General features: G+C 65.2%; 55 protein-coding genes, 1 tRNA gene and 1 riboswitch (2 of these 57 running past the window's edge). Of the genes, 28 read left to right on the top strand and 28 right to left on the bottom strand.

From position 1 onward, the window contains the following. The 4 genes from NJLHNGOC_RS04505 to NJLHNGOC_RS04490 form a co-directional block, all read right to left on the bottom strand. A protein-coding gene (locus tag NJLHNGOC_RS04505; protein WP_239021325.1) for a S41 family peptidase crosses the window boundary here: on the bottom strand, positions 1–127 show its beginning. Its footprint begins 1,124 nt before the window's first position; only the first 127 of its 1,251 coding nucleotides appear in the window; it begins with the start codon at positions 125–127; the stop codon falls past the left edge of the window. Positions 128–176: 49 nt separating this feature from the next. Continuing rightward, positions 177–446 (bottom strand): hypothetical protein, encoded by a 270-nt coding sequence (locus NJLHNGOC_RS15855; protein WP_165837838.1) that lies wholly within the window; start codon positions 444–446, stop codon positions 177–179. A gap of 292 nt (positions 447–738) precedes the next feature. Beyond that, positions 739–3,414 carry an ATP-binding protein gene (locus tag NJLHNGOC_RS04495; RefSeq protein ID WP_113595287.1) on the bottom strand — a complete coding sequence of 892 codons (2,676 nt, stop codon included), beginning with the start codon at positions 3,412–3,414 and terminating at the stop codon, positions 739–741. Then, a complete protein-coding gene (locus NJLHNGOC_RS04490; protein ID WP_113595286.1) occupies positions 3,411–4,556 on the bottom strand; it encodes a metallophosphoesterase family protein in 1,146 nt (381 codons plus the stop codon). Before NJLHNGOC_RS04490 ends, NJLHNGOC_RS04495 begins: the two co-directional genes overlap by 4 nt. Before the next feature lie 217 nt (positions 4,557–4,773). On the opposite strand from NJLHNGOC_RS04490, the gene NJLHNGOC_RS15850 reads away from it, so the two are divergent. Then, entirely contained in the window at positions 4,774–4,947 is a 174-nt protein-coding gene (locus NJLHNGOC_RS15850) for a hypothetical protein (RefSeq protein WP_165837841.1), read from the top strand. Positions 4,948–5,071: 124 nt separating this feature from the next. Here the strand turns inward: NJLHNGOC_RS15850 and NJLHNGOC_RS04480 are convergent, their stop codons facing one another. Both NJLHNGOC_RS04480 and NJLHNGOC_RS04475 read right to left on the bottom strand, forming a co-directional pair. Continuing rightward, on the bottom strand, positions 5,072–6,079 hold the full coding sequence (locus tag NJLHNGOC_RS04480) for a phosphotransferase enzyme family protein (protein ID WP_239021324.1): 1,008 nt from the start codon (positions 6,077–6,079) through the stop codon (positions 5,072–5,074). Between the two features lie 93 nt (positions 6,080–6,172). Next, a complete protein-coding gene (locus NJLHNGOC_RS04475; protein WP_456306355.1) occupies positions 6,173–7,630 on the bottom strand; it encodes a carbohydrate porin in 1,458 nt (485 codons plus the stop codon). A 286-nt stretch (positions 7,631–7,916) separates the two neighbouring features. On the opposite strand from NJLHNGOC_RS04475, the gene moaB reads away from it, so the two are divergent. Together moaB and NJLHNGOC_RS04465 are read left to right on the top strand one after the other, a co-directional pair. Then, positions 7,917–8,465, top strand: coding sequence for a molybdenum cofactor biosynthesis protein B (moaB, locus tag NJLHNGOC_RS04470; protein WP_113595283.1), 549 nt, complete (start codon positions 7,917–7,919; stop codon positions 8,463–8,465). A gap of 50 nt (positions 8,466–8,515) precedes the next feature. Next, positions 8,516–9,088 (top strand): DJ-1/PfpI family protein, encoded by a 573-nt coding sequence (locus NJLHNGOC_RS04465; protein WP_113595282.1) that lies wholly within the window; start codon positions 8,516–8,518, stop codon positions 9,086–9,088. 133 nt (positions 9,089–9,221) lie between these two features. Here NJLHNGOC_RS04465 and folE read toward each other — a convergent pair whose 3' ends face one another. The 3 genes from folE to metZ form a co-directional block, all read right to left on the bottom strand. Continuing rightward, positions 9,222–9,836: a GTP cyclohydrolase I FolE gene (folE, locus tag NJLHNGOC_RS04460; protein ID WP_110528716.1), complete on the bottom strand. Its 615-nt coding sequence runs from the start codon at positions 9,834–9,836 to the stop codon at positions 9,222–9,224. 60 nt (positions 9,837–9,896) lie between these two features. Then, entirely contained in the window at positions 9,897–10,307 is a 411-nt protein-coding gene (apaG, locus tag NJLHNGOC_RS04455; RefSeq protein WP_113595332.1) for a Co2+/Mg2+ efflux protein ApaG, read from the bottom strand. 86 nt (positions 10,308–10,393) lie between these two features. Then, complete coding sequence (gene metZ, locus NJLHNGOC_RS04450) at positions 10,394–11,596, bottom strand: O-succinylhomoserine sulfhydrylase (RefSeq protein ID WP_113595331.1); 1,203 nt, start codon at positions 11,594–11,596, stop codon at positions 10,394–10,396. A gap of 141 nt (positions 11,597–11,737) precedes the next feature. Beyond that, positions 11,738–11,818: riboswitch (SAM riboswitch) on the bottom strand. A gap of 161 nt (positions 11,819–11,979) precedes the next feature. On the opposite strand from metZ, the gene NJLHNGOC_RS04445 reads away from it, so the two are divergent. Next, positions 11,980–12,053, top strand: a tRNA-Gly gene (locus tag NJLHNGOC_RS04445). A gap of 43 nt (positions 12,054–12,096) precedes the next feature. Here the strand turns inward: NJLHNGOC_RS04445 and NJLHNGOC_RS04440 are convergent. Further along, positions 12,097–12,624, bottom strand: a complete 528-nt coding sequence (locus NJLHNGOC_RS04440) for a hypothetical protein (RefSeq protein ID WP_338045542.1) — start codon at positions 12,622–12,624, stop codon at positions 12,097–12,099. A gap of 90 nt (positions 12,625–12,714) precedes the next feature. On the opposite strand from NJLHNGOC_RS04440, the gene NJLHNGOC_RS04435 reads away from it, so the two are divergent. Then, entirely contained in the window at positions 12,715–12,927 is a 213-nt protein-coding gene (locus NJLHNGOC_RS04435; protein WP_110560408.1) for a DUF1653 domain-containing protein, read from the top strand. Positions 12,928–13,095: 168 nt separating this feature from the next. On the opposite strand, the gene NJLHNGOC_RS04430 is transcribed toward NJLHNGOC_RS04435, so the two are convergent. The 10 genes from NJLHNGOC_RS04430 to NJLHNGOC_RS04385 all read right to left on the bottom strand — a co-directional run bounded on the left by NJLHNGOC_RS04430 (position 13,096) and on the right by NJLHNGOC_RS04385 (position 24,873). After that, positions 13,096–13,791, bottom strand: a complete 696-nt coding sequence (locus NJLHNGOC_RS04430; protein ID WP_113595281.1) for a PqiC family protein — start codon at positions 13,789–13,791, stop codon at positions 13,096–13,098. Beyond that, complete coding sequence (locus tag NJLHNGOC_RS04425; protein ID WP_113595280.1) at positions 13,788–14,741, bottom strand: MlaD family protein; 954 nt, start codon at positions 14,739–14,741, stop codon at positions 13,788–13,790. The genes NJLHNGOC_RS04430 and NJLHNGOC_RS04425 overlap by 4 nt, the downstream gene beginning before the upstream one ends. Positions 14,742–14,746: 5 nt before the next feature. Continuing rightward, positions 14,747–15,508, bottom strand: coding sequence for an ABC transporter ATP-binding protein (locus NJLHNGOC_RS04420; protein ID WP_239021333.1), 762 nt, complete (start codon positions 15,506–15,508; stop codon positions 14,747–14,749). Positions 15,509–15,593: 85 nt separating this feature from the next. Beyond that, complete coding sequence (locus NJLHNGOC_RS04415; protein WP_239021332.1) at positions 15,594–16,730, bottom strand: ABC transporter permease; 1,137 nt, start codon at positions 16,728–16,730, stop codon at positions 15,594–15,596. A gap of 284 nt (positions 16,731–17,014) precedes the next feature. Next, a complete protein-coding gene (locus NJLHNGOC_RS04410; RefSeq protein ID WP_113595277.1) occupies positions 17,015–18,085 on the bottom strand; it encodes a hypothetical protein in 1,071 nt (356 codons plus the stop codon). Next, entirely contained in the window at positions 18,082–18,822 is a 741-nt protein-coding gene (locus tag NJLHNGOC_RS04405) for a 2OG-Fe dioxygenase family protein (RefSeq protein ID WP_113595276.1), read from the bottom strand. The genes NJLHNGOC_RS04410 and NJLHNGOC_RS04405 overlap by 4 nt, the downstream gene beginning before the upstream one ends. After that, a complete protein-coding gene (locus tag NJLHNGOC_RS04400) occupies positions 18,819–21,440 on the bottom strand; it encodes a mechanosensitive ion channel family protein (RefSeq protein WP_113595329.1) in 2,622 nt (873 codons plus the stop codon). The genes NJLHNGOC_RS04405 and NJLHNGOC_RS04400 overlap by 4 nt, the downstream gene beginning before the upstream one ends. Positions 21,441–21,786: 346 nt before the next feature. Beyond that, positions 21,787–22,380 carry an RDD family protein gene (locus NJLHNGOC_RS04395; protein WP_113595275.1) on the bottom strand — a complete coding sequence of 198 codons (594 nt, stop codon included), beginning with the start codon at positions 22,378–22,380 and terminating at the stop codon, positions 21,787–21,789. Positions 22,381–22,558: 178 nt separating this feature from the next. Then, a complete protein-coding gene (gene argJ, locus NJLHNGOC_RS04390) occupies positions 22,559–23,794 on the bottom strand; it encodes a bifunctional glutamate N-acetyltransferase/amino-acid acetyltransferase ArgJ (protein WP_113595274.1) in 1,236 nt (411 codons plus the stop codon). Positions 23,795–23,952: 158 nt separating this feature from the next. Next, entirely contained in the window at positions 23,953–24,873 is a 921-nt protein-coding gene (locus tag NJLHNGOC_RS04385; RefSeq protein WP_408890538.1) for a peptidylprolyl isomerase, read from the bottom strand. Positions 24,874–25,117: 244 nt separating this feature from the next. Here NJLHNGOC_RS04385 and secA point away from each other — a divergent pair, with 244 nt between their 5' ends. The 19 genes from secA (at position 25,118) to NJLHNGOC_RS04290 (ending at position 45,625) form a co-directional block, all read left to right on the top strand. Next, complete coding sequence (gene secA, locus NJLHNGOC_RS04380) at positions 25,118–27,859, top strand: preprotein translocase subunit SecA (protein WP_113595273.1); 2,742 nt, start codon at positions 25,118–25,120, stop codon at positions 27,857–27,859. Positions 27,860–27,923: 64 nt separating this feature from the next. After that, a complete protein-coding gene (locus NJLHNGOC_RS04375) occupies positions 27,924–28,673 on the top strand; it encodes a YebC/PmpR family DNA-binding transcriptional regulator (RefSeq protein WP_113595272.1) in 750 nt (249 codons plus the stop codon). An 11-nt stretch (positions 28,674–28,684) separates the two neighbouring features. Next, positions 28,685–29,191, top strand: a complete 507-nt coding sequence (gene ruvC / locus NJLHNGOC_RS04370) for a crossover junction endodeoxyribonuclease RuvC (RefSeq protein ID WP_113595271.1) — start codon at positions 28,685–28,687, stop codon at positions 29,189–29,191. Further along, positions 29,188–29,799, top strand: a complete 612-nt coding sequence (ruvA, locus tag NJLHNGOC_RS04365; RefSeq protein WP_113595270.1) for a Holliday junction branch migration protein RuvA — start codon at positions 29,188–29,190, stop codon at positions 29,797–29,799. The genes ruvC and ruvA overlap by 4 nt, the downstream gene beginning before the upstream one ends. Further along, positions 29,796–30,860 (top strand): Holliday junction branch migration DNA helicase RuvB, encoded by a 1,065-nt coding sequence (gene ruvB / locus NJLHNGOC_RS04360; RefSeq protein WP_110560401.1) that lies wholly within the window; start codon positions 29,796–29,798, stop codon positions 30,858–30,860. The genes ruvA and ruvB overlap by 4 nt, the downstream gene beginning before the upstream one ends. Next, complete coding sequence (locus tag NJLHNGOC_RS04355; RefSeq protein WP_113595269.1) at positions 30,857–31,288, top strand: YbgC/FadM family acyl-CoA thioesterase; 432 nt, start codon at positions 30,857–30,859, stop codon at positions 31,286–31,288. The genes ruvB and NJLHNGOC_RS04355 overlap by 4 nt, the downstream gene beginning before the upstream one ends. 171 nt (positions 31,289–31,459) lie before the next feature. After that, complete coding sequence (gene tolQ, locus NJLHNGOC_RS04350; protein ID WP_110529065.1) at positions 31,460–32,179, top strand: protein TolQ; 720 nt, start codon at positions 31,460–31,462, stop codon at positions 32,177–32,179. A 2-nt stretch (positions 32,180–32,181) separates the two neighbouring features. After that, a complete protein-coding gene (tolR, locus tag NJLHNGOC_RS04345) occupies positions 32,182–32,616 on the top strand; it encodes a protein TolR (RefSeq protein ID WP_113595268.1) in 435 nt (144 codons plus the stop codon). A 42-nt stretch (positions 32,617–32,658) separates the two neighbouring features. Then, positions 32,659–33,651, top strand: a complete 993-nt coding sequence (locus NJLHNGOC_RS04340) for an energy transducer TonB (protein ID WP_113595327.1) — start codon at positions 32,659–32,661, stop codon at positions 33,649–33,651. A 29-nt stretch (positions 33,652–33,680) separates the two neighbouring features. After that, positions 33,681–35,054 carry a Tol-Pal system beta propeller repeat protein TolB gene (gene tolB / locus NJLHNGOC_RS04335; protein ID WP_113595326.1) on the top strand — a complete coding sequence of 458 codons (1,374 nt, stop codon included), beginning with the start codon at positions 33,681–33,683 and terminating at the stop codon, positions 35,052–35,054. Positions 35,055–35,315: 261 nt separating this feature from the next. Then, positions 35,316–35,786, top strand: a complete 471-nt coding sequence (gene pal / locus NJLHNGOC_RS04330) for a peptidoglycan-associated lipoprotein Pal (RefSeq protein ID WP_110528779.1) — start codon at positions 35,316–35,318, stop codon at positions 35,784–35,786. Between the two features lie 197 nt (positions 35,787–35,983). Then, positions 35,984–36,694, top strand: coding sequence for a tol-pal system YbgF family protein (locus NJLHNGOC_RS04325; RefSeq protein ID WP_408890551.1), 711 nt, complete (start codon positions 35,984–35,986; stop codon positions 36,692–36,694). A 42-nt stretch (positions 36,695–36,736) separates the two neighbouring features. Then, on the top strand, positions 36,737–38,008 hold the full coding sequence (gene tilS, locus NJLHNGOC_RS04320) for a tRNA lysidine(34) synthetase TilS (RefSeq protein WP_408890549.1): 1,272 nt from the start codon (positions 36,737–36,739) through the stop codon (positions 38,006–38,008). 160 nt (positions 38,009–38,168) lie between these two features. Continuing rightward, positions 38,169–40,103 (top strand): ATP-dependent zinc metalloprotease FtsH, encoded by a 1,935-nt coding sequence (gene ftsH, locus NJLHNGOC_RS04315; RefSeq protein WP_113595266.1) that lies wholly within the window; start codon positions 38,169–38,171, stop codon positions 40,101–40,103. A gap of 80 nt (positions 40,104–40,183) precedes the next feature. After that, entirely contained in the window at positions 40,184–41,266 is a 1,083-nt protein-coding gene (folP, locus tag NJLHNGOC_RS04310) for a dihydropteroate synthase (RefSeq protein ID WP_113595265.1), read from the top strand. A 42-nt stretch (positions 41,267–41,308) separates the two neighbouring features. After that, complete coding sequence (glmM, locus tag NJLHNGOC_RS04305; protein WP_113595264.1) at positions 41,309–42,667, top strand: phosphoglucosamine mutase; 1,359 nt, start codon at positions 41,309–41,311, stop codon at positions 42,665–42,667. A gap of 4 nt (positions 42,668–42,671) precedes the next feature. Next, complete coding sequence (gene thiD / locus NJLHNGOC_RS04300) at positions 42,672–43,469, top strand: bifunctional hydroxymethylpyrimidine kinase/phosphomethylpyrimidine kinase (RefSeq protein ID WP_113595263.1); 798 nt, start codon at positions 42,672–42,674, stop codon at positions 43,467–43,469. A gap of 475 nt (positions 43,470–43,944) precedes the next feature. Next, a complete protein-coding gene (locus tag NJLHNGOC_RS04295) occupies positions 43,945–44,727 on the top strand; it encodes a response regulator transcription factor (RefSeq protein WP_113595324.1) in 783 nt (260 codons plus the stop codon). 505 nt (positions 44,728–45,232) lie between these two features. Beyond that, the gene (locus tag NJLHNGOC_RS04290; protein WP_113595323.1) at positions 45,233–45,625 is read left to right on the top strand and encodes a hypothetical protein; all 393 of its coding nucleotides are present in this window, start codon (positions 45,233–45,235) and stop codon (positions 45,623–45,625) included. 62 nt (positions 45,626–45,687) lie between these two features. Here the strand turns inward: NJLHNGOC_RS04290 and NJLHNGOC_RS04285 are convergent, their stop codons facing one another. From NJLHNGOC_RS04285 to NJLHNGOC_RS04275, 3 genes are all read right to left on the bottom strand, one after another. Next, complete coding sequence (locus NJLHNGOC_RS04285) at positions 45,688–45,936, bottom strand: hypothetical protein (protein WP_113595262.1); 249 nt, start codon at positions 45,934–45,936, stop codon at positions 45,688–45,690. Between the two features lie 199 nt (positions 45,937–46,135). Further along, positions 46,136–46,765: a hypothetical protein gene (locus NJLHNGOC_RS04280; RefSeq protein WP_239021323.1), complete on the bottom strand. Its 630-nt coding sequence runs from the start codon at positions 46,763–46,765 to the stop codon at positions 46,136–46,138. Between the two features lie 172 nt (positions 46,766–46,937). Continuing rightward, a complete protein-coding gene (locus NJLHNGOC_RS04275) occupies positions 46,938–47,639 on the bottom strand; it encodes a YfdX family protein (RefSeq protein WP_113595321.1) in 702 nt (233 codons plus the stop codon). Between the two features lie 476 nt (positions 47,640–48,115). Here NJLHNGOC_RS04275 and dinB point away from each other — a divergent pair, with 476 nt between their 5' ends. After that, on the top strand, positions 48,116–49,201 hold the full coding sequence (gene dinB / locus NJLHNGOC_RS04270) for a DNA polymerase IV (RefSeq protein ID WP_113595261.1): 1,086 nt from the start codon (positions 48,116–48,118) through the stop codon (positions 49,199–49,201). 28 nt (positions 49,202–49,229) lie between these two features. Here the strand turns inward: dinB and NJLHNGOC_RS04265 are convergent, their stop codons facing one another. The 3 genes from NJLHNGOC_RS04265 to NJLHNGOC_RS04255 form a co-directional block, all read right to left on the bottom strand. Further along, positions 49,230–49,817, bottom strand: a complete 588-nt coding sequence (locus NJLHNGOC_RS04265) for a DUF1643 domain-containing protein (protein WP_113595260.1) — start codon at positions 49,815–49,817, stop codon at positions 49,230–49,232. Between the two features lie 136 nt (positions 49,818–49,953). After that, positions 49,954–51,243: an NAD(P)/FAD-dependent oxidoreductase gene (locus tag NJLHNGOC_RS04260; protein ID WP_113595259.1), complete on the bottom strand. Its 1,290-nt coding sequence runs from the start codon at positions 51,241–51,243 to the stop codon at positions 49,954–49,956. 74 nt (positions 51,244–51,317) lie between these two features. Then, positions 51,318–52,241: an MBL fold metallo-hydrolase gene (locus NJLHNGOC_RS04255; protein WP_113595258.1), complete on the bottom strand. Its 924-nt coding sequence runs from the start codon at positions 52,239–52,241 to the stop codon at positions 51,318–51,320. A 94-nt stretch (positions 52,242–52,335) separates the two neighbouring features. Here NJLHNGOC_RS04255 and NJLHNGOC_RS04250 point away from each other — a divergent pair, with 94 nt between their 5' ends. Then, complete coding sequence (locus NJLHNGOC_RS04250) at positions 52,336–53,010, top strand: peroxiredoxin (protein WP_113595320.1); 675 nt, start codon at positions 52,336–52,338, stop codon at positions 53,008–53,010. A 361-nt stretch (positions 53,011–53,371) separates the two neighbouring features. After that, positions 53,372–53,854, top strand: coding sequence for a manganese-binding transcriptional regulator MntR (gene mntR / locus NJLHNGOC_RS04245; RefSeq protein ID WP_110528815.1), 483 nt, complete (start codon positions 53,372–53,374; stop codon positions 53,852–53,854). Positions 53,855–53,980: 126 nt separating this feature from the next. Here the strand turns inward: mntR and NJLHNGOC_RS04240 are convergent, their stop codons facing one another. Both NJLHNGOC_RS04240 and NJLHNGOC_RS04235 read right to left on the bottom strand, forming a co-directional pair. Beyond that, a complete protein-coding gene (locus NJLHNGOC_RS04240; protein ID WP_110528821.1) occupies positions 53,981–54,235 on the bottom strand; it encodes a hypothetical protein in 255 nt (84 codons plus the stop codon). Between the two features lie 115 nt (positions 54,236–54,350). After that, positions 54,351–55,319 carry a helix-turn-helix domain-containing protein gene (locus tag NJLHNGOC_RS04235; protein WP_113595257.1) on the bottom strand — a complete coding sequence of 323 codons (969 nt, stop codon included), beginning with the start codon at positions 55,317–55,319 and terminating at the stop codon, positions 54,351–54,353. 243 nt (positions 55,320–55,562) lie between these two features. On the opposite strand from NJLHNGOC_RS04235, the gene NJLHNGOC_RS04230 reads away from it, so the two are divergent. Further along, positions 55,563–56,316 carry the 5' portion of a thiamine pyrophosphate-dependent dehydrogenase E1 component subunit alpha gene (locus tag NJLHNGOC_RS04230; protein WP_113595256.1) on the top strand. It continues 212 nt past the right edge of the window, so the window shows 754 of its 966 coding nt (coding positions 1–754); the start codon lies at positions 55,563–55,565; its stop codon lies beyond the right edge, outside the window.

Below are 56,316 nucleotides of genomic sequence, written 5' to 3'. Positions count from 1 at the left end.
CATCGTGCGGGGGCTCGGCCGCACGAACCGTCCGGCCCGCAAGACAGGTCGCCGCCGCACAGAGGCCGGCATGCAGGAAGGTCCGCCGCTGCGGCCCGCGCCCTTCGTCCGGGGGGCGCTGCGTCACGCCACGGGCCACGGAAAGCGGGAATATTGCGTGTCCATCATCATGCCGTTCATTGTGATTTTGGCCCACCGGAGCGGGAGCGGGAATGGGAAAGCCGGGCTTTTCGCCAGCCACGAAACCTGTCCCACAATCCCCGCATGCCATGACCGGGGGTGCGACCCGGTCCCGTGGCGGTCTGGCGGGAATGCGTGTCCTTCGCATCGCGCGACGTGACCATGACAAGGATGACGAGGACGATCGAAATCAGGGAAGTCTCTGCCCGGGGGTGGCGTTCCTGTCCGGACAGGATGTGCAGGGCGGATTGGGAAACGTAATTCATGATCCCCGAACCTGATGGATGCTGGGCTGGCGTCGAGATGACGGGACCAGAAATATCGCGCAATTCCGGCACTGGCAACAATATGCGTCTGGCGTCCGGGAGGATGCCTGAAAACAGTTCCGGATCAGGATGACAGACGTTTTCGGGTGCCGCCTTTTTTTAAAAGACGTCGTCCTTTCGAAGCTTTTTGCAAAAGGCTTCACCAAAAACCTTTCATGATTGCCGGGCGTCTCAAGGGGCGGTTTTTGATCCCCCCTGATGACAGGCAGTTACCGCCCCGGCAGGGTGCCTGTCATTCGGAAACCACGCTCAGGCGGCGCGCGCCAAGGCCGGCGAACTGTTCCGCCCGGCATGTCAGGATGATGATCTGCATGCGCTGCGACATTTCGGTCAGGATATCGAACATCCGCTCCATCCGGCCGCTGTCGGAAAATGTCAGCGCGTCATCCAGGATCACCATCGCATGCTGCCCGCGCGTATGCAGCAGGTCCGCCATCCCCAGCCGTGCCAGCACCGCGATCTGTTCGCGCGTGCCATCCGACAGGTCCCCGAACTGTTCATGCGTGTTGCGCGTCATGGCGGTAATGGAAAAATCCTGCCCGAGCGTGACCTGCGCCTTGGGGAACAGGCCGCGCAGGGCCGGTTCCATGGCGCGTGTCAGCGGGGCAAGATACTGTTCCGTCGCTTCGCGCGCCGTGGTGGCCAGCGTATCGGCCAGCAGTGTCAGGATTTCGACCTGCCGCGCGCATTCGGCGCGTTCGCGGGCATGTCCGTCACGCAGGCGTTCCTGCCCCGCGATCCGTTCGTCGAGCCCGTCGCCCTCGGCGATTTCGATGCGGCTCGACAATGCCGCGATGCTCTGGCGCAGTTCGCCCACGCGCGTGCGCCGATCCTCCAGCGCGCGTTCCAGACGGCTGATCTTGGCGTCCACCATGGCCTCCTCCACGTCGGGGTAGTCGGCCTCGCACGCGCGCACGGCGCGTTCGGCCGCATCGCGCGCGGCCTGTGCCGCGTCCCGCCGGGCCGACAGGGCCTCGTCCGGCTGGCTTACGCGTTCGGCCGCCAGTTCGCGGGTGACCTGTTCAAGCTGCTGCGTCGCCTGCTCCAGCTCCGTTTCGTGGCGCGTCAGCATGTCGCGCGCCTGCCGGTTTTCGCCATCAGGGCGCAGCAGGGCGGCACGCGCGGCCTCCACCCGTGCCTCCGCCGCACTGACGGCGGCCTGCGCATCGGACAGGGGAGGGAGCGTGGCCGCGGCATCGTTGTCTTCCACCCCGGCAAGCTGACGGTCCAGATCCATGATCCGCGCCTTTGCCGTCGCCAGCGCGGCCGCCGCGTCGGTCATGTCGGCAGGCAGCAGGTGGATCTGTTTCTTGCGCGCGTCGCTGACGGCGCGTTCGGCCTGACGCCATGCGGCGTGCGCATCCAGCGCCTGCGCCATGTCATCGCATCCGGCCCGCGCCAGCAGTTGCGCCAGTGCCTCGCGCGCCTGCGTCCGGGCGGCCAGGGCACGGTCACGGTCGCTGTCGCCCGGCGGCTGGATGCGGATGTCGCCAATGCCCGCGATATGCAGGGTCGTCGCCGTCGTGATTTCGACCGCCGCGCCAGACTGGACGACATCATTCTGGACGACATCGTTCAGGGGGACGCCATTGATGCTGACCTGCCGCGCCATGTCCGGCAGCAGCCCGAATTCCAGCCGCGTGGCATAGGCCCTGCACTGCGCCGTCGCGCGGTCCGCCGCCCGTTCCGCTGCGCGCAGGCGATCGATCATCGCGTCATCGACCCGGCATGTCGCCAGATGCACCTCCGCCTGCGCCACGTCGCGCGCCGCGTCCTCCAGCCGGGTGACAAGGGTGATGGCGTCGGCCCGTTCGCGATGCCACAGCCCCGCCTGTTCGCGCCGCCTGACGCGCGCATGCACCTCACGCGCATCGCGAAGCTGCGTCATCGCGCGGTCAAGGTCGTGCTGGCGTTCGGCATGTGCCTGTTCCGCGCGGGCAAGGCGCTGTCGCGCCGCCTCCATCGCGCCGCGCAGTTCGGTAGCGCGGGCGCGCAGCTGCTGCTGGCGCGTCTCCAGCGTGGCGCGGCGGGTGATGTCCTCTTTCACAAGGTCCAGCGCCCCCTGCGCCACGCGCACCTCCGCCTGCGCCGCGCGAAGGCGGCCGGCATGCTGGTGCAGGCGTTCGCGCTCGTGCCGGGCCTGCGCCAGGTCGGCCATCTCCTGCTCGTGGCGGGTGGCGTCGTCGGCATGGTGCAGAAGGCGGCGCTGTTCCGCCAGCGTTTCGATGTCGTCCTCCAGCACGCGGCGGCGTTCCACCAGGCGGGCGATTTCCGCGATGGCGGCCTCTTCCTCCGCGATGGCGCTTTTGTATCGTCCCCGGGGATGGCCGCGCCCGTCCAGCAGGACGGCGCGTTCCTCCCGCACGGTCGCAAGCAGCCGCGTCGCCTCCGCCCCGCCGGTGATGTTGCCCAGTTCGCCCTCAAGGCAGGCGGTCAGGCGGTCTCCGGCCCGGCCGCTCAGGTCGGGCTGGCGCAGGCTATCGCCCTGCGTGACCCACAGCGCGCTCCAGATGCTTTTAGCTTCTCCGCGTGCCTGTGCTTCCAGCCCCATGATCTGCTGCAGTTGTTCCTCTGCATCGTTATTACGGAATGTTTCTCCCCCGATCTGCAGGGTCATGGATGAGCGTGACAGGAAACGCTTTTCCATCTGGCACGACATGTCGCCGATGCTGAAATCGACGCGCACCGTCGGCCCCGCCCCGCGATCGGACAGCGGCAGCAGGTCCCGGACGGGTTGGCTGGTCGACGAATAGCGCAGCAGGAACGCCGCGCGCAGTGCGGCCAGCAGGGTGGATTTCCCGAATTCGTTGCGCGCCGCCAGCACGTTCAGCCCCGGCCCCAGCCCACACAGCCGCGTGGGGGCGATGAATTTGCGCAGCTGCGCGACCTCGAGCCCATGCAGGATCATGATGCATCTCCCTTGCCGCCGGGGGCCGCATGCACCGCAAGCGCCAGACGGCGCAGGGCGGCGACCGCGATGTCGCGCTGTTCCTCCGGCCCGGTGGCCGCGCGTTCCGACAGCAGGCGCGCGGCCTCGCGCACCGCGCCCGTCCCGAACAGGTCGAGGTCATCGGCACGCGGCAGCAGGGTTGGTTCCCCGTCCACGCGCAGCAGCCGCAGGGCGGAGGACAGGGCGTCGAGCGTGTTCTGGTAGGCCTGCAGGTCCTCCAGCGACAGGGCGCCGCGCACCGACAGCCAGACCAGAACGCGCCCGGCCTCCTGCGGGTCGATGTTGCGCAGGCGGTGTTCCAGCGCCGCGATGTCCTGCGTCCCGGTCAGGGTGGCGCTGTCGCGATGCCAGACGAAGCGGCCCACGCGATGGGACGTGACCTCCGGCCGGGCATTGGGACCGGCAAGCTCCACCACGAGGGCGTTTCCCCCGCCATCGCCGCCCCGGTCGAATCCGTCGATTTCGGGGGTGCCGCTGTACCATGTGCGTTCGTCGATGCGCTGCATCCCGTGCCAGTCCCCCAACGCGAGGTAGGACAGCCCCGCCTGCCGCGCGCGGTCGATGGCGATGCGGTTGGGGTTGTGCGCCGTATCGCCGAAATCGCGCACCGACCCGTGGGCGAGTCCCACGCGGATGACGCCGGGTGGCGTCTGCGCGGTATCCATGTCCGCCGTGGGGTCGGTCGCGACATGGCGGCGTTTCAGGCCGCCGGGAATGACCCATGCCGTCCCTGCCGGGTCCATCGGCGTGGCCTGTCCGTCCAGATGGGCGGTCACGTTGTCCGGCAGCCCGATGGCGCGCAGCCGGTCCCAGATGCCGCCGGGCACGTGCGGGTCATGGTTTCCCGCGATCAGGTGCCAGCACAGGTCGGGGAACTGCCGCATGCGTTCGATCGGCTGGCGCAGGGTGCGTTCGACCGGGATTTCATGGTCATAGATATCGCCCGCCACGACCACGGCCGCAGCCCCCTGCGCGCGCGCAAGCTGGCCCAGGCGGCCGATCACCTCCAGCCGCTGGTCCTGCAGGACGGATTGCGTGTCGTCGTCGGCAAAGCGGAACACCTTGCCGATCTGCCAGTCGGATGTGTGAACAAAGCGCATGGGCGGAGTTATCACCAGCCATCAGCGCGTCACAAGCGGCATGGGAAAGCCGGAGTGTCTGTAAACAAAAATGTGATCGACGCCGCAAAGATAAATTTGAACTATGGCCTTGCTGCCTCAATCTGGTCATATATGACGATTAAGTAATAATTAGCGGTCGCCGATACCCGCCGCGTATGTAACTTTATGCTTCAGCACGATGATGGAACACGAAACGATGCCTTCAGTGACTGACACGCTTATCAAGCCATCTTCGCATCCCGGCGCGCCTGCCCTGTCTTCCGACGACACGACCGCGCGTTCGCAGAATGTGCGTTCCATTCACCTCAGTCATCGCCGCGCGCTGCTGGATTATGCCCGCACGCTCGATTGTTCCGCCGAAAGCGCCTGATTCTCCCCACCCGTCAGGACCGGCATGGCCTGTGTGCCCCTGTCGTGATTGGGTAACATCGCTGCCGGGATCGGTGAATGACATGGATCACCCGTGATCCGCTGTCCGATTCCCTTCGCCGCCATCATCCCGCGATGGTCCGCGCCAGCCGTTCCGCCAGATAATCCCGACATAATGTCACGCTACGTGCGTTCCAGCCTGGACCCAGTGCCCTGACCTGCGCGGTTTCGGCGTGGGAGGCACCCCATGCCATCAGCTGTATCCGCCGCTGCGCGATCAGGGCGGGCAGGATGGACAGGTCGGCCTGCCCCAGACGCGCGATGGTCTCGTATCCACGGATCCAGTGTCCGATCCAGCGGGGCACGTGGGGATGGTCCTCGAAAAAGCTGATCGCGGCGGCAAGGTCCTGCATGAACCAGCTGAAGCCGCAATCGTCAAAATCGATGATGTGCGTGGCCTCCCCCTCGATCAGCAGGTTCGCCAGCCGCAGGTCCGCATGGATCAGGCCGAAACGCTCCGCCCCCTGTCCATACTCCGCCAGTTCGGCACCAATCCGCTCCACGGCGTGGGCGATCACGTCATGCGACGTCCTGTCCAGGCCACGTGCCTCCTGCCACCGTCCCCACGGGGCGTCCGGCCCGACCATCGTGGCATGCGTCCATGCCCTGCGCCGGAATCCGGGCGGGCGACTCCACTGGCGGCTGTGGCGGTGCAGGCGCGCGGTGATGCGGCCAAGGCGGGCAAAGCTGGCCGGATCGATATCGGCGGTGGGCTGCGTTCCCGCGATCCAGTCGAACATGACGACATGTCGGCCCGCCACGCCAGGAGGGGCGACATGATGCAGCCATTCCCCATCCAGCCCCCGGACCGGAACGGGCGTGCGAATCCCGTCGCGGCGCAGGCTGTCGAGCCATGCGAGTTCGCTGCGGATTTCGTCGGCATCGTGATATCCCGGCCGGTGCACCCGCAGCACGCGCCTGCCGCCATCGGGCAGGTCAACGCGGTAGGTGGCATTTTCCGACAGGCATAACAGGCGGGGCGTGCCCCGGCAGCTTTCGGGATACAGGGCCATGGCGGCCCCGGCGATGGCGTCGGGATCGTCCATGGCGGGCATGCGGGCGGCGTCTGTCATGATGCCGCCTTATACAGGCCTGACGCGCCGGTCACGTATTTCCGTGGCGGATTCGCAGGATCTGCCCGTATCGCGCGATTATGCGTCGCGCGATTATAGGATGCAGTTGAACTGCAACGCCATGACCGCGGCGTCGTGATAGGTCGTCGTGCCGCCCGGACGGTTGATGTACTGGAAATCCGGCTGGAAGCTCATGCCGCGTGCAGCATGGATGTTGTAGAACAGTTCATAGACATCCTCATGCGTCTGGATGCCCCATGCCGCGCCCCACTGGTTCGACAGCAGGGGCTGTCCCGTCAGCATGGAGGATTCCTGCTGCAACACGGAGGAACGGCTCATCTCGAAATAATGGAACATCGCGCCCATGGTATCGAGGGGACGGCCCCATTTCGCGCCGGTTTCGATCATGCCCGCCCACGCATGCTGCTTCATGGCGGATACCTTGCCCGACGTGTACATGTAACCGGCCATGCCGATCAGGCCGTTCGTCGGCCCCTTGCCATTGCGCATGATCATCTGGTCCGCCTGGAACCATGCCGTGCTGACGCCGGATTCCTTGCGGAAGGGCAGGCCGGTCCTTACCGCCGAACCGCCGTTGATGTCCTGGTACAGGTCGTTGTACTGCGAATTGTCATAGCCATATCCCGCCTTGTAATGACCGGCGAGGTGATGGGGCCCGAATTCCGGCAGCCAGCCGATTTCCACCGGGGTGGAGAAATGTCCAAGCCCGCTCTGCGCCCAGGCCCAGCCGGAGATGCCGCCGTTAAAGGCATGGGGCGAGACGGCGAACATGGACGCCATGATATAGGTATCGACGGTCGGCATGACGCGCATCACGACGCCAAGGTTGCCCGAGGGCCAGTCACGGCCACCCGGTACATACTTGCCCGGCGCGGGATTTCCGCAGATCGACACGTTCATGAAGTTACAGAACAGCGGTGATGCGGCAAAGAAGCTGCCGACCGGAATCCAGCCCGCGCTGATGTCCAGCCGGTTATGGAACAGCGACTGTTCGGCGTACATATAGACCAGATGCGCCACGACGTTACCACGCGCGCCGTAAATCTGCTGGACCCCGCCAAGGGAATCATGAATGTATTCGGTGCTGAGGTTCGTGCCATGACCATTGACGATCATGGTGTGAGTCCAGAAATTCTTCAGCCCCGCCAGCTTGTTCCAGTCGATGTCGATTTCCACGCCCGTCTGCCCCGCATCGGTGACGCCCTGCTTGGCGCCGCCGCGGAAGTTCCCGGCCAGTTCCTCATGCTCGTCCGCGGCGATGTGGATGCCGTGCCTGACCAGCCATGGCTGCAGGCCCAGCCAGCTTCCGAAGAAGTGCTGGTCGCCATAAGGCGCGCTGAAGAACTGTCCCGGATCCTGCGCCCAGGCGGAGTCCGTGCGCCGTGCATTGGCTGCCATCATGGGCTGGGTGCCGATTCCACCCATGCTGTCACCAGGAAGGGCCTGCGCGGACGCGGGCTGCCGAAATGCAAAAAGTGCCAGAAAAGACAGCGCGATGGGGGCAAGAAAGAATGGAATTGTTCTGATCATCCGCGCATCCGTAGCATATTTCATATCGAATATGAACCTTGGACAGTAGATTTTATGAAAATTAATTTATTCTGAAATAATATGATGCATAATCTCACGCAATATCTGAACTGTAAAAATATTTCGTTGTCACGAAAGAGACAGTTTTTTTGTGCAACGCACAAATATTGGGGAAAGTTATTTTTAAACTTCCGCTTTGGTCATGTTTATATAAAAAGAATGTGACGGACTTCATCCTCTCAGATCGACGTTGACGAATGGTGCGGGGCGGAGCGAAAATCGCGCCATGTCTCGACTGGATATGAAAAAACCCTTCCTGCCGGTGCGCATCGCGGTGCTGACGGTGTCCGATACCCGCACGCTGGCGGATGACCGCTCGGGCGATATCCTGGCCGAACGGATCGCCACGGCGGGCCATCACCTGGCGGCGCGCGCGATCGAACGCGATGACGTGGACGCCATCGCCGTGCTGCTGTCGCAATGGATTGCCGATCCGCAGATCGACGTGGTGATTTCCACCGGCGGCACAGGCGTTACCGGCCGCGACGTCACGCCCGAAGCCTTCGAACGCGTCATCGACAAGCGGATCGAGGGATTTGGCGAACTGTTCCGCATGCTGTCGTACCAGAAGATCGGGACTTCCACCATACAGTCGCGGGCGCTTGCGGGGGTGGCGGAGGGCACGTACCTGTTCGCGCTGCCGGGATCGACGGGCGCGGTGCGCGACGGGTGGGACGACATCCTTGTCTGGCAGCTCGATAGCCGCCACGTGCCCTGCAACTTTGTCGAGCTGATGCCCCGCCTGCGCGAACATCTGCCGGCCGGGCACGACTGATCCCCCGCCGCTCTGCCGCCCGCGATGACCCTGAAACGGAGGCTTCCGAAATGGTGAAAAAACTCCTTCTGCTGGCTGGTGACTATGTCGAGGACTATGAAATCATGGTCCCGTACCAGGCGCTGAGCATGCTCGGCTATCAGGTTGATGCCGTCTGTCCGGGCAGGAAGAAGGGCGATCACGTCCTGACCGCGATCCATGATTTCGAGGGCGCGCAGACCTACAGCGAAAAGCCCGGCCATCGCTTTGCCCTGACGGCGACATTCGATGACGTGCGGCATGAGGAATATGCCGGGCTGGTCATTCCCGGCGGGCGGGCACCGGAATATCTGCGCCTTGACGCGCGGGTGATCGCGCTGGTGCGTGCCTTTGCCGACCGGCCCGTGGCCGCGATCTGCCACGCGGCACAGCTGCTGGCGGCGGCGCGGGTCATTGCGGGCCGCACGGTGTCCGCCTATCCCGCCTGCCGTCCCGACGTGGAACTGGCGGACGGGATCTATGCCGATATCGCGATTGACGCGGCCGTCACCGACGGGCTGCTGGTGACGGCCCCGGCATGGCCCGCCCATCCGGCATGGCTGGCGCAGTTCATCGCCGTCCTAGGCGCGCGGGTTGAAATCTGACCGGCCCTCATCAGGGGGAGTGATGGAAAGGTAACGGAAGTTCTTGGGTGCCGCCTTTTTTCAAAAAGGCGGCGTTCTTACGAAGCTTTTTGCAAAAAGCTTCACCAGAAACTTCTTTAACGATGATGGTCGCCTAGACCCCGCCGGTAACGCCGGGACGGTTCAGGATCGACAGGAATTCGCGCCGCGTGTCCGAATTGCTGCGGAACGTGCCCAGCATGCGGCTGGTGACCATGGACACGCCGGGGCGATGCACGCCGCGCGTCGTCATGCACTGGTGCGATCCCTCGATCACCACGCCCACGCCACGGGGCTGCAGCACGTCGTTGATGGTATTGGCGATCTGCGCGGTCAGGCGTTCCTGAATTTGGAAACGCTTGGAATAGGCATCGACGACGCGCGCCAGCTTTGAAATGCCCACCACGCGCTTGCGCGGCAGATAGGCGACATGCGCGACGCCGACGATGGGCACCATGTGGTGTTCGCAATGGCTTTCAAAGCGGATATCGCGCAGCAGCACCATCTCGTCATAATCCTCCACCTCGGAAAAGGTGCGGGTCAGGAGATCGACCGGATCCTCGGCATAGCCGCAGAAAAATTCCTCGTACGAACGGACGACGCGCGATGGCGTGTCATGCAGGCCCTCGCGTCCGGGATCTTCGCCGGCCCAGCGCAGAAGCGTGCGCACGGCATCTTCTGCCTCCTCACGCGTGGGGCGGTGCAACGGGGCGGTATCGGTGGGGGTCATTGCTGTTCTGTCTTGTTCTCGCGGGCCGTCCCCTTTGCGCGGGCGGCGCGGGGCGGGGGGTCAGTGGACGATTGCGGTGTGGTGCGGGCTGTCGAGGCTGAAGGAAGGGATGCGCACGTCGAAATGCTTGTGCGTGCCGAGCAGGATCATGTGATAGGTCCCGCCCATGAATCCCGTGGGGGTTTCCAGCGCCGCGCCGGACATATATTCGAAACAGCCATCGGCGTCGATCACCGGCTGTTCCCCCACGACCCCGTCGCCCTGCACGCGTTCCACGCGGCCCTGCCCATCGACGATATGCCAGCTGCGGCGCAGAAGCTGTATGGCCGCGTTCCCGTGATTTTCCACCCGGATGCGATAGGCCCAGACAAACCGCCGCTCCTCCGGTTCCGACTGGTCATCCAGCCAGAACGTCTGCACCAGCACCCGCACGTCGCCTGTCCGTGCCTCGTAACACGGTGTGTTCTCCATGGCGGCGGCCAGCGCGGATTCCGGATCATGTCCGGGGGGCGGGGGAAACGGCTTGTCTTGGGCCATAGGATGCTCCGGGCTGTGACTCAGCGCGCGGCGACGGCACTCAGGCCGCGACGCAGGTCGTCAATCAGGTCCTCCGCATCTTCCAGTCCAACGGAAAAGCGGATCGTGCCATCGGTAATGCCAAGGCGCGCGCGCTCCTCCGGCCCGATTTTCATATGGGTGGTGGTCGCCGGATGCGTCACCAGCGAACGCGCGTCGCCCAGGTTGTTCGAGATGCAGATCAGACGCAGCGCATTCATGAAGGCAAAGGCCCCCGCCTTGCCGCCCGCGACCTCGAACGCCACCAGGGTGGAGCCCGCGCTCATCTGCTTCATGGCGAGTTCGTGCTGCGGATGGTCGGCGCGGCCGGGATAGAAGACGCGCGTGACCTGCGGGGCGGAGGCGAGGAAGTCCGCCACCCGGCCGGCGTTCGCGGTCATCGCGTTCACCCGCAGCGACAGGGTCTCCAGACTCTTGAGCATCACCCACGCGTTAAATGGCGACAGCGTGTTGCCCGTGTTGCGCACGAACGGGCGCAGCACGTCGTCAAGCCATTCCTTGCGGCCCAGCACCGCCCCGCCCAGCGTGCGCCCCTGTCCGTCGATATGCTTGGTGCAGGAATAGACGACGACATCGGCGCCCAGTTCCAGCGGCTTCTGGTACAGCGGGGTGGCAAAGACGTTATCGACCACCACCAGCGCCCCGGCCTTGTGCGCAAGGTCGCAGATCGCGCGGATGTCGAGGATGTCGAGCATCGGGTTCGACGGGCTTTCGAGCAGCACGGCGCTGGTCGGTTCCGACAGGGCGGCGGCCCATGCCGCGTGATCCGCGCCATCGACGAACACCGTCTTCACCCCATAGCGGGGCAGGAGTTCGGCCACGATCCAGTGGCACGACCCGAACAGGGCACGCGACGCGACCACGCGTTCGCCCGCCCGCACCTGCGCCAGAAGGGCGGACGACACGGCCCCCATGCCGGTGGAGGTGGTGACGCAGTCCTCCGCCCCTTCCAGATCCGCAAGGCGGCGTTCCAGCGCGGTTACGGTCGGGTTGGTGATGCGGCTGTACTGGTAATGCTGCACATCGCCCAGAAAGGTCGCTTCCGCCTGCTCGGCACTGTCATAGACAAAGCCCGACGTCAGGAACAGCGCCTCGCTCGTTTCGCCATAGGGGGTGCGTTCCTCGCCCGCATGAAGCAGGCGCGTCGCCGGACGCCATTCGGAAGGGGTGGAGTTCTCAGTCATGATCGTCAGGATTCCCAAACCAGAAAATCGTCAGAAACACCGAAAGGACAAGCGCCTGGACCGGAATAGGGGGTGGAATGTCCGGCACCAGGTTCCTTCGGCAATGGATCGTCCGGCCGTGGAAACCATGACACCAGCGCCCTGTGGCGGTATCAGGCCTCTTTAGCGCGTCTGTTTAACCTCGCCGCAAGCCGGCCGAATCAAATCACGAGGGCACCGCCCCCGTCTTTCCGGGCCTGCGGGACAGGGACGGTTATTGCGGATTGCACCCGCCTTCGTCAACCACCGGGGACAGGGCACCGGGGATGGGGGGCGGCCTGTCGCCAGCGGGCATGCCACAACGATTGCATCGCGCGCGGGCGTCGGTTATAGGAAGGCGGCACGCGGGTGTAGTTCAATGGTAGAACGGCAGCTTCCCAAGCTGCATACGAGGGTTCGATTCCCTTCACCCGCTCCAGCATCTTTCATGGATATCCGTTGGCCTGTCAGGCTGCCCTGTCCTATCGTCCCGTCGCGGGCGGGGGCGGAGAGGGCGTGGCCTGCGTATCGACATAGGTGGTGCCGTTCCAGATCCAGCGGTCGCCGTCATCGACCAGCAGGTCATGCATGTCACCGTGGGTCTGTGCCATGATGCGCACGGGGCCGCTCAGCGAATCAAGGACGCAGCTCCACCTGTCGCCACGGCGCAGGAAAACCGACGTCGAACATCCCGCCGATCCGCACAGGCTGGGGGATTGCAGCTGCACGAACAGCGCCATGTCTCCCGCATTGTCCGATAATGGCCCCGATGCCGTCAGTACGACCGGATGTTCGCCGCGTGCATGCGCGTCACGCAGGTCCTGTGCCTGCAGCTGCCGCGCCTGCCGGTCCAGGTCGGTGCCGGGATGCTGCGCCAGCACCACCGTCGCGCCACGATCCGCCCGCGCATGGGCCGGGGGACATGCCCCGAGCAGCAGCGTCGCAGCCACGGCCCACCATGTGACGGGGCGGCGCGGACATGACGGCAGGTGACGTGGGCGGCAGGACATGCGACGGATATCTCCCTGTTTTTCAGGTCATCGGACGGCGGACATGAAAGGCCGTCCATTTCATGATGCAATGAAGGAGACACGATGCAAATGGTTGCACCCGCACATCCCGCCCCGGGGCTTTACCGTCATTACAAAGGGGGACTTTACACTGTCATCTGCGTCGGCCGTCATAGCGAGACGGAAGAGTGGCTGGTGACCTACCGCAGCGAAGCACGCGGCGATTACTGGGTCCGCCCGCTGGAGATGTGGATGCAGGAGGTAAATGGCGTGCCGCGTTTCGCACCCGTCACCCCTGACTGAAGCGAAAGGCGCAGTCTGAAAACAACCTGCCGATAGAGAATAATAAAAGTTTTTTGGGTGTCGCCTTTTTTCAAAAAGGCGACATCTTTCAAGGCTTTCTGGAAAAAACTTCACCAAAAACTTTTATGAATTCAGGGTATTACCAGGCCGATATTTTCAAACAGTCCTTTACGCAGGCGGGTTGGCGCCGCCCGCGCGATGGTGGGTGGCATGCGTCGTGGGCAGCGTGGCGTGCGGCCAGCTTGCCGCGATCTTGTCACTCAGCTGATCCAGCAGGGATTCCGTCGTCTCGGCAACATGATTGTTGCTGCCTGCCCCGCTGCCGGTGGTTTCGATATGGGTGCGGTTGCGCTGGATGGGCTGGTGCAGGTCCTGCGGGATGATGGACCAGTCGGCATTCAGCGCGGCGGCCCCGTTACGGCTGACGTCAAGGCGGCTGATGTTGATGGCAAGGCGCCATGTCGGGGGCTGCGGCTGGGGCTGGTCCGTGACAAAGCGGTCGGGCCATTTCTGCGCCAGGCGCGCGGTGACCAGATCCGTGGCGCCCACCGACAGGCGGCTTGCCCAGCGGCCGAGGGAGCTGCGTTCGATTTCATGCCCGTCGCGCACAAGGATGTCCTGCCCGTCGAGGTAATCGGGGATGCGCGCGTGCTCCACCTCGATCACGGTGGTGGAGTCGGTGACCGGGGACACGCTGCCGCTGGGCGAGGTCGCGCCGGTGGCGATGGCGGATGCGCCCAGCGTATAGAACTTCACCGGCGCGGAAGAACACGCCGCCAGCAGCGAGGCCGATACGATCAGTCCCCCCACGGCGCGACAGGTGGCCATGCGGCGGGAAAGGAAAACAGGCAGGCACGAGATCATTGGCTGCGTCCCATCAGCAGGAGTTGCGGGTTACTTTCGACTTCATTGGCGAACCCGCGCAACCCGTAGGCGGCGTCGGTCACGTCACGCATCGTTTCGGCCAGGTGGATCTGCTCCGCCGACTGGGGCGACATCAGCTGCCGCACCCCCACCATGGTTTCATGCGCCTGCACCAGCGTCTGGTGCGTGTTGGAGATCAGTTCGCGCAGTTCGGCGCGCCGGGCATCCATCTGCTGCGACCCGGTGGTCAGCATCCGGTCCATGGCCGTCAGGGTGGCGGCCCCGCGCGTCCTGGCATCGGTCAGCGCCGCGCGGATGGTGACCACCGCGACATGGCTGCGTTGCGAGGTCTCGCGGATGCTGGCGATCATGGGCGGCAGGTCGGCATGCAGGTCCCCGGCAAGCTGGCGTATGCTGGCCACCGCCGTGCGGATGTCATGCTTCAGCTTTTCCATCGTCGGCGCGCCCAGTTCCCCCTTCAGCTGCTGCAGCGTCGTCTGCCCCACCGGGATTTCCGGCAGGGACGACAGGCCCGGATGCATGCGCGCGGGCGTGTTGGGGGAAAAGTCGAGGTCGATTTCCGACTGCCCCGTCACAAAGCTGTGCAGCACCATGTCCGCGCGCATCCCGTCGGCCACCAGCACGGGAATGTCCGGCAAATCCGCGCCGCCGGGGATCTGGCGCGCCGAAAACACGATATTGACGGAGGTATAGGTGCGATGGATCGTCGGATCGACGCTGATCCTGATGCTTTCGACCGCGCCGACCGGAATGCCCCGGAAATTGACGGGGGAGCCGACATCAAGGCCCGCCGTCGAATCCTCGAACACGACCACGGCCTCGCGCATGGGATGAAGGAACGGGATATCCCCGCGCGCCAGCAGGACCGCCACCCCCACGAAGGCCGCGCCCAGCACCAGTGCGCCGATGACTGTCTGTCTGGCGGGCATGGCCCCTACCTGTCCCCGTCGCTGGTGGGCGCGGTGCGTTCGCGGTGCATGAAGGCATGGACCATCGGATTGTCGCAGTGATCGCGCATCCACGTGGGGGACCCGTGGGCGATCGCCGTCTTGGAATCCGGGTCGAGGAAGATGCCGTCATCGGCGATGGCGAACAGGCTGGACAGTTCATGGCTGACCAGCACGATCGTCGCCCCCAGCCCGTCACGCAGGTTGAGGATCAGTTCATCCAGCCGGGCTGACGTAATGGGGTCCAGCCCGGCGGAAGGTTCGTCAAAGAACAGGATGTCCGGGTCCAGCGACATGGCGCGCGCAAGGCCCGCGCGCTTTTTCATCCCGCCGCTGAGTTCGGAGGGGAACTGGTCGATGGCATGCAGCATCCCCACCAGCCCGAGCTTGAGTTCGACCAGCTGGCGGATGGTATGCGGCTTGAGTGACGTGAACATCTGCATCGGCAGGGCCACGTTCTCGCCCACCGTCATCGAACTCCACAACGCGCCGCTCTGGAACAGGACGCCAAAGCGGCGGCCGATGCGCACCCGGTCCTGATCCCCGCCCGCCCAGTAATTTTCCGTCCCGACAAGGTATTCGCCCTTCGCCGGGCGCAGCAGGCCGATCATGCTCTTGAGCAGGGTGCTCTTGCCGCAGCCCGACCCGCCCATGACGGCAAAGATGCTGCCACGCTTCACGTCGAAGGAGATGTCGTGCTGGATCACCTTTGGCCCGAAGGCGAGCGTGACGTCGCGCACCGACAGCATCGTTTCGGCAGAGGTATTCTGCGAAGGATCGACAGGCTGTGATGTCGAGGGCGCCGTATTCGGGGACGTGTCTGCGTTCATCGGGTCAGATATCCATCACGTTGGCGATGACGGCGAATATGGCGTCGATGGCGATCACGCCCACGATGCCCACGACCACCGCGCGCGTCGCCGCGATGCCCACGTCCGCGGCACTGCGCCCGGCCTTCAGCCCGATGCGGCAGCTGGTCAGGCCGATGAAGCCGCCGAACACGATGCTCTTGATGAAACCGAACACGAACTGCGACAGCGCCACGGCATAGAGCGTTTCGTGGAAATAGCCCAGCGGCGTCACGTTCAGCATGATGTACGACACGCAGAACCCGCCGAACATGCCGATCAGGCAGCCATAAAGATACAGCAGCGGCATCGTCAGCACGAGGGCAAGGACCGATGGCAGGATAAGGTAACTGGAGACGGGAATGCCAAAGACATTCAGCGCGTCGATTTCCTCGTTCCCCTGCATGGTCGAAATCCGCGCGGCATAGGCGCCGCCCGTCCGGCCCGCCATGATGATGGCGGTCATGACGGCGGACATTTCGCGCACCATGGCGATTCCCACCAGGCTTGCGACATAGATGTCGGCCGCGAATTTATGCAGCTGCACCGCGCCGACAAAGGCAAGGATCGCGCCGACAAGGAAATTGACCACGCCCACGATCAGCAGCGCCGACGGTCCCGCCGCGCGCACGTCCGACAGCAGGTCGATGGTGCGCATCATCCCCTTGCCCATCAGCGCGCGCAGGCCGCCCTGGCCCGTGGCGACCCCCATTTCGGTGACGCAGCCGATTTCGTTGAGGGTATCGAGCGTGAACTGCCCCACCGCGGCGACCGGCGCGAAATGGTGGGGCGGCAGCGCATGCGCGTCGGGCGGGATTTCCGGCAGCAGGTCAAGCAGCTTGCGCGCTGAATCCGGCAGGGTGTCCGCCTTGACCGTTACATCGGCCAGCCGCGCGTCGCGCTTGAGTTCCCACAGGAAACTGATGAGCGAGGTATCCCATCGCCCCAGCCCGCTGGTGGAGAATTCAAGGGGTTTTCCCCTGGTGGCGCCATCAAGGCCATGGCCGGGAAAGTCGGGGGTGGTGCCCGTCTGAGCGATCCAGTCGCCAGACAATGTGATCAGGGTCCGGTTCGCCTCGGCCTGCAGATGCCATTGCGGCGCACCATTGACGGACGTGTTCACCAGCCTCTCCAACCTCAGGACCGCGCCTGCCACGGCATTGGGCAGGACACGCAGGGAACCCGCGCGGACAGGCAACAGGACCGCCATGCACCGGATGCCGCGTCCCGGAATGGGGGGACTTGACCCGATGCGCCGGTACGGATGTTCGCGGGGGCGTTCTCTTCCCATACCAGATGACCCGTCACGCACAAGGCCCGCTGCCGCGACGGAATGGTGAGCGTAGCGCATGGCTTGCCTCTTTTCCCCCGTGCCGCGCCGCCCAAAGGGCATGTGTCAGCACTGCATCAGGGCGTGCGCCATCCGTTGCGCACCAGTACGTGCGCATCCGCCCCGCCATCGCCGCCACGGGCGATGCGGCCCAGGTCGTCCATGATCCGGCGCGCCACCGACAGGCGGTAATGCAGGGGGTCCCAGAAATTGTCGCGATTGTCGACGATGGGGCCGGGGATGTCGAAATCCACCACCAGCGTGTCGGCCATGTCCGCCGTCATGGCGCTGATGGCCCTGCGGCACGCCAGCGCGCGCGTCATGCTGCGGCTGCCCGCCGGACCATGCAGCCAGGCGGAGGCCGGGGGAAACCACAGCAGGCGGCGCGTCCCGGGCGGCAGGCCCGACAGCATGGCGCGCAGCAGCCCGATGCTGTCGGGCGGGACCATGTCCGCCCCGGCGGGCGCGGGCGTCGGGTCGGGGGGCGTCCATGTGGCGAACGCCCGGTCGACGCGCGCGCGGTCATAACGGTCGTCCGGCGGGACGAAGCTGGTATATCCGTCCGTCCCGAAACGCTGTGGCTTTGCCCCGATCAGCCACAGGAACTGGTTCGCCGCCTCCTGCAGGGCGTAAAGGTCCGCCATGTGCAGGTATCCCGCCCAGCCGGAGCCGCCATACATCCATTCCGGCCACGGCCGGTTGGGGGAGGTCAGGTTTCCCGGCCGGTTGCGGCACCATGCGGCGTCGATATCGATCATCACCACGCGCGGATGCGGATGATGGCGCATGAACAGGTCCAGCATGCGCGCCTGTTCCCACGCGCTTGCGCTGTTCATGCCCAGCTGCGCGAAACGCGCGTCCAGCGCCCCGTCCAGCACGGCGGGCTGCATCAGGCGGGAGGTGGAGGTGCCCAGCATGACCGAATCGAATTCCGCCCGGCGCGCCAGCGCGGGCATGCTGTAACGGGCGTTGGTGGTGATGGGGATGCGCGGCAGCGGCGGCGAAAGCGGCAGCATGTCCCACGGATCGACCGTGACGATGAAACCGTACAGCGCCCCGCCAGTCAGCAGGATCGAGGCCAGCAGCGTCAGCGCGAAGCGGCGCCATGGTCCACCCGATGCCCCCGGATGGCCGGGCGGCAGGGTCATTGGTGGCGGAAAGTGACGACCAGGACGTCGCGATAGGCCGGGCGGGACGGGTCGATGGGACGCACCGCCGTAACCCCGTGATAGACGCGGTTGTCATCGACGATGGCCGCATCCATCGGCCGGTCCAGCATGAAGGTTCCCACCATGCGGCGTTGCAGGTCATGGATGGTGGTTTCGCCGGACATGACATTTTCACGCCGGATCATCAGCACCAGGACCCAGTCCACCCCGTCACGGTGCAGTCCCTCGGGCGTGGGATGCCCGGGCTGTTCCGACAGGGCCTCGATACGGAACTGATGGATTTCCGCGTGCCATGCCTCCGGCCGGCGTTCGGGCGGGGTCAGGTCGGTGACGATGCGATACATCAGCCGCACGATCGCCTGCATCGCGGAATGGGCGCCGATTTCCGGCTCCACCGCGCGGAACCAGCGTTCGATCCCGCCATTGAGCTCGTTGTAATCGCGGCTCTGGTAATGGGGCTGGTGCTTCTTGCGCCGCAGCCCGTCCTCGCCCACCGCGAACGTGGCGTGGCGACGGCGGCGGTAACGGCCGCCATCGGCCATGTAACGGTCGATCCCCAGCCGGTTCCAGCTTGCCGCGAAACTGTCCCAGTCACGCAGTCCGTAACGGGTCAGTTCCGCATGCATCCGTTCCGCCCCGACAAAGACGAACCCCTTCGCGCGCAGGGGCGCCTCCATCGTGGGCAGGATCAGGTCGGGACCGGCGGCAGGGGTCATTCGTGGGCCTTTGGACTCGGGCTGGCGGCAGGGGTGCCGGGGTTGGATGTCGCCCCATCATGCGGCACATCGGTCGCCTGTGTCACCTGTGCCGTGGGGGCCGCGTGAGGGTCGTCCGTGGCAGGGGCGCCGTGTTGCGCCGCCTGCTGCTGGGCCGGGCTGGGGGGAAAGACCATCTTCATGTCGCTGTGGACCTTCAGCCCGTCGGTGCCCGGCATGTTGCCCAGCATGCTGACCGCGGTCGGCATCGGGAACTTCACGCCTTCCTTGACCATCCGCCCGGTCAGGCGGCGGTAATATTCGCGATACACCTTCCACTTGGAACCCGGCGTGGTGCGGATGGAGCCAAGGAATTTCGCCCCGTTGCCATCCGCCTGCTCCACCCCGAGGAAGGAGAAGTCGGACTTGATCAGCGGCGCGAACTTCGGATCCTTGCGCATCTGCGCCAGTTCGTCATGCAGGATGGCCGCCACGCGGGACGGATCCTCGCTCAGGTCCAGCATGAAATCCACGACCACGAGGTTGTAATCGCGCGAGGTGTTCGCGATCGACGTGACCGAGGAGAACGGGATGATATGCAGGTCGCCGTTGACCGAACGCAGGCGCAGCGTGCGGATCGACAGATGCTCCACCGTGCCGGACACGCTGCCCGCGGTGACCCAGTCGCCAACCTGCATCGCATTTTCCACCAGCATGAAGAAGCCGGTGATGAAGTCCTTGACCAGGCTCTGCGCGCCGAAGGCCACGGCGGCACCCATGATGCCCGCACCCGTCAGCAGCGGGGCCACGTTGATGCCGATCTGCGACAGGGTGGTGACCGTCACGATCACGATGATGAAGGTCAGCAGCACCGTGCGGATGATCGGCAGCACCGTGCGCAGGCGACTGGCGCGGGAGGCCTGTTCCGAGGTCTCGAAGCGGTTGATCTGGCTCTGCAGGGCGGCGTTCGCCGCCTCCCACACCACGATGGCAACGGTATAGGCGACCATCACCGTCAGGATCGCGCCGATGATCTTGGTCCCGAGCGAGCCGTGGAGGAAGAAGGCAAAGGCGGGCAGGCCCCACGACTGCAGCAGGCACACGACCGTGGCAAAGGACAGCAGGAACGACAGCGCCCGCCGCGCATAGGGGTAGTAGTAATCCATCCGCGCCTGAAGGCCGGGATAGCGCTTTTCCGTCTGGGGCGAGATCTGGAACAGCTTATTCTGCACGCCAAAGGCGAGGATCGCAAACAGGCGCGCCAGCAGGATCACGATGATCGTCAGCGACAGCGTGCGCAGGATCCAGGCATAGCCGCCGCGAACCTGCGTCGCCCACACCAGCCACAGCGCGAAGTCGAAGAACATCGCCAGCACCCACCAGAAATGCACCATCCGGCCGACAAAGACCCAGAACGGCTTGTCCTGGAAACGCGCGGGCGGCTGAAGCGCCCCGGCCACATGCTTGCGGATGCGCCAGATGAAGATGGCGACCAGGATATGTTCGACCAGCACGACGGCGCGGATGATCGCCTCGGTCCCGCGCGCGGGCATGTCGAACACCCCGCCCAGCGTGGACAGGCAGATCACCAGCGAGGGCGCGGCGACAAGGAAGTTCCACCACCGCGTGACCATGCGCGCCGTGGCGTCGCTGGCGGTGCACAGGCGGATGGTGGGCGAACGCGGCACGAACACCATTTCCAGCAGCAGGTAGAGCGCCCGCGCGATGACATAGGCATTGGTCAGCGTCAGCGTCACCATCGCCGCCTGATGGGTGGAGGTCAGCAGCGCCGATCCGCCATAGCCGATGCCAAGGAACAGCGCCACCGGCAGCAGCTTGATCAGCAGGTGCAGGAGCGAGAAGGGGATGCGCGCGATGATGCGCAGGGTCTCGTGCTGCTGCTTGTCATCCTGCTGGCGGGTCTGTTCGGTCGCGCGCTCGTCGGCCGTTTCCTTCGATCCGTCGGCGGACAGGGTGGCGGTGGCCTGCGCGTCCTGCTGCGTGTCCTCGGCCCGGACATGCTGGTTCAGGCGGGCTTCCGTCGCGACGGCGCGCGCGGTCACCCCCGCCAGCGGCTTGCGCAGCAGCAGCGAAAAGCCATGTTCCGCCGCCAGCGCGAACAGCACGATGAGCGTGGCGCGGCCGGTCGCGTCAAGCAGGATCTGCCGCGAATCCGCGTTGCTCAGCGTGGAATGGACCCAGTGACCGACAAAGGCCAGATCCTTGAACAGCGCCATGAAATTCTGCGCCTGATGCAGGGCGATGTCGCGCGCATGCGTCAGTTCGTCAAGGAATTCGCTGCTGATGCTGTCGGGTTCCACCGAAACGTCGCTCGGCGCGGCCTTTGCCGCGGCCGGAGGGGGCGTGGGCGCCGGGGCGGCCGGCGCGGGCAGCCCCTTGGAGATTGCCTCCAGCGTCTTGGTGAATTCGGCGCGTTTCTGCGGGTCGTTCATGACCGACAGGACCTGCTGCGCCTGATCGGCGGTCATCTGCCCCTGTGCATGCCCCTGCGCGGCGTCGGCGGCGCGGGCGGAGCCCATGACGGAAAATAGCGTGAGGATGGAAAAGAGAAGTGCGAGGCACGCTCCCGCCCGGGACCGGCGCGGGGATGGGGGAACAGTCACGAAATCGGCGGGCATGCCTTTGGTCACCTCCTGCATCACGTCGTCATGTCGTTCCCGCGCCCGTCCCGTCCGCCTGCCATGACTGATGCATGGGCAGGGGCGTGGATAAAAGGGGCACGGGAACGCAACCCGGAATGACCGGGCAAAAAACTTACGCTATTTCAATGTATAAACAACTATAACGAAAATCGGCCATCACAGTTGCCTTCACCGTGGCGTTTTCATGATTTGTCATCATTCCGCAGGCGCGGGGCGACTGCGGACAATGACGTCACATGGCGGTGTCGGGTGGCGGTGTCGGGGCATGACGGCGCGGCCTCTGTTCGGGGCAGGGGAAGCCGTTGCCTGCATGGGGCGCGCGTTACTGCCACGCGGGCGGGACGGGCGGGGGCGGGGCCTCAAGCTGGCGGCGGATGACATAGGTGCCTGCCAGGATATCATGCAGTCCCTGCTTGCGACGGGTCCACGCGACCATCAGGAAACCGATTCCCAGTATCAGGAAAGACAGGTATTTCCCCAGATAACGACCTGTCGCCCGCAGAAAGTCGATCCGGTTTCCGTTCAGGTCCGTTACCCGCATCCGGCATAGCAGCTTGCCCGGCGTGGCCTGCAGGCGGGAACTTTCGAAAATGATGTAGTACAGGGCCGGCAGCAGCAGCCATGCCATTTCCAGCAGCCCGTGGCCGTGCCAGTGGACGTGCGGGGTACTCGACATGATCATGTAATCGACGGGCTGGATGTAGGACACGCTGTAATCCCCGCCGCCGCCGGCGGGCTGGGGATCGAATATCGTGATCGACACGCTGGGGCCGATGATCGCGCCCAGAAGCCCAAGCCCGACCCACACGATCAGGGAATCCACCAGGTGCGCCACGACCCGGATCCAGAATCCGCCATAGACCCAGACTTCGGGATAGGGGTTGGGCTGGCTGGCTTGGGAAAACTGATCGGACATCGCGTGCCTCGTTCCTGCTCAATGGACCGTGGATGGCCCGCCAAAGGCGGCTATGACAGGCATGCCACCGGAGCGGGTGGAACGGAAACGGAAAAAAACGGGTCATGTCTTCCACCCGCGCGCGGGCAGCTCCGCGCGGGCGTCGTGTCATTTCCCGCCATGATCGCGTGAACGGGGACTAGCTGCGGTAGGAGCCGTTGATGTCGATATAGCCGTGCGTCAGGTCGCACGTCCATGCCTGCCCGATGCCGTTGGCCAGGCCGAGATCGACCTCGATTTCGATTTCCTGCCCCTTCATGTGCGCGACGACCGGCGCTTCGTCGTAATCGGGGATGACCGTGCCGTTGCGCGCGATCCAGGTCCCGCCGATCCCGACCGACAGGGTGTCGCGGTTGGCGGGCTCGCCGCTTTTGCCCACGGCCATGACCACGCGGCCCCAGTTCGCGTCTTCGCCCGCGATCGCGGTCTTGACCAGCGGGGAATTGGCGATGGCCATCGCCACGCGCTTTGCCGATTCGTCGGAGGTGGCGCCCGTTACGCGGATATGCATCATCTTGGTCGCGCCTTCGCCGTCGCGCACCACCAGGAGCGCGAGTTCCAGCAGCACGGCATCCAGCGCCGCCGCGAAATCCGCCAGCGCCGGGTCATCCGCGGACGTGATGGCGGGACAGGCGACCTGCCCCGTCGCGAACAGCAGCGCCATGTCCGAGGTCGAGGTATCGGAATCGACGGTGGTGCAGTTGAAGCTTTTTTCCGTCCCGCGCGACAGCAGCGCCTGCAGCACCGGCGCGGGCAGGGTGGCGTCGGTTACGACAAAGGCCAGCATGGTCGCCATGTCGGGCGCGATCATGCCGCTGCCCTTGGCGATGCCCTGGATGCGCACCTTCGCATCGCCGATCGTGGCCTCGCGCACCGCCCCCTTGGGGAAGGTGTCGGTGGTCATGATGCCGCGCGCCGCGTCGGCCCAGCCATTTTCCGACAGGCGGCCATACAGTCCCGGCAGCGCGTCGCTGATCTTGCGATAGGGAAGGACCTCGCCAATCACCCCGGTCGAGGCGAGGAAGACCTCGCTTGCCGCGCATTCCACAAGGCGCGCGGCGTCGGCGGCGTTGGCCTGCGTCGCCTCGTATCCCGCGCGGCCGGTAAAGACGTTGGCGTTGCCCGCGTTCACCACCAGCGCGCGCGCCACCCCACCGGCCAGCGCCGCGCGGCACCAATCCACCGGCGCGCCGGGGCACCGGCTGCGGGTAAAGACGCCCGCGACCTGCGTGCCCGGCGCGAATTCCGCCATGACAAGGTCCGTGCGCCCGGCATAGCGGATGCCGGCCGCCGTCGCGCCAAATCGCACGCCAGCCAGCGGCGTCAGATCGGGAAACGGCCGTGCGAGCGGGGAAGTGGGAAGGGCGTCAGCCATGGCGCATCGGGTCCTTTGGCCTGGCGTGGGTGCGATGCCACGCGGGGATATCATGTTGATGGATGCCCGCTCCGGCCGCCATGGCGCGCATGACGGCCGGGGGAAGGCCACCGGCCGGCGCGCCCGTCATGTGGCGGTCGCGCCGGCCCTGCGTCGCGTCAGTGCGCGGCGGGCGGCGTGTTGGGCGCGTTTTCCGGCAGCGGCTTGCCGTCGGGTCCGTAACGGACGATCTTGACCTGCGCCACGGCGGAGCTGACGGCCTTCTGCACGCCTTCCTGGATCAGCTTCTGGCGGATCTGGTCACGCACGGAATCAAGCGTCGGCGTCGCGGCCGTGCGCTTGCCCAGGACCTGGATCACGTGCCAGCCGTACTGGGTGTGCACCGGGGTCTGGCTGAAGCTGTTGGGCTGCAGGGCGGATGCCGCGTCCCAGAAGCTCGGCAGCATGTCGCCCTTCTTGAACCAGCCGAGGTCGCCGCCATTCTGCTTGGCCGAGCCGGGATCCTTGGACAGCTTCGTCGCGAGGTCGGCGAAGTTGCCGCCGGCCTTCAGCTGCTTGATGATGTCGTTGGCCTGTGCCTCGGTCGGGACAAGGATGTGGCGGGCGTGGATTTCCTCCGCCCCTGGCTTGTTGGCGTAATTCTTGTCGTAATACGACTTGATCGCGTCATCGGTCAGGCCCGGCATGACCTGCGCGGACAGATAGGCGTTCTGCAACGCGTTCTGCGCCGCGACCTCCATCTGGTGCTGCACGTCCGGCTGCTTGGACAGGCCGCTCTTTTCCGCGACGATCTGGATCGCCTTCTGGTCAACCAGCTGGTTCAGGAGAATCGGCAGGATGACGTTTTCCGGCAGCTTGCGCAGCTGGTCCGGCATCGTGGCGATGGCCTGGCGGATATCGTTGAGGCGGATATCCTGCCCGTTGACCGACGCAAGGCGCGGGTTCGTGTCGGCCGGGGCGGCTGCCGCCGGGGTGGCGGCAGCGGGCGCGGTGCCCGCCGCGAGGGCTGGAGGGACGAGGATTGTGGAAGCAAGCAGGGCCATCGTTGCGATGGCCTTTGCCGGACCGAAAGTCCGCATGTGCGAATAACCCTAATTTATGGACGCGTTGGCCGGGCATCATGGCGAAGGCTGTCCGCTCCCGCAAGGGGCGGTGGCGCGGGAACCTTCGCGGGGATCTTTCGCGACGCGGTGGGGCGGCATCTGTTGACCCATGGCGACGTGGGTCCTATCTGATGGTTCCGCGCAAGAATGTTATCCGTGTGCATGCCCCCCGCGTCATCGCCCCCTCCGACGCGGGAATCGCCATCTCGGGAAGGTCCATATGTTCGCCAGTATTGCCCGTGCCCTGTTCGGAACCGCCAATGACCGGGCGTTGAAAGCGTACCAGCGGCGCATCCCCGCCATCAACGCGCTTGAACCCCAGATGCAGGCGCTTGACGATCAGGCACTCGCGGCCAAGACGCAGGAATTCCGTGAACGCATCGCAAAGGGCGAAACCCTCGACGCGCTCCTGCCCGAAGCCTTTGCCGTGTGCCGCGAGGCCTCGCGCCGTGTGCTGGGCATGCGTCATTTCGATGTGCAGCTGATCGGTGGCATGGTGCTGCAGGATGGCAAGATCGCGGAAATGCGCACGGGCGAGGGCAAGACCCTTGTCGCGACACTCGCCGTCTATCTCAGCGCGCTTTCGGGCAAGGGCGTGCATGTCGTGACCGTCAACGACTACCTCGCCAGCCGCGACGCGGAGGAGATGGGCAGGCTCTATTCCTTCCTCGGCCTGACGACCGGGGTGGTCGTGCCCAACATCCCCGAACATGAACGCCGCGCCGCCTATGCCGCCGACATCACCTATGGCACGAACAACGAATTCGGCTTCGACTACCTGCGCGACAACATGAAATACCGCGCCGAGGACATGGTCCAGCGCCCCTTCCACCATGCCATCGTTGACGAGGTCGATTCGATCCTGATCGACGAGGCCCGCACCCCGCTGATCATTTCCGGCCCCGCCGACGACAGCTCCGACCTCTACCGCTCGGTGGACGAGGTGATGGCGGTCCTGGTCAAGGATCCCGATGCCTTTGAAAAGGATGAGAAATACCGTTCCGTCATCCTGACCGACAAGGGCGCGGAAGAGGTCGAGCAGATGCTGCGCGACGCGGGCGTGCTGAAGGAAGGCGGCCTGTACGACATCCAGAACGTTGCCGTCATCCACCATGTGCAGCAGTCGCTGCGCGCGCATACGCTGTTCACGCGCGATGTCGATTACATCGTGCGCGACGACAAGGTGATCATCATTGACGAGTTCACCGGCCGCATGATGGATGGCCGTCGTTATTCCGACGGCCTGCACCAGGCGCTGGAGGCGAAGGAGCATGTGGAGATCCAGCAGGAAAACCAGACGCTGGCCTCCATCACGTTCCAGAACTATTTCCGCCTGTATCCGCGCCTGTCGGGCATGACCGGCACCGCGATGACCGAGGCGGACGAATTCGCGGACATCTACAAGCTCGACGTCATCGAGATCCCGACCAACCGCCCCATCGCCCGCAAGGACGACGATGACGAGGTGTACCTGACCGCGCGCGAGAAATACGAGGCCGTCAGCGCGCTGGTGGAAGAAGTGTCCAAGGGCGGGCAGCCCGTTCTGGTCGGCACCACCTCCATCGAGAAGAGCGAGCTGCTCTCCTCCCTGCTGCGCAAGCGCGGGGTGCGCCACAACGTGCTCAATGCCCGCTTCCATGAAATGGAGGCGACCATCGTGGCGCAGGCCGGCGCGCCGGGGGCGATCACGATCGCAACCAACATGGCCGGGCGCGGCACCGACATCAAGCTGGGCGGCAATGTGGAAATGCGCATCGCCCAGGAACTCGGCGACATCAAGGATCCGGAGGAACGCGCCCGGCGCGAGGCGGAACTGCGCGCGCAGGTGGCGGAATACCACGACATCGTCCAGAAGGCGGGCGGCCTGTACGTGATCGGCACCGAACGCCATGAAAGCCGCCGCATCGACAACCAGCTGCGCGGCCGCGCGGGGCGTCAGGGCGATCCGGGCAATTCGCGCTTCTTCATCTCGCTCGAAGATGACCTGATGCGCATCTTCGGCACCGACCGCATGGGCGGGATGCTCCAGAAACTGGGTCTGAAGGAAGGGGAGGCCATCGTCCATCCCTGGATCAACAAGGCGCTGGAGCGTGCGCAGAAAAAGGTCGAGGCGCGCAACTTCGACATGCGCAAGAACACGCTGAAATATGACGACGTCATGAATGACCAGCGCAAGGAGGTCTATGCCCAGCGCCGGGAATACATGGCGATGGAGGATGTCTCCCCCATCATCGCGGACATGCGCGCCGACGTCATTCACGACATGGTGGAACGCCACATCCCTGAACGTTCCTTTGCCGAGCAGTGGCAGAAGGAGGAACTGGCGGCCGAGATCACCAGCGTGCTGGGCCTGAGCCTGCCGATCGACGAATGGGCGGCCGAGGACGGCATGGATGGCGCGGCTGTGGCCGAACGGATCGAGCAGGCCGCGAATCAGGCGCAGGCGACCAAGGCGGCCAATTTCGGCCCGTCCATCATGCGGTATGTCGAAAAGCAGGTGCTGCTGACCACGTTCGACGCGGTGTGGAAGGAACACCTGCTGGCGCTGGACCAGCTGCGCCAGGGCATCGGCCTGCGTGCCTATGGGCAGAAGGATCCCCTGAACGAGTTCAAGCACGAGGCGTTCGAACTGTTCAACGCGATGCTCGACCACCTGCGGCTGCGGGTGACATCGACCATGTCGCGGGTCGAGGTCGCGCCCCCGCCCATCGACGACCCGTTCCCCGGCGGCATGGCGGAGGTCCATTCCGACCCGCGCGTGCCCGGGCTGGAAAATGAACCCGGCCCCGGACTGCTGCCGCGCACGGATGGCAAGCTGCCGGACCTTGCGATGGCCGAACCCATCGGCGGGGCTGCGGTCATGCCGGACGATCCGTCAAGCTGGGGGGAGGTCCCGCGCAACGCGTCATGTCCGTGCGGATCGGGCAAGAAGTACAAGCACTGCCACGGGCGCCTCGGCTAGGGGAAAGGGCGCGCCCGCGCGGGCTGGATAATAAACAAGAGACTTACAGGATCAGGGACGAACGATGGCGGGTCATTCCCAATTCAAGAACATCATGCATCGCAAGGGCGCGCAGGACGCCAAGCGCGCGAAGCAGTTTGCAAAGGTCATCCGCGAAATCACCGTCGCCACGCGCGAAGGCATGCCCGACCCGGCGATGAACCCGCGCCTGCGGGCGGCCATTTCCGCCGCGCGCGAAGTGAACATGCCCAAGGACACGGTCGAACGCGCGATCAAGAAGGCCTCCGGCGCGGGGGGCGGCGACGATTACGTGGAGGTCCGGTATGAGGGATACGGCCCGGCGGGCGTTGCCGTGATCGTGGAAGGCCTGACCGACAACCGCAACCGCACGGCGTCCGACGTGCGCGCGGCCTTTTCCAAGCATGGCGGTTCGCTGGGGGAGACGAACTCCGTCTCCTTCATGTTCCAGCGCCTTGGCGTCATCACCTATCCGCTGGATGTCGCGACCGAGGATGAAATGCTCGAGGCCGGGATCGAGGCCGGGGCCGACAATGTCGAAACCACGGCGGAAGGGCATGAAATCACCTGCGCGGTGGAATCCTTTTTCGCCGTGCGCGACGCGCTTGAAACCCGTTTCGGCGAACCCGCGTCGGCCCGGCTTGACTGGCGTCCCGATACGGTCGTGACCCTGGACGAGGAAAAGGCGAGCAGCGTGCTCAAGCTGATCGACGTGCTGGAGGAAAATGACGACGTGCAGTCGGTGTACGCCAATTTCGACCTTCCCGACGACGTGGCTGAAAAGCTGTCGGCCTGATCGCGCCCGCCGTGGTCCGGATACTGGGAATCGATCCTGGCCTGCGGTTTACCGGCTGGGGCGTGATCGAGGCGCGGGGCAACCGCCTGTCCCATGTCGCCGATGGCGTCATTGCCACCGACTCCGCGATGTCGGTTCCCCTGCGCCTGCGGCATCTGCATGATGCGCTGCTGGAGCTTGGCCGTGGCTTTGCCCCGGACGAGGCCGCGATCGAGGAAACCTATGTCAACCGCAACGGGGCCGCGACGCTGAAACTGGGATATGCCCGTGGCGTGGGGCTGCTGGTGCCGGTGCTGCTGGATATCGCGGTGGCCGAATACGGCGCGAAGGCGGTCAAGCGCGCGGTTGTCGGCACTGGGGCCGCGACGAAGGAACAGGTGGAAATGATGGTGCGACGCCTGCTGCCCACCGCGATTGCCAGGCGTGCCGACGCGGCGGATGCGCTGGCGGTCGCCATCTGTCATGCCCACCACCGGGCTAGCGCCGCGCATGTCGCCCGCGCCACGAGGATGGCATGATCGCGCAGCTGACAGGACTGGCGGGACAGGTGGAGGCCGACCGCTGCGTCATCGATGTCGGCGGCGTCGGCTATCTGGTCCATGCCTCCACCCGCACGCTTTCGGCCCTGCCGCAGCCACCCGAAGTGGCGCGCGTGCTGGTGGAAACCGTGGTGCGGGAGGATGCGATCCTGCTGTACGGTTTCATCGACGCGGCCGAACGGGCGTGGTTCCGCCTGCTGACGACGGTGCAGGGCGTGGGCGCGAAGGTCGCGCTGGCGATCCTGTCCACGCTGTCCGCCACCGACCTGATCGCGGCCATCGCGGCGGGGGACAAGGCGGGGCTGACGCGCGCGGCGGGCGTGGGCGCGCGCCTTGCGCAGCGGATCGTCACCGAACTGCGCGATAAATGCGATGGCATGCCCACGGGGGGTGCCGCAGGCGTTACGGTCGCGGCGCCGGCCGGCGCGGGCGGCGGGGTCCTGTCGGATGCGCTGCTGGCGCTGTCGGGGCTGGGCTTTCGCCGGGCGGAGGCGCAGCCGGTGGTCGCGCGCGTGATGGAACGGCTGGAGGGCGGGGGTGACCTTGATGTCATCATCCGCGAAAGCCTGAAGGAACTGGCCCGATGAGCGAACATCCCGAACGCGAGATCGATGCCACCCGGGGGGAGGACGATGCGGCCGAGGCCAGCCTGCGGCCCCAGACGCTGGATGATTTCACCGGGCAGAAAGCCAGCCGCGAGAACCTTGCCGTCTTCATCGCCGCCGCCCGGCAGCGGGGGGAGGCGATGGACCACGTCCTGCTGCATGGGCCTCCGGGACTGGGCAAGACGACGCTGGCGCAGATCGTGGCGCGCGAACTTGGCGTCGGTTTCCGCGCCACGTCCGGGCCGGTCATACAGCGCGCGGGCGACCTTGCCGCCATCCTGACCAACCTGCAGCCGCGCGACGTGCTGTTCATTGACGAGATCCACCGCCTCCAGCCCTCCATCGAGGAGGTGCTGTATCCGGCGATGGAGGATTTCCAGCTCGACCTGATCATCGGCGAGGGACCGGCGGCGCGGTCGGTGCGCATCGACCTTTCGCCCTTTACGCTGGTGGCGGCCACGACGCGCGCGGGCCTGCTGGCGACGCCGCTGCGCGACCGGTTCGGGATCCCGCTGCGGCTGGTGTTCTACACGCCCGAGGAACTGCGCCAGATCGTCTCACGCGGGGCGCAGAAGCTGAATTTCGAACTGACCCATGACGGGGCGGAGGAAATCGCCCGCCGTTCACGCGGCACGCCGCGCATCGCCGGGCGGCTTTTGCGGCGGGTGCGCGATTTCGCCGCCGTGGCACGGTCGGGACGCGGGCCGGTGGACCGGGCGCTGGCCGATGCGGCGCTGGCGCGGCTGGAGGTGGATTCGATGGGCCTTGATGGCATGGACCGCCGTTACCTGCGCCGGATCGCGGAATATCATCATGGCGGCCCGGTGGGCGTGGAGACGCTGGCCGCGGCACTGGCCGAGGCGCGTGACACGATCGAGGACGTGATCGAACCCTACCTGATCCAGGAGGGGCTGGTCCTGCGCACCAGTCGCGGGCGCATGCTGGGCGAACGCGGCTGGCGGCATCTGGGGCTGCAGCCCCCGGCGCGTACGGCGGGGCAGGGCGACCTTCTGGGGGAACTGGGCGAGGGGACGGCGTCTTGACGCAGCACCAGATAGACTTTCGCGTCTATTACGAGGATACGGATGCCGGCGGCGTGGTCTATCACGCCCGCTATCTCGCCTTTGCCGAGCGTGCCCGGACCGAGGCGATCCGCGCGCAGGGCAGCGCGGTGTCCGAACTGCTGGAAGAATATGGCCTGGTGTTCGTCGTGCGGACCGCGTCCCTCGATTACCGGCGTCCGTTCCGCCTTGACGACATCGCGCGCATCACGACTCGGCTGACGGAACTGGGACCGGCAAGCTGCCGACTGCTCCAGACATTCACCCGCGTGGATGCGGCGGGCGTGGAGTCCGCGGACGGCGTGCATGCGTCGCTGGACGTGCGGCTGGCGTGCATTCGCGTCCAGGACGGGCGTCCTGCCCGATTTCCGCCGCGATGGCATGATTTGCTGACCACGCTGCTTCCCTGAAGGGGGATCGCCATGCGCGTTTTTCCAGCCCGGAAACGCGCAGATGGCGATCTTTTCGCGTCTGGGGTTGCGTAGAGCGCATTGCTGCGTGGAAAGCGGCTTGGCGCTGGCTTGTCAAACAGGCAATGTTCGTGTTTGAGCGGATGCTACGAAGGTGTGCAGGAGGCGTTTTTGGACCAAGCGGTTAACGCGGCGAATCTGGGAGCGGCTGCGGCCGGCGGATTGTCGCTGTGGAGTCTGTTTCTTCAGGCGGCGATCGTCGTCAAGCTGGTGATGATCGGGCTGGTTGTCAGCAGCGTCATCGTATGGGCGATCATTTTCGACAAGATCGTGACCATCCGCCGGGTCAACCGGCAGGCATCCGATTTCGAGGAAAGGTTCTGGGCCGGCGGCAGCCTGGAGGACCTGTATGAATCCGACGGGGCAAAGCCGATTCACCCGATGGCCGCCGTATTCGGCGCGGCGATGGGCGAATGGCGGCGTTCGTCGCGCATTGCCGGGATCGACCTGGTTCATGGCGGGGTGCAGGATCGCGTCAACCGCGCCATGTCCATCACCATCACGCGTGAAATGGACCGGCTGAACCGCTGGCTGATCTTTGTCGCGACCATCGGGCCGGTCGCGCCGTTCATCGGCCTGTTCGGCACGGTGTGGGGCATCATGCATGCGTTCGGGTCGATCGCGGCGATGCACAACACCAACCTCAGCGTCGTGGCGCCGGGCATTTCCGAAGCCCTGTTCGCGACGGCCATCGGCCTTGTGACCGCCATCCCCGCCGTGATCGCCTATAACGTCATCGGCAACAGCCTTGGCGTGTTCGAGGACCGGCTGGATGCGTTCGGGACCGAATTCGCGGCCATCCTGTCACGCCAGTCCGAAGAAAGGGGCTGATCATGGCCGGTGGCCTGCGTGACCTGCGCCGGCGTCGTCGCCGTCGCCCCATGTCCGACATCAACGTCACGCCACTGGTGGACGTTATGCTGGTGCTGCTGATCATCTTCATGGTCACGGCCCCGATGATGACCAGCGGCGTGAATGTCGACCTGCCGAAAACCGATGCCGCGCCCGTCAACACGGACACGAAACCCATCACCGTGTCCATCCGTTCCGACGGGACGCTGTATCTGGGGGACAACCCCGTATCGCAGGACGCGCTGGTGGACCAGCTGCGTGCGGTGGCACAGAACGATCGTGAACACAGGATTTTCGTGCGTGGCGATTCCCATATCGATTATGGCCGCGTCATGCAGGTGATGGGACAGATCACGGCGGGCGGTTTCACGCATGTCGCGCTGCTGGCGCAGCAGCCGCCTGGTGGCGGACACTGAACGGACTTGGGCAATACACTGGACAATTTCGGGAGTCCCCTGATCGTGCCGCGTCCGCGTCGTTCCGAACGTGTTCTGCTGCGTCGTTCGATACTGATATCGGGCGGCCTGCATGTCGCGCTGCTGCTGGCGGTGGTGCTGCGGCTGCCGGTGCCCGTCCCGCCCGAACCGCCCCCGCCCCCCACGGTGGAGATGGAATTCACCTCCGATTCCGGCGAAGGCACCCCGCACAAGGGCGACAAGCCCGCGCCGAAGCCGGCACCCGCGCCCGCGCCGGTGCCGAACCCGGCGCCGCCCGCCCCGACACCGCCGGAAAAGGCCCCGAACGAGGAGGCGGCCCCGCCCCCCCCGCCGCCGCCGCCGATGCCGCCGCCACAGGAAAGCCCGGCGCCCACCCCCGACACGCCCACGCCGCCCAAGGCGGAAGAGCCGTCGCCCGATGCGCTGAAGACCCCGCCGCAGCCGCAGTCCGTGCCCTCCCCCGCGAGCGCGCCGGTGCCCCCTTCGCCACAGCCGGAGGAGAACGCGCCGCCGAAGGTGCAGGAGTTCTCGCACATCACGCAGCCCAATCCGGTCAAGAAGCCGGTGCCCGACACGCATTCGCTGCTGGCGACGCTGGATTCCTTCCGCGCGGACCAGAAACAGACCCATCCACCCAAGGCGCGCGCCAATCCGGCGCAGGGTGGCGCGCCTGATGGCGGCGGTTCGCCTGACGGAGATATTACCCAGTCGATGAGCGCTGCCGAGCAGAAGGGCATCGGCAACGCCGTGCGTCGCTGTTATTCCGAGGATACGGCCGCCCGCAACTATGCGCAGTTTGTCGCCCACCTTGTGGTGACGGTCGACGCCACGGGCACCGCGCGACTGGTGGAATTCGCGCCGCAGACGCAGGCCCGCATGGACAGTGATCCGTCCTATCGCGCCCTGGCGGAGCGCGCGCGCGACGCGGTGCTGAGCCCGACCTGCGCCAAGCTGCCGATTCCCAAGAACCTGCTGGGACAGACCCGACAGCTGAAATTCGTATTTCGTCCATGAAACAGGACGAGACCGAGGAGACGATTGAGATGAGTCCAAGTGTAAAGCCACTTATTCCCGATGCGGATGCCGATCGCATGGCCGCGGCCTTCGGGCGACGCGGCGTCATGGGGGCCGGGATTGCCGGGGGGCTGCTTGCGACACCGCTATTCGCGCCTTTAGGCACGGCGCATGCGCAGTCGGCGGCGCCGGACGCGGAAATTACCGTGGATCAGGCCCGCACCGCGCCGATTCCCATTGTCATCCCGTCACTGGGCAACGGGATCGGACAGCAGATTACCGACGTGATTTCCGCCGATCTGGGAAATTGCGGCCTGTTCCGTCCCATCGCCGCCAGCCTGCCGGCGGGGCGTCCCGACTTTGCCACCTACAAGGCGATGGGCGCGCGCGCGCTGGTGTCGGGCCGGGCGGAAAACCAGGGATCATCCATCCGCGTGGAATTCCGCCTGTGGGACGTGACCACCGGCAGCCAGATCCAGGGCACCGCCTATACGGCGTCCAGCCAGGACTGGCGGCGGATCGCGCATGTGATCGCCGACGTGATCTATACGCGCCTGCTGGGGGAAAAGGGGTATTTCAATTCCCGCATCGCCTATATCGCCCTGTCGGGACCGCGTTCGCACCAGACGCGGCGGCTTGCGATCATGGACCAGGATGGCGCGGACAGCCGTTACCTGACCAGCGGTCAGTGGGATACGCTGACCCCGCGTTTCAACCCGGCGAACAGCGAACTCGCCTTCATGTCCTATATCAATAACCGCCCGCGCGTTTACCTGTTCAACCTGAACACCGGACAGCAGCGGATACTGGGCGAATTTTCGGGCATGTCGTTCGCGCCGCGCTTCAGCCCGAATGGTGCGGCGGTGGTGCTGTCGGTCACGCGTGGCAGCGGGTCGGACCTGTACACCGTGGAACTGTCGAACATGTCGCGGCGGCAGCTGACGTCCTCCGGCGCGATCGACACCAGCCCGTGCTACAGCCCCGACGGCTCGCAGATCGTTTTCAATTCCGACCGCGGCGGTTCCCCGCAGCTTTACGTGATGCCTGCAACCGGTGGCGATGCGAAACGTATTTCATATGGCCACGGGCATTACGGTTCGCCCGTCTGGTCCCCGCGCGGCGACCTGATCGCGTTCTCGCGCATTGCCAACGGGTCGTTCTCGCTGGGCGTGATGGCGCCCGACGGCACGGGGGAGCGTATCCTGACTGAAGGTTTTACAGTGGAAAGTCCCACTTTCTGTCCGAATGGCCGTGTTCTGGCCTTCTGCCGCCAGAGCGCCGCGCACGCAGGTGGCGCCGGGTTCTCGTCCGGCATCAGCAGCATCGACATCACCGGCTTTCACGAACGCGCCCTGCCGGTCGGCAGCTCGTCCGATCCCACATGGTCGCCTTTGAACCAGTAACCAGTAAAAGGAGACATTTTTACCACAGCCAAAGGGTGTAATACCGCGCAGCGTCTCGTCTGATGAAGGTCCGCTATGTGTCCGCTTCAACTTGACGTTCGCGGTGTCGATGAAGTATTGATACCGCAGGTCTCCAGCGTTCGCGGGTCTCTGTTTACGTTTGTTTGCAGAGCAAAACGAGACTCGGGACCATCACAATTTGCACCCGGAAATTTAACAAGTGGTTTCAATATCAAAGAAACCAATCCAGGATCAAACGTAATGAGACTGAAGCTTCTTGGCGCGGCGGGCATGGCCCTTTTCCTTGCCGCCTGCTCCGACCACACGAACAAGGCCGCCAACACCGGTGCCGCCACCCAGCAGACCGGTCCCGCGCCGGGTAGCGAAGCCGACCTGGTCGCCAACGCTGGTGACCGCGTGTTCTTCGAACTGAATCAGAACACGCTGTCCGCCGATGCGAAGGCAACGCTGGACCGTCAGGCCGCATGGCTGGCGAAGTACCCGCAGGTCAACGTCCAGATCGCCGGCAACTGCGATGACCGCGGGACCGAGGAATACAACCTTGCCCTGGGTCAGCGCCGCGCCAACGCCGCGCATGACTATCTGGTGGCCAAGGGTGTCGCCGCGTCGCGCATCACGACCATTTCCTATGGCAAGGACCGTCCGACCGCTCCTGGCGATGACGAAGCTTCGTGGTCGCAGAACCGCAACGCGATTACCGCGGTGCAGTAAGGTTTCCTTTCCCGTCATGGGAAATGGAGGTTTTGACGGAACCGGTCGGGTGTTTATCACCCGGCCGGTTTTGTTTTAGGTATATGCCTGTTCCATACGGCGCGTCCGGCGCGCCGGCATGAAAAGTTTCGAGGGGGATGTCATCCATGCGGTCTGTTGTGTCCAGCTTTGTATGCGCGGGGCGGCGGCCGCTGCGAATGGGCCTGCTGGGTGCGGGCATGGCGATCGGGATCGCCGCGTTTCAGGTGCCGGGGGCGCGGGCGGCCGATGATAACGGCAACCTCGTGCTGCAGCTTCTGGATCGGGTGAACACGCTTGAGGAACAGACGCGTGACATGCGCGGGCAGATTGACCAGCTGACCAATCAGGTCCAGCAGCAGAACGCGACGCTGAGCAAGCAGATCGCGGACATGAATTTCGCGATGCAGAACGGACATGGCGGGGCATCCGCCGCCAGTGGCGCGGGTACTGCGTCGGGCGGGTCGTCAGCCCCGCTTGCCTCGGCGGATGACGCGCCGGCGAAACGCACGGCGGCGGATATCCTGAAGGATGGCAACGCCGCGCTGCTGCAGCGCGATTACGCCACGGCGCAGGCCGATGCGCAGCAGGTCCTGTCCGGTCCCAAAAGCCCGCGCCAGATTGACGCGCAGTACCTGCTGGCGCAGTCGCTGGCGGGACAGAAACAGTATCGCCAGTCGGCGCTGGCCTATTACGATACCTATAACCGCTCCCCGCATGGCGCGCGCGCGCCCAGTGCGTTGCTGGGGGTTGCGGCCACGCTGGTCGCGCTGGGTGACAAGGCTTCGGCCTGTCAGGCGCTGGACAAGCTGGCAAGCGAATTCCCTGAACCCGAAGCCCGCATCCGCAGCGCGGAAGGCATCTATCGCAAGAAGGCGAAGTGCAGCTGATACAGCCGTGACGGGTGTGGAACAGCCGACGTCGCGCGCATGATGAGCGGGGATGTGGTCGGGCGGCCGGTTGGCGACGACATGTTCGCCCGCATCATGCGCGCACTGGGGCCATGGCTGCCCGATGGGCCGGATGCGGTGCCGGTTGCCATTGCCGTGTCGGGCGGCGCGGACAGCCTTGCGCTGGCGCTGCTGGCCCGGCGGTGGCGGCAGGCGGTGGTCGGGCTGGTTGTCGATCATGGATTACGGGCGGAATCGGCGGCCGAGGCGGCGCAGACGGTGCGACGCCTTGCCCGCATGGACATTCCCGCCCGGCTTTTGCGGCTGGAGGGACTGTCGCGCGGCTCCCGCATGGCCGAACGCGCCCGCCACATGCGGTATCAGGCGCTGGTGGCGGCCTGCCGGGAACTGGGCGCGATCGACCTCCTGCTGGGGCATCACGCGGGCGATCAGGCGGAAACCGTCATGATGCGCCGTCGCGCCGCCAGCGGCCCCGACGGGCTGGCCGGCATGGCGCGGGCTGCCGCAGGCCATGACGTGCGCATCGTGCGGCCGCTGCTGGATATCGCAAAGCCCGACCTTTACGCCACCCTGCGCCATGCGGGCGTGGAATGGGTGGAGGATCCCTCTAACGCCGACCTGCGCACCGAACGCGCCCGCGCCCGCGCGGCACTGGCGCGGGATGGCGGATTGCGCGAACGGATGCTGCGGATCGCGCGGGCGGCGGGAAGGCGGCGCATGCGTCGCGAGGAGGAGGACGCGCTCTGGCTGGCGCGTCATGCCCGCTTCCATGCCGGGGGATGGGTCGAGCTTCCTGCCCGGCTGCCCTGCGCGCATGTCATGTCCGCGCTGATGCGCACGGTGGGGGGGCGCGAATATGCCCCGTCGCGTCCCGGCGTCGCGGCCTTGTGTGAACATCCCCGCGCGGCAACGCTGGGCGGGACGCGCCTGATGGCGTATAAGGGGGGATGGCTGCTGCTGCGCGAGGAGGCGGCGATGGAAGGTCAGGTTCCGGCCCATGCGGGCGTGCGGTGGGACAGCCGTTTCGTGCTGCGCGCACCCGATGGGGCTACGTCGCTTCCGGCGTCCCTGCGGGTCGGGGCGGCCGGTGCCGTGGCCGCATGGTGGCCGCGTGATCGTGCCCGTCCCGTGATGCCGGCGCGGGCGCTGCGCACGCTGCCCGCGCTTCATCGTGACGGGCATGTCGTGGCCGTGCCGCATATGGGGGTGTTCGCCCCCGGCCTGCCGCATGGCTGGCGTTTCGCCTTCGTGCCGCCGGTTCCGGCCACCTCGGATGCATGTTTTGGTATCTGAGGGCAGATTCCTCACCCGTTTGGCAGAAAGGTCTGTCATGGGGGGTGTGAATGTGCCCTGATCGTCCTATGTAAGAAAGACGTAAGAGGAACTTGGTGTCTGTAAGTCGACCTGCCCCGGCGGGTCCACAAGGGCGTCAGCACATGGAACAGTGGGCAAGATGAACAATTTCGGCCGGAACCTGGCCCTGTGGGTAATCATCATCGTACTGCTGCTGCTGCTGTTCAACGTTTTCCAGCCGGGAAGCGCGCAGCACGCATCGCAGCAGCTGGCGTATTCGGATTTCGTCAGTGACGTGAATTCCGGGCATGTGCGCTCCGTCGTGGTGCAGGATCATACGATTACCGGCACCCTGACGGACGGGACATCGTTCGATACCTATGCGCCACAGGACGCGACCCTGATCCCGCGCCTGACGGAAAAGGGCGTCGAAGTCGTGGCAAAGCCGATCGACAGCGACACCAATCCCTTCCTGCGCTATCTGATCAATTACGCGCCGCTGCTGCTGATGGTGGGGGCATGGATCTTCATCATGCGCCAGATGCAGTCCGGCAGCGGGCGCGCGATGGGCTTTGGCAAGTCGCGGGCGCGGATGCTGACGGAAAAGCAGGGACGCGTGACGTTCGATGACGTCGCGGGCATTGATGAAGCCAAGGGCGAACTGCAGGAAATCGTGGACTTCCTGCGTGATCCGCAGAAGTTCACCCGTCTGGGCGGCAAGATCCCCAAGGGCGTGCTGCTGGTCGGTCCGCCCGGCACCGGCAAGACGCTGCTTGCCCGCGCCATCGCGGGGGAGGCGAACGTCCCGTTCTTCACCATCTCCGGCTCAGACTTTGTCGAAATGTTCGTCGGCGTGGGCGCGTCGCGTGTCCGTGACATGTTCGAACAGGGCAAGAAGGCCGCGCCGTGCATCATCTTCATCGATGAAATCGACGCCGTGGGCCGCCATCGTGGCGCGGGCCTTGGCGGTGGTAATGACGAGCGCGAGCAGACGCTGAACCAGATGCTGGTGGAAATGGACGGTTTCGACAGCAATGAGGGCGTGATCCTGATTGCCGCGACCAACCGTCCCGACGTCCTTGACCCCGCGCTGCTGCGTCCGGGCCGTTTCGACCGGCAGGTCGTGGTGCCGAACCCCGATGTGGCGGGGCGCGAGAAGATCCTGCGCGTGCACATGCGCAAGGTTCCGCTGGCGTCCGATGTCGATCCCAAGGTGATTGCACGCGGCACGCCGGGCTTTTCGGGCGCGGACCTTGCGAACCTCGTGAATGAGGCCGCGCTGATGGCCGCGCGGCTGGGCAAGCGCACGGTGGCGATGCTGGAGTTTGAGAACGCCAAGGACAAGGTCATGATGGGGGCCGAGCGTCGTTCGCTGGTCATGACTGACGACGAAAAGAAGATGACGGCCTATCACGAGGGCGGTCATGCACTGGTGGGTATCCTGACGCCGGGGTCCGACCCGGTGCACAAGGCGACGATCATTCCGCGCGGCCGCGCGCTGGGCATGGTCATGAGCCTGCCGGAGAAGGACCGTTATTCCGAAAGCCGTTCATGGTGCATCGGCAAGCTGACGCTGGCGATGGGTGGCCGCGCGGCGGAGGAAATCATCTTTGGCCCGGACAACGTTTCCACCGGCGCGTCGGGCGATATCAAGATGGCGACCGACGTGGCGCGCCGCATGGTCACCGAATGGGGCATGAGCGACAAGCTCGGCATGGTGGCCTATGGCGGCAACGGGCAGGAGGTCTTCCTTGGCCATAGCGTGACGCAGAACAAGAACGTGTCCGAGGAAACCGCGCGTGAGATCGACAACGAGGTGCGCAAGCTGATTGACGCGGCGTATCTGCGGGCGCGCACGCTGCTGCTGGAACATATCGACCAGCTGCACCGTCTTGGCGAGGCACTGCTGGAATATGAGACGCTGACGGGCGAGGAAATCCGCCAGGTCCTGCGGGGCGAGAAGATTACCCGCGTCGTGGTGGACGATCCGATGCCGGAAAACCGCCGCCCGTCGGTTCCGCCTTCCGCGCCGACAGGCACGCTTCCCGCGCCAACGAATGGCCCGGATGTCGGACCCGCGCCGCAGCCGGGCTAGGACCAGGCCCGCGAAGTGGAATGAGGGTATTCATGATGGCGGAAGGATCGCAGGGTCCTTCCGCCATTATTCTGTGAGGCATGTTCATTGATGATGACGGTAATGCGGACGTGACGGACGACAGGCTTCTTGAGCCCCTGGGCCTTCTGGCCGGGCAGGCGGCCCGTGACGCCGTGCGGCAGGGGCTGGCGCGCTGGCTGTATGGCGGTCCGGTGGCATTCTCCCTCGCACGGCTGTGGCGGGGGCATCGGGATGCGGGGCTGGTGCGGGCAGGCGACATCCCGGCGGGATGGGATGACGTGGTGACGCGCGTAAGCCGGCTATGCCCGGCGGCGGGACTGCCGGATGGGGCGCTGGTCATGGGCATCGTCAATGCCACCCCCGACAGTTTCAGCGATGGCGGACGGCACATGGCCGCCGATCGCGCCCTTGCCACCGTGGCGGAGATGGTCGCGCAGGGGGCGGCGGTGATCGATGTCGGTGGCGAAAGCACCCGTCCCGGCGCGGCCCGCGTCACAGTGGAGGAGGAATGGGCCCGCATCGCCCCCGTCATCGCGGCCATCCGGGGGGACGCGCGCACCCGCGATGCCGTCATTTCCATCGATACCCGCCACGCGCTGGTGATGGAGCGGGCGCTGGCGGCGGGCGCGGACGTCATCAATGACGTCTCGGCGCTGATGCATGACGCGGCGGCGCTGGAGGTCGTGGCGCGGGCGGGGTGTCCGGTCATGCTGATGCATATGCGTGGCACGCCGGAAACGATGAACGACCACGCGGTTTACACGGACGTTGCGATCGACGTCGTGGGCGAACTGCGGCAGCGGGTCGAACGCGCCGTGGCGGCCGGGATCGCGCGTGACCGCATCATGGTCGATCCGGGCATCGGGTTTGCCAAGACCGCGTCGCAGAACATGCAGCTTCTGGCGCGGCTGCCCCTGCTGGCCAATCTGGGATGTCGGGTGGTTCTGGGCGTATCGCGCAAGCGGTTCGTGGGACAGGTGAGCGGCATTGCGGATGCCGCGCGGCGCGATCCGGCCAGCATGGCGGCCAGCCTGCCGGGATTGGTATTTCCCAATACGGTCGTGCGTGTTCACGATGTCGGCGTCATGATGCAGGGCCTGAAGATATGGCAGGGACTGGATCATGCGACCGAGGTAAGGTAGGTCCATGCACACGCAGTTCAAGCAGCCGGGGATGGCGCAGGCATGACAAAGACAAGAAGACTGTTCGGGACCGACGGGATACGCGGTACCGCCAACCAGGACCCCATGACGGTTGAAATCGCACAGAAACTGGGTCAGGCTGCCGGTCTGCGCTTCATTCATGGCACCCATCGCCACAGTGTCCTTCTGGGCAAGGACACGCGCCTTTCGGGCTACATGATCGAATGCGCGCTGGTGTCGGGCTTCCTGTCGGCGGGCATGGATGTCACGCTGGTCGGGCCGATGCCCACGCCCGCGATCGCCATGCTGACCCGCTCCCTGCGCGCGGATCTCGGGGTCATGATTTCGGCCTCCCACAATCCCTATGGCGATAATGGTATCAAGCTGTTCGGCCCCGACGGGTTCAAGCTGTCGGACGAGGTCGAGGCGGAAATCGAGGAAACGATGCGCTCCGACCTCAGCGGCCGTCTGGCCGCGCCGGACCAGATCGGCCGTGCCTCGCGCCTCAACGACGCGGCGGGACGCTATATCGAAAGCGCCAAGGCCTCCTTTCCGCGCGGGCTGCGGCTGGACGGACTGCGGATCGTCATCGACTGCGCGAACGGCGCCGCCTATCGCGTCGCGCCGACGGCATTGTGGGAACTGGGGGCGGAGGTGATCCGCATCGGGTGTGATCCCGATGGCATCAACATCAACGAGGGCTGTGGTTCCACCCGGCCGGAAGCCCTGTGCAACGCGGTGACGCGCCATCGCGCCGATATCGGCATCGCGCTGGATGGCGATGCGGACCGCGTGCTGATTTCCGATGAAAAGGGACGCCTGATCGACGGGGACCAGATCCTGGCCCTGATCGCGCGGTCATGGATGAAACAGGGGCGTCTGGCGGGGCGGCATATCGTCGCGACCGTGATGTCGAACATGGGGCTGGAGCGGTTCCTGTCGAAACAGGGGCTGGAACTGATCCGCACCGCCGTGGGCGACCGTTACGTGGTGGAGAAGATGCGCGAACTTGGCGCGAATCTCGGCGGGGAGCAGTCGGGGCACATGCTGCTGTCCGATTTCGCCACCACGGGCGACGGGCTTGTCGCCGCGCTGCAGGTTTTGGCCGTGCTGGTGGAGGAAAAACGCCCCGCCAGCGAGGTCTGCCGCATGTTTACCCCGTATCCGCAGCTGTTGCGCAACGTGCGGTTCGCCGGACGCAGCCCGCTACATGATCCCGCGATCGAGAAGGCGCGGCGCGCGGCCGAGGACCTGCTGGGGGATCGCGGGCGGCTTGTCCTGCGTGAAAGCGGGACTGAGCCGCTGATCCGCGTCATGGTGGAGGCCGAGGACGAGCAGCTTGTCCGTCAGGTGGTCGATGACATGTGCAATGCCATCACCGCCGTGCAGATGATGGCCTGATCCGGTGCGGGGGCGCATTCTCGTCATCGCGGGCAGCGACAGCGGTGGTGGCGCGGGCATACAGGCGGACATCAAGACGATTACCGCGCTGGGCGGTTTTGCCATGACCGCCATCACGGCGCTGACGGCACAGGATACGCGCGGCGTGCATGACGTGCTTGCCGTTCCCCCCGCCTTTGTCACGGCGCAGATGTGCTGCGTGATGGAGGATATCGGTGTCGATTCCTTCAAGAGCGGCATGCTGGACCGGAGCGAGGTCATCGACGCGGTGGCGGACATGATCGCGACGCGGCCCGGGATTCCCTATGTGCTGGATCCGGTCATGGTGGCCAAGGGCGGGGCGTCGCTCCTGCAGCAGGCGGCGGTCCGGTCGCTGAAGGCGCGGCTGCTGCCGTTGTCGGACCTGCTGACCCCGAACCTGCCTGAGGCGGAGGTCCTGCTGGACCGCCCGGTGCGCGAGGCGGGCGATATGCGTCAGGCCGCGCTGGACCTGCGCGAAATGGGCGCGCGGGCCGTGCTGCTGAAGGGGGGACATCTGCCGGGCGACGAACTGGTGGATGTGTTTGTCGATCAGCAGGGGCAGGTGGAAACCTTTACCTCCACCCGGCTGCATACGGTGCACACGCATGGCACCGGCTGCACCCTGGCCAGCGCGATTGCCACGGGGCTGGGGCAGGGCATGGATCTGCGTGCGGCCATCGTGCGGGCGCGCGACTATCTCTATCGTGCCATCGCGGCGGCGCCCGGATACGGGCACGGGGCCGGCCCGGTCAATCATGGGGTCGATATCACGACATCGTGATGCGACCTGTGTGACTTTCGCCGTACCGCTCGATCTGGATGGATGCGGGTGGGACGGGGACGGTCAGGCAATTACGATATGAAAACAGGCAACGATGATGTCATCGCGGACCGCGATGCAGCATACGGCATTGTCCTGACATCCTATTTTTCCTGCTGACAGGATCATTCGGGCCGGATGTCCGGCACCGGCAGGGCCACTCTTCATGGAAGAGCAGGTTGCACGGTGCGCCATTCGTGCACGCACAACGTGTCATTTTCGAGGCATCTCCCTCCTGCTGCGAAATGAAGAGGCAAGGATTTCCTGCTTAAATCCCTGAAATTTCGGGTGCTATTGAATTCTTTTTCGGAATCGTTAGGATTATATTCTTCTTGTGAATGAGTGTAACGGGGTTTATTCACAACCTTAAGATTGTTTAATGAAAAAAATACACCTATAGGTAGCAACATATATTAACAAAAATTTGGTGGTCGATATGCGTGTGTTGCTTGTTGAACCGAACACGGCCCTGGCCAGCATGGAGACCAGTCAGTTGCATGCTGTCGGTTTCATGGTGGACCATGCGGCATCGGGTCATGATGCGGTCGCGATGCTGAAACTGTATGATTATGACATTGCCGTCATGGAACTGGGCCTGCCGGACATGGAGGGATACGATGTCGTGCGTCGCTGCCGCGCGGCGCGGATCACGACGCCGGTCCTGATCCTGTCATCGCGGGGCAGCGCCCAGGCCAAGGTCAGGGCATTTTCAACCGGCGCGGATGATTACGTCACCCGTCCCTATGACGCGATGGAACTGACGGCGCGCATGCAGGCCGTCATCCGCCGGTCCAAGGGATACAGCGAACCGACGCTGCAGGCAGGCGCGCTGCGGCTTTCGCTCGACAGTCGCGATGTCTCCGTCAACGGGCGGTCCGTTCACCTGAAGGGCAAGGAATACATGATCCTTGAACTGCTGCTGCTGCGTAAGGGCATGGTCCTGACCAAGGATGCGTTCCTCAACCACCTGTATGGCGGCATGGACGAACCGGAAATGAAGATCATCGACGTGTTCGTGTGCAAGCTGCGCAAGAAGCTGCAGAAAGCGGGGGGTGAAAACCTGATCACCACCGTATGGGGACAGGGCTACATGCTCAGGGACGACGGGGTCGGCGCGACGGCGCCCGAGATGAACCTGTCCGTGCCGGCGGAAGGTGAACTGCCACCCCATGTCGCCGCCCGTGCAACGTCGCGCGACGTTCGTGGTTCCGTGACCTGACGACATCCTTTCCGTATCGCCCGACAGCAATGCCCCCATGCTGTCGGGCGATATGCAACGAAAAAACCCGCCATGAGTTGCCTCGTGGCGGGTTTTTCAATGGCCGCGCCGTTCGGGCGCATGCGGCCTGAAATGTCGCAAAAGTGAAAAAAAGGCGGAGCCAACAATGTGGCCCCGCCAAAGTTTAAAGTGATGATTCGATATGCGATGCCCCCATCGCCCTTCTGGTATCGCATGGGAATTCGTCCACCGGACATGAGATAAATCAAAGTCCATGAAAAATAATGTATCACTGCGGGCCGGCACATCAGGGGGGAATATCGTAACGCGTGGGGAACGTGATATTTTCGTCGGATGAATCGTGCGTCATGTCCCGCACGGCATTCCGTTCGCCTTTGCCAGCGTCGGGGATCGGGAATATGAACGGAATGGAACAAGGGGTATCTGGATGAAAACCAAGATCAGGACGAATCGGATTCTATGGGCGTTTCCGGCATTCGTGACCATGGCCTGCCTCTCGCTTGCCGGGTGTGAAAGCGTGCGTGACCAGATCGCCGACCGCGAGAACAGCCTCGCGGCGGCAGGGTTTGTCGCGCGTCCCGCGAATACGCCGCAGCGTCAGGAGATGTTGCAGAAGCTGCCGCCGAACCGTTTCCTTCAGAAGCCGTTCGGCGATCATGTTCTCTATATCTACTCTGACCCCAAGGTCTGTAACTGCATCTATGTTGGCAACCAGGCCGCCTATGGCCGGTACCAGTCCTATGTGCAGGCGCAGAACCTTGCGGATCAGCAGCAGATGACCGCGGACATGTATGAAGATGCCTCGTGGAACTGGGGCATGTGGGGCTGGGGCGGTGGACCGGGCTGGGGTCCGGGCTGGGGCGGTGGCTGGTGGTAAGCCGCGCCTGACGATGCCCTCTTGCCGCGTGTCTTTCCTCCGGGGACGGCGGCGGCCGGGACCTATTTCAGGCGATGGTCGGCATAGACGATCATCTGCCACACTTCCTGCGTGCCAAGGCGGTGGGGATGGGCATGGATGGGCGGCAGGAGCTGCCCTTCGCTTGCGGCGATTTCGAACCCGCAGCCGACGCAGCGGTAGATACCCGAATGTGGCGCAGGAGTACGGGGATGGTGCAGCCGGTCGAATTCCGGGTCGGTCCATGCCGTTATGAACTGCGAAGACTGGTACAGCGCCATTCGGATCTCCATGCGTTACGTCCTGGCGAAAACGGGGACACCCTGCCGACAGGGGCGTGACTGGATGTGAATGTGCCAGAAGAATAACGGTTTGTCGCCATGACGATTATGCGTCCCTGCGGCCATCCGCATGACCGGCGCGGTTGTGCGGATCAGGGATCGGACGCGGGGACCGGCAGGAAAGATCTGCCGGGTAAATCAGTCGGGAAAATCAGTCGTCCGAATGAAGGGTGATGGACTGTTCGATATCGGATGTCACGATACCGTTCAGCCCCCCATGCGCCGCAATCCACTGGAACAGGTCCGGATCCGTGGCGAATGTCGGGTCGAAGTGCGTGCCCTGCACGCTGCCATAGGCCTGGAAATAGACATGGGGATCGGCCGGGATGTGATCGGCGGTCCATGTCCAGTCGGCCGAAAGGACAGCCTGCGCGGTGACGGTGGCGCAGGGACGGGCGGCGGTCAGCACGGCGGGGGCACTGGTCATAACGGCGGCTTCGGGGCGGTGATATCCCTTGTCGCCCCCGATATCTTCCATCTGCAACGCGCGCCTGCGCTGTTCCTCCCCCGGTGGCAGGCCACGCCAGCCATTGCCGTAAGGGGCGGCATGCGCCTCGTCCAGCGGATCGTCGGCGGGGCCGAAGGCATGGCCGGCGTAATTGAAGACCGTGCCGCCGGGCACCGTGATCGAATCGAAATGCGGGGCATTGGGTGCGGGATCCATCGCCATGACGCGGCGGTCCACGCAGATATGGATGTCGCCCCCCCATGCAAAAGGCGCGGAGAGGGCAGCCATGCCGGTCATGATCCCGGCCATCCCCGCCATGACGACGAATCGCATAATTCAGGTTCCTGCGGACATGCATGCGACCGGGTCGCCGGGTCCATGATGGCCTGACCGCCCGGGTCCGCATTCCACGTGACCGTGGCTGGAAACCCGGGCGTAAAGGGGCGGTTCCATGCCTTTCGACATGCGCGTCGACAGGCGCGGAACCGCCGGTAACGGGGCTGCCTTACTTGCTTTTGGCGGCCTTGCCACCCTTGGCCCCAGCAGGGGCGTCAGGGGTTTCCACCATGTCCTCGGACACGAAACGGACCGCGTTCTGGGCATCGGCCAGCGCCGCGTCCGCGCCCTTGGTGTCCTTGCCCGCCAGCAGGTTGGACGCGCGGTACACGTCGTCGGAGCTGGCCTGCAGCGGTGCCACGGCCAGGACGAAGTCAACGTCCACCGCCGCGACCTGCAGGTTCTGGCTGGCCTGCGCGGTCTGGCCCTTGTTCAGGCTGGAGTTGGCGGCTGCGACCGCCGTTCCCTTGCTGGAGGTCGGCTCCAGATCCTCGGTCACGATGTATTCGCCATCAACCGGCAGCCACGCGACAGGCTGCGTGCTGGGGGCGGCGGACGGGGCGGGCGCGCCGGCGGGGGTCTTCTTGGGCTGCGACAGCTGCGATTCGGCCTTCATGAACACGCGGTTGTCGGTCTTGGCGCGGGTAAAGGCATGGCTGGCATCGGTCAGCAGCTTCGCCGCGCCGGCGCTGTCATTGTTGGCCAGGGCGGTGCGGGCCATCGCGATGTCGTCGAACGCGCGGCTGCCGTCGATCGACAGCTTGGTGAAGTCGCGGTTGACCGCACGCGTGTTGGACGGCGTGGCCGATGCAACGCCGGTCGCGGCACCCAGCATCAGCAGCGAGGCAGACAGAAGTCCAATTTTTTTCATTTCCATGACCCTCTGAAAATATTTGGATGACATGATTACCCGCAAACCTTCGCAACAATAAGGTAGGCACGTGCATCCCCGCTCCTCTCCCATCGCATGTCAATAGGGTGACAGGCGGGTAATTTCATGTGTCCACGCATTTTTCGGGCATGAACGGGAGGCTGGCATCGTGAAATCCGGTATGCCCGATCGGGCGGCCTGCGCTAGAATGGCTGCGTTTCGTTCCGTCTGGGAACGAAGATGACAGAACTGAGGAACTCTACCTATGTCCGAATGTACGACGAAGTGCCCGTCCAAGTCCCCCTGCCTTAAGGGCATCCTGGCGCTTGGGGCGATCGCCGGGCTTGTCTTCTTCTTCGTCAAGAAAAAGAAGTGCAACGGCTGATTGAACGATCCGTGACGTGGCCGTGGCCCCCCGGGGTTGCGGCGCGTCGCGTCCACCCGGCCCATGACGGGCCTGCCTGTCGCGGGTATCCATGACGCAGGCGCCGGACATGCGCCGGATCATCCATGTGGACATGGATGCCTTCTATGCCTCGGTGGAACAGCGCGACAATCCCGCCCTGCGGGGGCGTCCCGTCGCCGTGGGCGGCGACCGGCAGCGTGGCGTGGTTGCCGCCGCCAGTTACGAGGCCCGGCGGTTCGGTGTCCGTTCGGCCATGCCGTCCGTGACCGCCCGCCGCAAATGTCCCGACCTGATTTTCGTGCCGCCGCGCTTTGACGTGTATCGGGCGGTTTCGGCACAGATTCACCGGATTTTCGCCCGCTATACCCTGCTGATACAGCCGCTTTCGCTGGATGAGGCCTATCTGGACGTGACGCGGCCGCTGCTGGTGCGCGGTTCGGCCACCCGGATCGCGCATGAAATCCGCGCCGCCATCAGGGAGGAGACCGGGCTGACCGCCTCTGCCGGGGTGTCATACAACAAGTTTCTGGCCAAGCTGGCCTCCGACTATCGCAAGCCCGATGGCCTGCATGTCATCACGCCGGGGCAGGGGGCGGATTTCGTCGCCGATCTGGGGGTGGAGCAGTTCCATGGCATCGGTCCCGCCACGGCGGCGCGCATGCACGCGCTGGGCATCCATACCGGCCGCGACCTGCGGGCGCGGGACCTGACATACCTGACCCGGCATTTCGGAAAGGTCGCCTCCTTCTATCACGGCGTCGCGCGGGGGATCGACCATCGCCCGGTGGAGCCCGATCGCCCGCGCAAGTCGCTGGGCACGGAAAGGACGTTCGAGCGCGACCTGTATGAATGGGCCGACATGGCCGGGCCGGTTTCCGAGATGTGCCAGCGCGTCTGGCATGGCTGCGAACGGCGCGACATCACCGGCCGGACGGTGACGCTCAAGGTCAAGTACAACGACTTCCGGCAGATCGTGCGCGCCTGCACGCTGATGGAGGCCGTGGCCTCGGCAGAGGAACTCCATGCCCATGCGCGCGGACTGCTGCGCGGATGTATTCCGCCCGAACGCGGCATCCGCCTGCTGGGCGTCACGCTGTCCACCCTCGTCCCGCGCGCGCAGGCCGGGGCGCGCCAGCTTGCCCTTGCGCTGGAATGACGCAGGGGGCCAGCGCGGGGCGCGGAACTCAGTCCGGGGTAAGCGTATCGACGGGCGGCAGCAGCGTCGGCCGCAGGTCGGCAGGCAGGTAGAGGGGGTGTTCGGGCCGCCGCGCGCGACTGCTCAGCCGCAGGACATATACCGCGATCCCGGCCTGCTGCAGCATGCGCACCACCTGCGTCCCGCGTTCCCGCAGGGCGGGATAGCGCGGCGATCCATAGGCCGCGATCACCATGTCGGCCCGGCGCGCCATGTCGAGGAGGTAGTGGTCATTTTCCGGCCCGACCGGGTCCGGCACCTCCATCAGGCGGGTCTGGTCGGTGCAGCGGTAGGCGAAGGTGTTGCCCACGAAAATCGACCCGTATCCCCATGCCCGCGCGTACCGCTGGCACTTGGCAACCGTGCGGTCGTCGCCTTCTTCCGTCGCGACGGAGGGGTTCATCATCAGCCACATCACGGCGGGCCGCGCCGGGTCCCATGTGCGCGTCAGGGTATAGCGGTAGCATTTGCCCGGCCCGCCATAGATGGCGTGGCTGACCACGTCATCGGACAGGCGCAGCGGACGGGAACTGCCGACATGATGGGTGATGGGGGCGGGGGTGGATGTTTTCTTCATGACCGCCGCTTCATACGCCGCTTTTACGTCCGATGCATCATCGGTCGCGGCATATGATGCGTCGTGTCCGTCAATGGCAGGGACGCCCGCTCCCGTTATTGCATCACGCGGGGGAGCGGCGCGGCCTGCGGAAGGCTCAGCTCTTGGAGGTGAGGGGGCGCGGTTCGACCATCAGTTCGCGACCCTTGAGCATCCCGTCCCAGTACAGCAGCGGCATGACATATTCCTTCAGCAGCCATGCCAGGTGCGTCGGACGACGGCCGTCGAGCAGCCATGTCGGCAGGGTCGGCTCCAGCTTGCCGCCATAGCCGAATTCCGCCAGCACGATCTTGCCGCGTTCCACCGTCAGCGGGCATGCGCCATAGCCGTCATAGTCCGCCACCATCGGGCGTCCCTCCAGCGCGGCCAGCGCATTGACGGCCACGATTGGGGCCTGCTTGCGCACGGCGGCCGCCGTCTTGGCGTTCGACGTGCCTGCGATATCGCCCAGCGCGAAGATGTCGTCATACTTGACATGGCGCAGCGTGGCGGGGTCCACCGCGACAAACCCGTCCTTGCCCGCCAGCGGGCTGTTGCGGATGACATCTGGCGCGCGCTGCGGCGGGACGGCATGCAGCATCGCGAACTCCACCTCGCTGCGGGAGGTGGCGCCATCCGCCCCGACGTTGGAGAAGGTGGCGACCTGACGCGCGCCATCAACGGCGACAAGGTTGGATTTCAGCTGCAGGTCGATGCGGTAACGCTCGATATATTCCATCAGCGCGGGGACATAGTCCTTGACCCCGAACAGGCTGGGTGTCGCGGTATGGAATGACACGGCGATGTTGTCGGAAATGCCGCGACGTCGCCACGCATCGCATGCCAGGTACATGGCCTTCTGCGGCGCGCCCGCGCACTTGATGGGCATGGGCGGCTGGGTAAAGACCGCGTTGCCGCGCCCCAGCGTCTGGACCAGCTGCCATGTATAGGGCGCAAGGTCATAGCGGTAGTTGGAGGTGACGCCATTGCGTCCCAGCGTTTCCGAAAGGCCCTCGACCGCGTCCCAGTCCAGCATGATGCCGGTGGCGACGATCAGGATGCCGTAACGCACCGACGACCCGTTCGACAGGTGGACAAGGTGGCTGTCGGGCTCGAACCCCGTGGCGGCGGCCTGGATCCAGTCCGCGCCCGCCGGGATCAGCTTCTTTTCCGACCGCCGCGTCTGCGACTGCTTGAAGACGCCGCCACCCACCAGCGTCCAGCCCGGCTGATAGAAATGCGACCCTGACGGTTCGACAATGGCGACGGTAATGCCCGGCTTGCGCTTGAGGATGCTTGCCGCCGTGGAAATGCCGGCAGCCCCGCCACCGATGATGGCGATGTCATAGGTCAGGCCCCGCGCGCTGGAGGTCAGGGAAGGAGCGGAGGGAGCGGGGGTGTCGTTCATGTCTGGCTATCTCCTTGATAACGAAAGGGTGGCGGTATCTTTAGTCTGGCGTTATGGCAGGAATGGGCCGCGCATCACACGCGGTCAATCGGGATCTTGATATAACGGGTGCCGTTTTCCTCGGCCTCCGGCAGGTGGCCGCCACGCATGTTCACCTGGACCGAGGGCATCAGCAGGCCGGGCATCGACAGCGTCGCGTCGCGGCCCGTCCGCATGGCGACGAATTCGTCCTCGCCCACGCCGTCATGGACATGGACGTTATGTTCGCGTTCCGCCCCGACGGTGGTTTCCCATGCGAACGTGTCGCGTCCCGGCGCCTTGTAATCATGGCACAGGAACAGCCGGGTCCGCGCCGGCAGCGACAGCAGCCGGCGTATGGAACGGTACAGCGCGCGCGCGTCCCCGCCGGGGAAATCGGCGCGCGCCGTGCCGTAATCGGGCATGAACAGCGTATCGCCGATGAACGCCGCATCCCCGATGACATACGCCATGTCGGCAGGCGTATGGCCCGGCACATGCAACGCGATGGCGGGGATGGAGCCGAGCATGAACGTCTCCCCGTCATGGAACAGGTGGTCGAACTGCGACCCGTCGCGCGCGAAGCGGGTCCCGGCATTGAACAGCTTGCCGAAAATGTCCTGCACCCGGACGATGTCCGCCCCGATCGCCAGCTTTCCACCCAGCTGTTCCTGGATCCACGGGGCGGCCGACAGGTGGTCGGCATGGACATGCGTTTCCAGCAGCCATTCCAGTTTCAGGTCGTGGCCGCGCACGTAATCCACGATTTCCTGCGCAAGGTGGTGACCGGTCCGTCCCGCCGCCGGATCGTATTCCATCACGCTGTCGATGACGGCCGCCGCGCGCGTGGCGGGATCATGGACGACGTGGGTCGCCGTGAAGGTCGCCCTGTCAAAAAAAGTCTTTACGACCGGCACCTTGTCGGACGTCAGGGCCGTTAGAACCTGATGTGCGGCGGCGGTGATGACTGGATCTGACATGGTCTTGTCTTCACGATAGTTTAAAAATTACATAATAAATGTATGTTGACGGACATCTTGCGTCAAGATGCAGTAGATGCAAAAGGGGCAGACAATGAACGATGGCACTCCTTCTTCCGTTTCCAACGTCACGGCACGGCATCCGTTGCGTATTGGCGACCCGGCCCCGGATTTTCAGGCCCGCACTAGCCAGGGGGAAATGCGCCTGGCCGATTTCCGCGGGAAATGGCTGCTGTTTTTCTCCCACCCCGCGGATTTCACGCCCGTCTGCACCAGCGAGTTCATGGCGCTGGCGCGTGAATATCCCCGGTTCGAGGCCATGGGATGTGCCCTGATGGGCCTGTCGGTGGACAGCCTGTATTCCCACCTTGCATGGCTGGAGGCGATTCGCGCCCGCTTCGGCGTGGAGGTCCCCTTTCCCGTGGTAGAGGACCCGTCCATGGCGGTGGGGCATGCGTACGGCATGCTGTCGGCCGACGCGCATGACAGCGCCACGGTGCGCGCCACCTATTTCATCGACCCGACCGGGATCGTGCGCGCGATCATCTGGTATCCCATGTCGGTGGGGCGTTCGGTGGACGAACTGCTGCGGCTGCTCGCCGCGCTCCAGCGTTCGGCGGATGGCGATGTCATGACGCCGGAGGGATGGCGCCCCGGCGGCGACGTGCTGGGCCCCGTTCCCATGACGCAGGCGCAGATGCGCGACAGCGATGCATCCGGCTGCTGGTTCTACCCCATCCGACCCGACAGCCGCGCCCCGCGCGGGTAAGGGACGGCATGCAGGCGACGTCCGGTCATGTCCTGACGTCGGGCTGCATGAACCATCGTCCCGGCATTGCAGCACCCGGCCATCCCGTACGGGCGGCGCGGAGGCGCCCCGTCGCGCCGGTCATTGGGATGGGACGGGTGGGGCCAGCACGCGCCGTGCGCCATGTCGCCGGATGCCGGGCCATCCCCCATGTCCGTGGGACAGCCATCTGCAATCCATACCGATATCGGTGCCCCGTCGTGCGTCGTGACGGACGGGCAGGGAATTGAGGGGCGGGGAAACTGCTGTATAAGTCATATCAATGATGTCCACGTCCGGCCGCCCGTATCCTCCCCGTTCCGATATCCAGGAGACGCATAGCATGAGGCGCAGAAAACCTGGCTGCATGCCTGATCCCCGGACCCAGTCGGCGGGATTCGAGCAGGCACGCCAGTCACGCAAGACCGCCCTGGTGGAGGATTACGTCGAACTGATCGCCGACCTGCTGCATGAGGGGCAGGAGGCGCGTCAGGTCGACATCGCGCAGCGTCTGGGCGTATCGCAGCCAACGGTGGCCAAGATGCTGTGCCGGCTGGAGGCGGACGGCCTTGTCACGCGCCGCCCCTATCGCGGCATCTTCCTGACCGAGGCGGGGGAGAAGATGGCCGCCGACAGCCAGGCGCGCCACCATATCGTGGAAACCTTCCTGCGCGCGCTGGGCATCAGCGAGAAGAACGCCAGCATCGACGCCGAGGGGATGGAACATTACGTGGGCGAGGAAACGCTCGCTGCCTTTGAACGCGCGATCCGCGCGGGCGTTGCGGACTTCATGCTGGCGCACGACCCGTGCGACAACCGCGAATGATCCACCCGCCCGGTTCCGTTTGCAAAAGCGCCTGAAAACAGCCTGCCGATAAAGGATAGCAAAAGTTTCCGGGTGTCGTCTTTTTGAAGCTTTTTGCAAAAAGCTTCATCAAAAACTTTTATGATTTCAGGGCAGGGGCATGTATTCGTCGTCGATATAGTTGGGCGGCCCGCCATCCAGCCCCTGCGCCGCAAATCCGTCATTATCCGGCCCGTAATACGCCCCCATCCCCATCTGGGTCTGGTTCCAGTCATTGTCCGCGATGGGCGGCCCGTCAGGCCCGGTCAGCCCCATGTTGTAAGGACCATCCCCGCCCGTGGCGCAGGCCGACAGCAGCCCCGTCGCAACGGCCAGCGTCGCCAGCCTGATCGGAAACGTCATTTCGCATCACTCCCTTGCCGCCCGATCATAACGCTTCCGCACGGTTCGGGGGAGGGGTGCGCGCACAGACCGCCCCTGCGTGACGGGCGCGGACGCAGGGGGCCAAGAAGAGGTATCAGTGACAGGGCTGCGTGGCCGGCGGGCCGAGCATGCGCAGCTTGCGATGCAGGGTGGAGCGGCTGATCCCCAGGATCCGCGCCGCGACCGCGACCTTTCCCCGTGCGGTGGCCAGCGCGGAACGGATCGCCATCTTCTGCGCGTGGCGCAGGCCGCCTTCGGCTTCGTCCTCGGCCGTGTCGTCAAGCAGGCAGAAATTGAGGTCCTGCGCCGGGGCGATGCCCATATGGACGCGCGCGGCATGCGTCGCGCCCACCACGACGCGTTCGCCATCCAGCGCGATCATGGGCACCGATCCGTCCGTCCCTTCGCCCAGCAGCATGATCGCATGTCCCCGGTACAGGTCCATGAAGGCCGCGCGTTCGATCCGCCGCGCCGCCTGCGTCACGGTCGCGGCGATCAGCGCGATTTCCCGCCCGTCATCGCTGGGGTGAAAGGAACTGGCGTTGACCACCCCCGCCACGCGGCCCAGCGCGTCATGCACCGGGGTTGCCACGCACGCCAGCCCGCGCAGGGCGGTGCGCCAGTGCTGCGCGCCATGGACCGCGACGCTCCGCCCTTCGGCAAGGCTGGTGCCCACGGCATTCGTGCCCTCCCGCGCTTCGTTCCAGATCGCGCCGGGCCACAGGCACCATCGGCGGCAACCCCGGCGCTGGTCTGTCTCGATCCGGTGGGTCAGGACAACGCCATCGGCATCGGCCAGCAGCGTCGCATATCCCAGCGGCGACAGCATGGCCCGCAGCTGGTCCATGGCCGTTTCCGCATGGCGCAGCACCTTCCCCGCCCGCTGGCAGCACTGGCGCAGTTCGGCGCCGCACAACACGGGCGGCATGTGGGATGCAAAGGGGTCGAGGCCGTGGTCATGGCCGCACCGGCGCCACGAGGCATCCAGTCCCGACGCGTCCGGTCCCGGCGTGGCGGACTGGTCGGGGGAATGGTGGGACAGCGGATGGGGAAATGGGGGCATGCAGCGCCTTTTTTCGGAACAGTTGGTACGCGCGATGCCGCCTTAACCCCGGTCGGAGTGTCGCGTTTCGCGACACTCCGGACACGGCGCGTCACATGGGCGTGAAAGCGTGACGGCCATCCTTGTTCCGGTGATGCCGGTGGCGCTGTGGTGGCGGCGTGCCCGGTCGCGCCGCTGCGTGCCGCCGGGCCGGATACGAAATCCCGGATATGAACATCCGTGGCTGGAACAGGGAAAATACCCATGCAAATAGCGCGGGAAACGCTGCTGCGCTCCTATCGTGCAATGCGCACCATCCGCATGTTCGAGGAACGCCTGCATGTCGAATTCGCAACCGGCGGGATCCCCGGTTTCGTCCACCTGTATTGTGGCGAGGAAGCATCCGGCGTTGGCGTATGCGCCAACCTGACCGACAGTGACACGATCGCCAGCACCCATCGCGGCCATGGCCACTGCATCGCCAAGGGCGTGGGCGTCGCGGGGATGATGGCCGAAATCTATGGCCGCAGCACCGGCGTGTGCCGTGGCAAGGGCGGGTCGATGCATATTGCCGACCTGACGCGCGGGATGCTTGGCGCCAATGGCATCGTCGGTGGCGGCCCGCCGCTGATCTGCGGCGCGGCGCTGTCGCACAGGACGCTGCGCAATGGCGCGGTGGCCGTGGCGTTCTATGGCGACGGGGCCTCGAACGAGGGATCGACGCTCGAAAGCCTCAACCTCGCTTCCGTATGGAAACTGCCCGCCGTCTTCGTGGTGGAGGACAATGGCTATGGCGAGGCGACGGGCGCGTCGTATGCCTGCGCCGGAACGCAGAAGGCGCGCGCGGCGGCATTCGGCATGCCGTATGTCGAATGCGACGGATCCGACTATTTCGCCGTGCATCAGGCGGCGGCAGAGGTCATCGCCCATGCGCGCGGCGGCAACGGACCGGCGATGCTGCATGTCCACCTTGAACGCTGGTACGGGCATTTCGAGGGCGACGCCATGACCTATCGCG

Origin of the sequence: Novacetimonas cocois (assembly GCF_003311635.1) — a bacterium.
Classification (GTDB): domain Bacteria; phylum Pseudomonadota; class Alphaproteobacteria; order Acetobacterales; family Acetobacteraceae; genus Novacetimonas; species Novacetimonas cocois.
The sequence above is the reverse complement of the archived record's forward strand: the minus strand, read 5'-3'. Positions and strand labels throughout refer to the sequence as shown.

Coding starts and splice junctions, on each gene's coding strand:
- NJLHNGOC_RS15855 (WP_165837838.1), bottom strand. CDS start 446: ATGAATTACGTTTCCCAATCCGCCCTGCACATCCTGTCCGGACAGGAA.
- NJLHNGOC_RS04495 (WP_113595287.1), bottom strand. CDS start 3,414: ATGATCCTGCATGGGCTCGAGGTCGCGCAGCTGCGCAAATTCATCGCC.
- NJLHNGOC_RS04490 (WP_113595286.1), bottom strand. CDS start 4,556: ATGCGCTTTGTTCACACATCCGACTGGCAGATCGGCAAGGTGTTCCGC.
- NJLHNGOC_RS15850 (WP_165837841.1), top strand. CDS start 4,774: ATGCCTTCAGTGACTGACACGCTTATCAAGCCATCTTCGCATCCCGGC.
- NJLHNGOC_RS04480 (WP_239021324.1), bottom strand. CDS start 6,079: ATGACAGACGCCGCCCGCATGCCCGCCATGGACGATCCCGACGCCATC.
- NJLHNGOC_RS04475 (WP_456306355.1), bottom strand. CDS start 7,630: ATGATCAGAACAATTCCATTCTTTCTTGCCCCCATCGCGCTGTCTTTT.
- moaB (WP_113595283.1), top strand. CDS start 7,917: ATGTCTCGACTGGATATGAAAAAACCCTTCCTGCCGGTGCGCATCGCG.
- NJLHNGOC_RS04465 (WP_113595282.1), top strand. CDS start 8,516: ATGGTGAAAAAACTCCTTCTGCTGGCTGGTGACTATGTCGAGGACTAT.
- folE (WP_110528716.1), bottom strand. CDS start 9,836: ATGACCCCCACCGATACCGCCCCGTTGCACCGCCCCACGCGTGAGGAG.
- apaG (WP_113595332.1), bottom strand. CDS start 10,307: ATGGAGAACACACCGTGTTACGAGGCACGGACAGGCGACGTGCGGGTG.
- metZ (WP_113595331.1), bottom strand. CDS start 11,596: ATGACTGAGAACTCCACCCCTTCCGAATGGCGTCCGGCGACGCGCCTG.
- NJLHNGOC_RS04440 (WP_338045542.1), bottom strand. CDS start 12,624: ATGTCCTGCCGCCCACGTCACCTGCCGTCATGTCCGCGCCGCCCCGTC.
- NJLHNGOC_RS04435 (WP_110560408.1), top strand. CDS start 12,715: ATGGTTGCACCCGCACATCCCGCCCCGGGGCTTTACCGTCATTACAAA.
- NJLHNGOC_RS04430 (WP_113595281.1), bottom strand. CDS start 13,791: ATGATCTCGTGCCTGCCTGTTTTCCTTTCCCGCCGCATGGCCACCTGT.
- NJLHNGOC_RS04425 (WP_113595280.1), bottom strand. CDS start 14,741: ATGCCCGCCAGACAGACAGTCATCGGCGCACTGGTGCTGGGCGCGGCC.
- NJLHNGOC_RS04420 (WP_239021333.1), bottom strand. CDS start 15,508: ATGCTGTCGGTGCGCGACGTCACGCTCGCCTTCGGGCCAAAGGTGATC.
- NJLHNGOC_RS04410 (WP_113595277.1), bottom strand. CDS start 18,085: ATGACCCTGCCGCCCGGCCATCCGGGGGCATCGGGTGGACCATGGCGC.
- NJLHNGOC_RS04405 (WP_113595276.1), bottom strand. CDS start 18,822: ATGACCCCTGCCGCCGGTCCCGACCTGATCCTGCCCACGATGGAGGCG.
- NJLHNGOC_RS04400 (WP_113595329.1), bottom strand. CDS start 21,440: ATGCCCGCCGATTTCGTGACTGTTCCCCCATCCCCGCGCCGGTCCCGG.
- NJLHNGOC_RS04395 (WP_113595275.1), bottom strand. CDS start 22,380: ATGTCCGATCAGTTTTCCCAAGCCAGCCAGCCCAACCCCTATCCCGAA.
- argJ (WP_113595274.1), bottom strand. CDS start 23,794: ATGGCTGACGCCCTTCCCACTTCCCCGCTCGCACGGCCGTTTCCCGAT.
- NJLHNGOC_RS04385 (WP_408890538.1), bottom strand. CDS start 24,873: ATGCGGACTTTCGGTCCGGCAAAGGCCATCGCAACGATGGCCCTGCTT.
- secA (WP_113595273.1), top strand. CDS start 25,118: ATGTTCGCCAGTATTGCCCGTGCCCTGTTCGGAACCGCCAATGACCGG.
- NJLHNGOC_RS04375 (WP_113595272.1), top strand. CDS start 27,924: ATGGCGGGTCATTCCCAATTCAAGAACATCATGCATCGCAAGGGCGCG.
- ruvA (WP_113595270.1), top strand. CDS start 29,188: ATGATCGCGCAGCTGACAGGACTGGCGGGACAGGTGGAGGCCGACCGC.
- ruvB (WP_110560401.1), top strand. CDS start 29,796: ATGAGCGAACATCCCGAACGCGAGATCGATGCCACCCGGGGGGAGGAC.
- tolR (WP_113595268.1), top strand. CDS start 32,182: ATGGCCGGTGGCCTGCGTGACCTGCGCCGGCGTCGTCGCCGTCGCCCC.
- tolB (WP_113595326.1), top strand. CDS start 33,681: ATGAGTCCAAGTGTAAAGCCACTTATTCCCGATGCGGATGCCGATCGC.
- pal (WP_110528779.1), top strand. CDS start 35,316: ATGAGACTGAAGCTTCTTGGCGCGGCGGGCATGGCCCTTTTCCTTGCC.
- NJLHNGOC_RS04325 (WP_408890551.1), top strand. CDS start 35,984: ATGGGCCTGCTGGGTGCGGGCATGGCGATCGGGATCGCCGCGTTTCAG.
- tilS (WP_408890549.1), top strand. CDS start 36,737: ATGAGCGGGGATGTGGTCGGGCGGCCGGTTGGCGACGACATGTTCGCC.
- ftsH (WP_113595266.1), top strand. CDS start 38,169: ATGAACAATTTCGGCCGGAACCTGGCCCTGTGGGTAATCATCATCGTA.
- folP (WP_113595265.1), top strand. CDS start 40,184: ATGTTCATTGATGATGACGGTAATGCGGACGTGACGGACGACAGGCTT.
- glmM (WP_113595264.1), top strand. CDS start 41,309: ATGACAAAGACAAGAAGACTGTTCGGGACCGACGGGATACGCGGTACC.
- NJLHNGOC_RS04295 (WP_113595324.1), top strand. CDS start 43,945: ATGCGTGTGTTGCTTGTTGAACCGAACACGGCCCTGGCCAGCATGGAG.
- NJLHNGOC_RS04290 (WP_113595323.1), top strand. CDS start 45,233: ATGGCCTGCCTCTCGCTTGCCGGGTGTGAAAGCGTGCGTGACCAGATC.
- NJLHNGOC_RS04285 (WP_113595262.1), bottom strand. CDS start 45,936: ATGGAGATCCGAATGGCGCTGTACCAGTCTTCGCAGTTCATAACGGCA.
- NJLHNGOC_RS04280 (WP_239021323.1), bottom strand. CDS start 46,765: ATGCGATTCGTCGTCATGGCGGGGATGGCCGGGATCATGACCGGCATG.
- NJLHNGOC_RS04275 (WP_113595321.1), bottom strand. CDS start 47,639: ATGAAAAAAATTGGACTTCTGTCTGCCTCGCTGCTGATGCTGGGTGCC.
- dinB (WP_113595261.1), top strand. CDS start 48,116: ATGACGCAGGCGCCGGACATGCGCCGGATCATCCATGTGGACATGGAT.
- NJLHNGOC_RS04265 (WP_113595260.1), bottom strand. CDS start 49,817: ATGAAGAAAACATCCACCCCCGCCCCCATCACCCATCATGTCGGCAGT.
- NJLHNGOC_RS04260 (WP_113595259.1), bottom strand. CDS start 51,243: ATGAACGACACCCCCGCTCCCTCCGCTCCTTCCCTGACCTCCAGCGCG.
- NJLHNGOC_RS04255 (WP_113595258.1), bottom strand. CDS start 52,241: ATGTCAGATCCAGTCATCACCGCCGCCGCACATCAGGTTCTAACGGCC.
- NJLHNGOC_RS04250 (WP_113595320.1), top strand. CDS start 52,336: ATGAACGATGGCACTCCTTCTTCCGTTTCCAACGTCACGGCACGGCAT.
- mntR (WP_110528815.1), top strand. CDS start 53,372: ATGAGGCGCAGAAAACCTGGCTGCATGCCTGATCCCCGGACCCAGTCG.
- NJLHNGOC_RS04240 (WP_110528821.1), bottom strand. CDS start 54,235: ATGACGTTTCCGATCAGGCTGGCGACGCTGGCCGTTGCGACGGGGCTG.
- NJLHNGOC_RS04235 (WP_113595257.1), bottom strand. CDS start 55,319: ATGCCCCCATTTCCCCATCCGCTGTCCCACCATTCCCCCGACCAGTCC.